51 protein-coding genes (2 of these 51 only partly in view) are annotated in these 56763 nt (G+C 58.4%); 16 read left to right on the plus strand and 35 right to left on the minus strand.

The genetic code is table 11. The features are described 5' to 3' along the window. From QZ383_RS07335 to QZ383_RS07345, 3 genes are all read right to left on the minus strand, one after another. Positions 1–776, minus strand: the 5' portion of a protein-coding gene (locus tag QZ383_RS07335; protein WP_291444290.1) for a methyltransferase domain-containing protein. Its footprint begins 79 nt before the window's first position; 776 of the gene's 855 nt are visible here — the first part of the coding sequence; its start codon is at positions 774–776; the stop codon falls past the left edge of the window. A gap of 122 nt (positions 777–898) precedes the next feature. Further along, on the minus strand, positions 899–3154 hold the full coding sequence (locus QZ383_RS07340; RefSeq protein WP_291444292.1) for a U32 family peptidase: 2256 nt from the start codon (positions 3152–3154) through the stop codon (positions 899–901). Continuing rightward, positions 3151–4167, minus strand: coding sequence for an NAD-dependent epimerase (locus tag QZ383_RS07345; protein WP_291444293.1), 1017 nt, complete (start codon positions 4165–4167; stop codon positions 3151–3153). The genes QZ383_RS07340 and QZ383_RS07345 overlap by 4 nt, the downstream gene beginning before the upstream one ends. A gap of 147 nt (positions 4168–4314) precedes the next feature. Between QZ383_RS07345 and QZ383_RS07350 the strand changes: the two genes are divergently transcribed. Both QZ383_RS07350 and QZ383_RS07355 read left to right on the plus strand, forming a co-directional pair. Then, positions 4315–5325 (plus strand): hypothetical protein, encoded by a 1011-nt coding sequence (locus QZ383_RS07350; protein WP_291444294.1) that lies wholly within the window; start codon positions 4315–4317, stop codon positions 5323–5325. A gap of 45 nt (positions 5326–5370) precedes the next feature. Next, on the plus strand, positions 5371–5745 hold the full coding sequence (locus QZ383_RS07355; RefSeq protein WP_291444295.1) for a helix-turn-helix domain-containing protein: 375 nt from the start codon (positions 5371–5373) through the stop codon (positions 5743–5745). A 38-nt stretch (positions 5746–5783) separates the two neighbouring features. On the opposite strand, the gene QZ383_RS07360 is transcribed toward QZ383_RS07355, so the two are convergent. The 18 genes from QZ383_RS07360 to QZ383_RS07445 all read right to left on the minus strand — a co-directional run bounded on the left by QZ383_RS07360 (position 5784) and on the right by QZ383_RS07445 (position 20057). After that, complete coding sequence (locus QZ383_RS07360; RefSeq protein ID WP_291444297.1) at positions 5784–5981, minus strand: tautomerase family protein; 198 nt, start codon at positions 5979–5981, stop codon at positions 5784–5786. A gap of 304 nt (positions 5982–6285) precedes the next feature. Next, a complete protein-coding gene (locus QZ383_RS07365) occupies positions 6286–6978 on the minus strand; it encodes a precorrin-8X methylmutase (RefSeq protein WP_291444299.1) in 693 nt (230 codons plus the stop codon). A gap of 7 nt (positions 6979–6985) precedes the next feature. Further along, on the minus strand, positions 6986–8653 hold the full coding sequence (locus QZ383_RS07370; RefSeq protein ID WP_291444301.1) for a cobyrinate a,c-diamide synthase: 1668 nt from the start codon (positions 8651–8653) through the stop codon (positions 6986–6988). A gap of 49 nt (positions 8654–8702) precedes the next feature. Beyond that, positions 8703–8939 carry a hypothetical protein gene (locus tag QZ383_RS07375; RefSeq protein ID WP_022659006.1) on the minus strand — a complete coding sequence of 79 codons (237 nt, stop codon included), beginning with the start codon at positions 8937–8939 and terminating at the stop codon, positions 8703–8705. 10 nt (positions 8940–8949) lie between these two features. Continuing rightward, positions 8950–10020, minus strand: coding sequence for an endolytic transglycosylase MltG (gene mltG, locus QZ383_RS07380; RefSeq protein WP_291444303.1), 1071 nt, complete (start codon positions 10018–10020; stop codon positions 8950–8952). After that, positions 10017–10454 (minus strand): Holliday junction resolvase RuvX, encoded by a 438-nt coding sequence (ruvX, locus tag QZ383_RS07385; protein WP_291444304.1) that lies wholly within the window; start codon positions 10452–10454, stop codon positions 10017–10019. The genes mltG and ruvX overlap by 4 nt, the downstream gene beginning before the upstream one ends. A gap of 80 nt (positions 10455–10534) precedes the next feature. After that, positions 10535–11209 (minus strand): site-2 protease family protein, encoded by a 675-nt coding sequence (locus QZ383_RS07390; RefSeq protein WP_291444305.1) that lies wholly within the window; start codon positions 11207–11209, stop codon positions 10535–10537. A gap of 43 nt (positions 11210–11252) precedes the next feature. Beyond that, on the minus strand, positions 11253–11561 hold the full coding sequence (locus tag QZ383_RS07395) for a hypothetical protein (RefSeq protein ID WP_291444306.1): 309 nt from the start codon (positions 11559–11561) through the stop codon (positions 11253–11255). Between the two features lie 9 nt (positions 11562–11570). After that, a complete protein-coding gene (locus QZ383_RS07400) occupies positions 11571–12011 on the minus strand; it encodes a C-GCAxxG-C-C family protein (protein WP_291444308.1) in 441 nt (146 codons plus the stop codon). Positions 12012–12020: 9 nt separating this feature from the next. Then, positions 12021–13001, minus strand: a complete 981-nt coding sequence (locus QZ383_RS07405) for a hypothetical protein (protein ID WP_291444310.1) — start codon at positions 12999–13001, stop codon at positions 12021–12023. A 103-nt stretch (positions 13002–13104) separates the two neighbouring features. Next, positions 13105–13575: a ribonuclease HI gene (gene rnhA / locus QZ383_RS07410; protein ID WP_022658999.1), complete on the minus strand. Its 471-nt coding sequence runs from the start codon at positions 13573–13575 to the stop codon at positions 13105–13107. A gap of 212 nt (positions 13576–13787) precedes the next feature. Then, positions 13788–15023: a M20 family metallo-hydrolase gene (locus QZ383_RS07415; protein WP_291444313.1), complete on the minus strand. Its 1236-nt coding sequence runs from the start codon at positions 15021–15023 to the stop codon at positions 13788–13790. Positions 15024–15116: 93 nt separating this feature from the next. Next, positions 15117–16109 (minus strand): ketol-acid reductoisomerase, encoded by a 993-nt coding sequence (gene ilvC, locus QZ383_RS07420; RefSeq protein ID WP_291444315.1) that lies wholly within the window; start codon positions 16107–16109, stop codon positions 15117–15119. A 28-nt stretch (positions 16110–16137) separates the two neighbouring features. After that, positions 16138–16908: a (S)-ureidoglycine aminohydrolase gene (allE, locus tag QZ383_RS07425; RefSeq protein WP_291444317.1), complete on the minus strand. Its 771-nt coding sequence runs from the start codon at positions 16906–16908 to the stop codon at positions 16138–16140. 117 nt (positions 16909–17025) lie between these two features. Further along, positions 17026–17754 (minus strand): amino acid ABC transporter ATP-binding protein, encoded by a 729-nt coding sequence (locus tag QZ383_RS07430; RefSeq protein WP_192113106.1) that lies wholly within the window; start codon positions 17752–17754, stop codon positions 17026–17028. Further along, complete coding sequence (locus QZ383_RS07435) at positions 17735–18391, minus strand: amino acid ABC transporter permease (protein ID WP_291444320.1); 657 nt, start codon at positions 18389–18391, stop codon at positions 17735–17737. Before QZ383_RS07435 ends, QZ383_RS07430 begins: the two co-directional genes overlap by 20 nt. Then, positions 18388–19056, minus strand: coding sequence for an amino acid ABC transporter permease (locus tag QZ383_RS07440; RefSeq protein WP_291444322.1), 669 nt, complete (start codon positions 19054–19056; stop codon positions 18388–18390). Before QZ383_RS07440 ends, QZ383_RS07435 begins: the two co-directional genes overlap by 4 nt. Positions 19057–19253: 197 nt before the next feature. After that, the gene (locus QZ383_RS07445) at positions 19254–20057 is read right to left on the minus strand and encodes a transporter substrate-binding domain-containing protein (RefSeq protein WP_291444323.1); all 804 of its coding nucleotides are present in this window, start codon (positions 20055–20057) and stop codon (positions 19254–19256) included. Between the two features lie 194 nt (positions 20058–20251). Here QZ383_RS07445 and QZ383_RS07450 point away from each other — a divergent pair, with 194 nt between their 5' ends. Beyond that, the gene (locus QZ383_RS07450) at positions 20252–20947 is read left to right on the plus strand and encodes a FadR/GntR family transcriptional regulator (RefSeq protein ID WP_291444325.1); all 696 of its coding nucleotides are present in this window, start codon (positions 20252–20254) and stop codon (positions 20945–20947) included. Between the two features lie 130 nt (positions 20948–21077). On the opposite strand, the gene QZ383_RS07455 is transcribed toward QZ383_RS07450, so the two are convergent. After that, positions 21078–22820, minus strand: coding sequence for a methyl-accepting chemotaxis protein (locus QZ383_RS07455; RefSeq protein WP_291444327.1), 1743 nt, complete (start codon positions 22818–22820; stop codon positions 21078–21080). A 551-nt stretch (positions 22821–23371) separates the two neighbouring features. Between QZ383_RS07455 and QZ383_RS07460 the strand changes: the two genes are divergently transcribed. Continuing rightward, positions 23372–23632 carry a helix-turn-helix transcriptional regulator gene (locus QZ383_RS07460; protein WP_291444329.1) on the plus strand — a complete coding sequence of 87 codons (261 nt, stop codon included), beginning with the start codon at positions 23372–23374 and terminating at the stop codon, positions 23630–23632. 85 nt (positions 23633–23717) lie between these two features. Here QZ383_RS07460 and ahcY read toward each other — a convergent pair whose 3' ends face one another. Together ahcY and QZ383_RS07470 are read right to left on the minus strand one after the other, a co-directional pair. Further along, positions 23718–25139: an adenosylhomocysteinase gene (ahcY, locus tag QZ383_RS07465; RefSeq protein WP_291444331.1), complete on the minus strand. Its 1422-nt coding sequence runs from the start codon at positions 25137–25139 to the stop codon at positions 23718–23720. Positions 25140–25210: 71 nt separating this feature from the next. After that, complete coding sequence (locus tag QZ383_RS07470) at positions 25211–26134, minus strand: metalloregulator ArsR/SmtB family transcription factor (protein WP_291444333.1); 924 nt, start codon at positions 26132–26134, stop codon at positions 25211–25213. 159 nt (positions 26135–26293) lie between these two features. Here QZ383_RS07470 and QZ383_RS07475 point away from each other — a divergent pair, with 159 nt between their 5' ends. Then, complete coding sequence (locus QZ383_RS07475) at positions 26294–26806, plus strand: DUF721 domain-containing protein (RefSeq protein ID WP_291444335.1); 513 nt, start codon at positions 26294–26296, stop codon at positions 26804–26806. Between the two features lie 350 nt (positions 26807–27156). Further along, on the plus strand, positions 27157–27534 hold the full coding sequence (locus tag QZ383_RS07480; protein ID WP_022658986.1) for a hypothetical protein: 378 nt from the start codon (positions 27157–27159) through the stop codon (positions 27532–27534). A 232-nt stretch (positions 27535–27766) separates the two neighbouring features. Here QZ383_RS07480 and QZ383_RS07485 read toward each other — a convergent pair whose 3' ends face one another. Genes QZ383_RS07485 through QZ383_RS07495 form a run of 3 tightly spaced genes read right to left on the minus strand, consistent with a single transcriptional unit; the run spans position 27767 to position 30710 of the window. Beyond that, the gene (locus QZ383_RS07485) at positions 27767–29062 is read right to left on the minus strand and encodes a TRAP transporter large permease (protein WP_291444338.1); all 1296 of its coding nucleotides are present in this window, start codon (positions 29060–29062) and stop codon (positions 27767–27769) included. 11 nt (positions 29063–29073) lie between these two features. Beyond that, positions 29074–29556, minus strand: coding sequence for a TRAP transporter small permease (locus QZ383_RS07490; RefSeq protein ID WP_291444340.1), 483 nt, complete (start codon positions 29554–29556; stop codon positions 29074–29076). 53 nt (positions 29557–29609) lie between these two features. Further along, on the minus strand, positions 29610–30710 hold the full coding sequence (locus QZ383_RS07495) for a DctP family TRAP transporter solute-binding subunit (protein WP_291444342.1): 1101 nt from the start codon (positions 30708–30710) through the stop codon (positions 29610–29612). A 430-nt stretch (positions 30711–31140) separates the two neighbouring features. On the opposite strand from QZ383_RS07495, the gene QZ383_RS07500 reads away from it, so the two are divergent. The 3 genes from QZ383_RS07500 to QZ383_RS07510 all read left to right on the plus strand — a co-directional run bounded on the left by QZ383_RS07500 (position 31141) and on the right by QZ383_RS07510 (position 32887). After that, positions 31141–31545: a thioesterase family protein gene (locus tag QZ383_RS07500; protein ID WP_291444344.1), complete on the plus strand. Its 405-nt coding sequence runs from the start codon at positions 31141–31143 to the stop codon at positions 31543–31545. Between the two features lie 101 nt (positions 31546–31646). After that, positions 31647–32189 carry an NADPH-dependent FMN reductase gene (locus QZ383_RS07505; RefSeq protein ID WP_291444346.1) on the plus strand — a complete coding sequence of 181 codons (543 nt, stop codon included), beginning with the start codon at positions 31647–31649 and terminating at the stop codon, positions 32187–32189. A gap of 83 nt (positions 32190–32272) precedes the next feature. Beyond that, positions 32273–32887, plus strand: a complete 615-nt coding sequence (locus QZ383_RS07510; RefSeq protein ID WP_291444348.1) for a YkgJ family cysteine cluster protein — start codon at positions 32273–32275, stop codon at positions 32885–32887. 64 nt (positions 32888–32951) lie between these two features. Here QZ383_RS07510 and QZ383_RS07515 read toward each other — a convergent pair whose 3' ends face one another. Together QZ383_RS07515 and QZ383_RS07520 are read right to left on the minus strand one after the other, a co-directional pair. Then, the gene (locus tag QZ383_RS07515; RefSeq protein WP_291444350.1) at positions 32952–35018 is read right to left on the minus strand and encodes a hypothetical protein; all 2067 of its coding nucleotides are present in this window, start codon (positions 35016–35018) and stop codon (positions 32952–32954) included. 213 nt (positions 35019–35231) lie between these two features. Beyond that, complete coding sequence (locus tag QZ383_RS07520) at positions 35232–38783, minus strand: FAD-binding and (Fe-S)-binding domain-containing protein (RefSeq protein WP_291444352.1); 3552 nt, start codon at positions 38781–38783, stop codon at positions 35232–35234. Positions 38784–39233: 450 nt separating this feature from the next. Between QZ383_RS07520 and QZ383_RS07525 the strand changes: the two genes are divergently transcribed. After that, positions 39234–40124, plus strand: a complete 891-nt coding sequence (locus QZ383_RS07525) for a hypothetical protein (protein ID WP_291444353.1) — start codon at positions 39234–39236, stop codon at positions 40122–40124. A gap of 152 nt (positions 40125–40276) precedes the next feature. Here QZ383_RS07525 and cydB read toward each other — a convergent pair whose 3' ends face one another. Beyond that, positions 40277–41302 carry a cytochrome d ubiquinol oxidase subunit II gene (cydB, locus tag QZ383_RS07530; RefSeq protein ID WP_291444355.1) on the minus strand — a complete coding sequence of 342 codons (1026 nt, stop codon included), beginning with the start codon at positions 41300–41302 and terminating at the stop codon, positions 40277–40279. Between the two features lie 2 nt (positions 41303–41304). Further along, entirely contained in the window at positions 41305–42621 is a 1317-nt protein-coding gene (locus QZ383_RS07535; protein ID WP_291444357.1) for a cytochrome ubiquinol oxidase subunit I, read from the minus strand. A gap of 309 nt (positions 42622–42930) precedes the next feature. Between QZ383_RS07535 and htpG the strand changes: the two genes are divergently transcribed. After that, complete coding sequence (gene htpG / locus QZ383_RS07540) at positions 42931–44907, plus strand: molecular chaperone HtpG (protein WP_291444359.1); 1977 nt, start codon at positions 42931–42933, stop codon at positions 44905–44907. Between the two features lie 110 nt (positions 44908–45017). Here the strand turns inward: htpG and QZ383_RS07545 are convergent, their stop codons facing one another. From QZ383_RS07545 to QZ383_RS07555, 3 genes are all read right to left on the minus strand, one after another. Further along, the gene (locus QZ383_RS07545; RefSeq protein ID WP_291444361.1) at positions 45018–45728 is read right to left on the minus strand and encodes a flagellar motor protein MotB; all 711 of its coding nucleotides are present in this window, start codon (positions 45726–45728) and stop codon (positions 45018–45020) included. Positions 45729–45899: 171 nt separating this feature from the next. Continuing rightward, on the minus strand, positions 45900–46748 hold the full coding sequence (motA, locus tag QZ383_RS07550; protein ID WP_291444362.1) for a flagellar motor stator protein MotA: 849 nt from the start codon (positions 46746–46748) through the stop codon (positions 45900–45902). A gap of 274 nt (positions 46749–47022) precedes the next feature. Further along, positions 47023–49065, minus strand: coding sequence for an AsmA family protein (locus tag QZ383_RS07555; RefSeq protein WP_291444364.1), 2043 nt, complete (start codon positions 49063–49065; stop codon positions 47023–47025). Between the two features lie 278 nt (positions 49066–49343). Here QZ383_RS07555 and QZ383_RS07560 point away from each other — a divergent pair, with 278 nt between their 5' ends. Then, positions 49344–50978: a cobyric acid synthase gene (locus QZ383_RS07560; RefSeq protein ID WP_291444366.1), complete on the plus strand. Its 1635-nt coding sequence runs from the start codon at positions 49344–49346 to the stop codon at positions 50976–50978. A gap of 9 nt (positions 50979–50987) precedes the next feature. Here QZ383_RS07560 and QZ383_RS07565 read toward each other — a convergent pair whose 3' ends face one another. After that, positions 50988–51923 (minus strand): DMT family transporter, encoded by a 936-nt coding sequence (locus QZ383_RS07565; RefSeq protein WP_291444368.1) that lies wholly within the window; start codon positions 51921–51923, stop codon positions 50988–50990. A 170-nt stretch (positions 51924–52093) separates the two neighbouring features. On the opposite strand from QZ383_RS07565, the gene QZ383_RS07570 reads away from it, so the two are divergent. The 4 genes from QZ383_RS07570 to QZ383_RS07585 form a co-directional block, all read left to right on the plus strand. After that, positions 52094–54925: a response regulator gene (locus QZ383_RS07570; RefSeq protein WP_291444370.1), complete on the plus strand. Its 2832-nt coding sequence runs from the start codon at positions 52094–52096 to the stop codon at positions 54923–54925. Next, positions 54922–55746 (plus strand): glycosyltransferase, encoded by an 825-nt coding sequence (locus tag QZ383_RS07575; RefSeq protein WP_291444372.1) that lies wholly within the window; start codon positions 54922–54924, stop codon positions 55744–55746. The genes QZ383_RS07570 and QZ383_RS07575 overlap by 4 nt, the downstream gene beginning before the upstream one ends. A gap of 244 nt (positions 55747–55990) precedes the next feature. Next, entirely contained in the window at positions 55991–56458 is a 468-nt protein-coding gene (locus QZ383_RS07580; RefSeq protein ID WP_027180850.1) for a chemotaxis protein CheW, read from the plus strand. Between the two features lie 157 nt (positions 56459–56615). Next, positions 56616–56763, plus strand: partial view of a DegT/DnrJ/EryC1/StrS family aminotransferase gene (locus tag QZ383_RS07585; RefSeq protein ID WP_291444373.1) — the beginning only. Its footprint extends 992 nt past the window's final position; 148 of the gene's 1140 nt are visible here — the first part of the coding sequence; the start codon lies at positions 56616–56618; its stop codon lies off the right edge, out of view.

The following is a 56763-nucleotide window of genomic DNA, read 5'->3' on the forward strand; positions in this document are numbered from 1 at the left end:
GTTCCTGGGTTGTCATTGGTGGATGCCCCGGTGTGCAGCATCAGCGGTGTTTCAATCACGGTTTCGTGCGCGGCATGCTTGCGGGCCAGAGCCAGAATCCGCAAGGCGGGTTTTGCGCTGTGCGTTCTCACTGGCAGCAGGAGGCGTAGCCCAAGGCCAGCATCGCTCAAGGCTGCGCACAATTGCGGCAAGGCCGGAGCGTCATAGATACAGCAAAAACAGCCCTGATGCCTCAGCAGCGCTGCCGCAGCGCGGCAGAATAGCTGGAGCACATATTCCCGGCTTTCCTCGCACAGTGCGCCACGCAGCGCTCGTTCCCGCATATGGCGGGGCGAGGGCCGCCCGGTAACTCCATAGGGCGGATTTGCCAGAACCAGATCAAACTTTCCGGCATGGCTGCCGCCTGTTGTGCCTGCCAGCTCTGACAAGCGTTTTCTGTCGGCCAGATCAGCTTCGACAAAGCGCAGCCTGTCTGTCAAGCCAAGGCGCGCGGCATTGGTCGTAGCGGCCTGTACGAGCGGCCCTTCTCTGTCCAGCCCCAGCCCGGTAATGCCAACGCAACGCAAGGCCAGCCCAAGCAGGGCGGCCCCGCAGCCGCAGCCAAGTTCTGCTGCAGTGAGATGCGCCTGACGTGACTCGTTCAGGTTTTCCACATGCCGCGCGGCAAAGGCAGCCAGCAGGAGGGCATCCGCGCCAAAACGCAGACTGCCCTCCGGCTGGTCAAGCCCGCGTGGAAAAAGCTGACGGGCGCTGTAAAAAGGTTCATCCGTGTGCATTGGGGCTTCCTGCGCCGGAAAAAGGGCCGCCGACAGAACATGGTTTCTGACGGCGGCCCGCAAGTATGTGTCAGGATGCTGCGAATGCGGTCAGCCGCCTGGAGTTTGGGGCAACAGGCCTTTTACAGCAGATCCCCTTCCCAGTTGAACAGGCTCTTGCGCCGCATTTCAGGCACAGAGGCAGGCGGATTTTCCTGCATGTGCGCAAAGAATCCGTATCCCGCCGAGAGCAGTTCCTGCCTTTTGGCGGTGATATCCAGCGGCCAGCCGGGATAAATCCAGATGTTGCCGCCGTACTGCCGCGCCCAGAAGGGTTCGCCCATGGGGCTGAGGAATGGCTCGTTGGGTTTGACGCCCAGCAGGCCGAAACGGCTGATGCCCACGGGCCAGTAGCCGGAAAGCACCACGCCAAGTGGCAGGGGGCTTTGCGCGGGCAGGGCCAGCATGTCCTCCTGCGCCAGTTCAGGGCTTACAAAAGCGCCCGAAAATCCCATACTGGCAAGTATGCCAAGGGCAGAGGCATTAGCCGCGTTGCAGAAAGGCCCGGCCAGCAGGTCGGCGTTTTCCTCAAGCTGTTCTGGGAACAATCCGCGTTGCCACGGAGCGTTGCACACAAAATGCCGCGCCCCGTCGCGCCACAGCCGCCCGATGGAGCGGCGGATGATTTCCTCTTCGTCAGGCCAGATAACCGGCGGCAGCCACCAGCACATGCGCGGGGCAACCGTGCGCGAAAGTTCGGCGCTGCGCGCCGAAAGCCAGAGGGCCTGCAACTGGCTTCGGCCTGTGCGGGTCTCCTTGCCGTGGGGCACGCTTGAGCGCACGTACATGTCGGGCCGTGTTTTGGCCTTGATGGGCTTGGGCAGACGCGGGTCGCTTTCCACTGCCTTGCTGGGGCGGGAGGGCATGGCCTCAAGGCGCGCCTGCCAGCTTTTGATGATACGCATGAGTTCCGGTTCGCGCCGGTCAATAAGAAAGACCGGCGTGCCCGCCTTGGGCGTCTTGTGCTTGGGCAGGCGCAGGGTAAGACTGCCGCCCTTGGGAATGCGCCGGGTTACGGGCATGGTGGCATGCCAGCGCTCGTCTTCAACGCCCACGCGCAGGTAATCCTGCGGCAGCAGTTCAAAGAAGGGTTTGAGCGACACGCCGCCTTCAGGCTCGATACGAATCTTGCCCGCCAGCAGGCCGGAACTGGTCTGACCGTCCGGCGTGGTGGGGATGGTGTGATCCTTCTGCGGCAAAAAGCGCGCGCGTGATGAGGGCCGCCCCAGCGACATCTGCAAAATTTCTTCCGCAGCCTTGCGGGCCTGCGCATCGCCGGGGTTGTCGCGCAGCATGCGGTAGGCCGTAACCACGTGATATACGTAGTGCGGGCCTTTTTTGCGGCCTTCGATCTTCCACGACACAAGGTGGGGGATGTTCAGCAGGGTTTTTGCCAGCACGTCCAGCGAAAGGTCGAGGCAGGAGAACCAGCGCCCGTTGTGTTCCTTGCCGCGAACCTGCCCGCGGGAACTTGGGCGGCGTGGCGCGTCAAAGGATTCATTTCTGCGGTCGTCCGGCCTGCCGCGTCCGGCCTTGGCGTCACGCCCATCGCGGCCATCCCGTCCATTGCGGTTCTTGCGGGCAATGTCCATGCGCGACTGTTCCTGGCGCATGCGATCCTGCTCCTCGCGTTCCGCATTGCGCACAAGGGCAATGGCCGCAGGGCCGCCCTGGCGGTACACGCGGCGGCAGGGCTGCACGCAGCGCCCACGCAGGCCACTTTTGCCGCCCATGTAGCTCGACCAGTAGCAACGGCCAGACACGCAGTAGCACAGCGCGCCGTGCACAAAACATTCAAGGTCAAGGCCTTCGGGGCAGGCCTCGCCCATGGTGCGGATTTCATCAATGGAAAGCTCGCGCGGCAGGATAACGCGGTCGGCGCCGAGTTTTTTTGCCTGCAACAGGCTTTCCGGATGGGTAAGGTTGGCAAGGGTGGAAAGAAAAAGCCCGCCCTCAAAGCCAGCCTGACGCGCCAGATCCAGCATTGCCAGATCCTGCACGATAAGGCCGTCGGGCCTGACCTGACGGGCAAGGCGCGCCGCCAGCCGATAGGCCTGAGCTGGCTCGTTGGGCTTGACCAGCGTATTCATGGCCACGTAAACGCGGGCGTTTTCCGCATGGGCAAGGTCTGTCAGGCGCGAAAGTTCCGTCAGTCCAAAGTTTTCTGCCTGCATGCGGGCAGAAAAATGCTTGAGGCCCAGATAGATGGCGTCTGCCCCGGCGGCAAGAGCGGCCAGGAATGAAGGCGAGTCGCCCGCCGGAGCCAGAATTTCCGGCCGGGCGGGCGTGGGGGCGGATATGTTCAAATGATCCGCAGAAGTGGAGAAAGTGTCGTTCATATTTTATAATACTCTTTGTACCAGGCCACAAAGCGGGCTATACCCTCGCTGAGAGGCATGGAAGGGGCAAAGCCGGTGGCGGCGGTGAGGTCGTCAATATTGGCCCAGGTGGATTCAACATCGCCCGGTTGCATGGGCAGAAGTTCCTTACGGGCCTTCATGCCAAGGGCGTCTTCAAGGGTGCTGATGAAATCGTTGAGTTCCACCGTATGGTTGTTGCCTATGTTGTAGATGCGCCAGGGCGCGGAGCTGCTGGCGGGGTTGGGATTTGCGGGGTCAAAGTCCGGGTCGGGCTGTGGGGCCAGCGGCAGCAGGCGCACCACGCCTTCAATGATGTCGTCGATATAGGTAAAGTCGCGGCGCATGCGCCCTTCGTTGAACACCTTGATGGGTTCGCCGCGCACAATGGCGGAGGTGAACAGGTGCAAGGCCATGTCGGGCCTGCCCCAGGGGCCGTATACGGTAAAAAAGCGCAATCCCGTGCAGGGGACCCGGAACAGATGGCTGTAGGAATGGGCCATCAGTTCGTTGCTTTTCTTGGTGGCGGCGTAGAGGCTGACTGGGTGGTCAACGTTATGGTGCACACTGTAGGGCCGTGCAGTGTTCATGCCATACACGGAAGAAGACGAGGCAAAAAGCAGATGCCCCACCTTGTTCTGGCGGCAGCCTTCAAGAATATGCCCAAAGCCCAGCAGGTTGGCATTGAGGTACGATTCCGGGTTCTGGAGGCTGTAGCGCACGCCAGCCTGCCCCGCAAGGTTGACCACATGGGTAAAGCCTTCGCGGGCAAACAGGGCGGCCATTGCCGGGCCATCTGCCATGTCCAGAAGTTCAAAGCGGAAGCGCTGCGCCTCCGGCATGGCGGCAAGTTGGGCCAGACGGTCTTTTTTTAGTTGCACATCGTAATAGTCGTTGCAATTATCAACGCCCACCACGCTGTGCCCATCGGCCAGAAGCCGTTGGGAAAGATGGTATCCAATAAAGCCCGCTGCGCCTGTTACCAGAACATGCATGAGAACCTCCCAGTGTGCATGCAGGCAAAGTAAGCCAGATGCGCGTTCTGGGCAAGAGCGGCGCGCAACGGTGAAATCCTTGTTTCGGGGTATGGGGGCTTGCGGGAAAAAGCGCCGCATCGTATGTTTTGGGGACCGAGGTAAAGAATGCAGAAAGCAGAGAATAAAGGATCCGAAACGCAAGGCCAGTCCGCATCTTCTGCGGATAAAGGCCGCCGTCAGGATCGCGCAGCCTGGTACGCTGGCCCGTACAGGGACGCGCTCATATATCTTATGGTCGCCATCTTTTTTGTAGAGATGATTGTTGGCGGCATTTCTTTTTTTTACGGCGTCATGCATGCCGCGCCGGATGTCCCCGGCGGCCCGCCGCTGGCACGCTTTCCCTGGCTTGGCTGGGCCGTGGCCGCAGTGCTGGCCCCTGTGGGGCTGATGCTCATCGTGCACCTTTCCGGCACATGGGTTTCGCGCTATCTGGGGCGCGAGGACACCATGCAGGGCGGGCAGGGAGCAGGACAGACGGCTGACGATGAACAGGTTCCCGAACGGCTGCGCCGTTTCTATGCCATAATCCGCAATGCGCCCACGGTGGTTTTGCTGCTGGGCATCATGCTGCTGGGTGCGGGGCTGTTTTTTGTGGACGGGGCATTTTCTGCCCTGATGCGCCTTGGCGGCGCGCTGACCGAATATATTCCCTGGATTGCGGGCAGTCTGGCCGCTCTTATTGCCGTATGCTATCTGGTGCACCGCTGGTTTGTGTACAGGCATCACCGCATGCAGCAGGAGTATGAGTACCGGCGCGAAGTGCTGGAACGCACAGGCATCGTGCTGGTGGACAAGGGCTGCATACCCCTGCCGCAAAACGAGGTGCAGCGTCTGGCTCTTGGTGGTCATGTGGTCGAGGCGCAGGCCTTGCCCCCGGCCCTTGACGCCGAAGCTGCGTCGGGTGATGCCGCTGACCGCAATGGAGCGGCAGGGCATGACGACGATGTGACCGATGCGGAAATTATCAGCCCCGACACGGCAAATCCGTCTGAAGATACGGCTGACGCGACCCCTGCGGACAGCGCAGTCAGCCCCGCTGACGCGTCAAAGCCCGTTGATGCTTCCGCGGATGCCTCCGCAGCAGATGAGGCTGAAAAGCCCAGCAAACAAGATTAATTGCTGATATGACACCACATTGTTCAGCGCTAAAGCGGCGGAAGCATGAGCATACCCACACCAGGTAAACCTGTTCGCGGTTCCCGTAGCGGCGTACCGCTCATGGCACTGTTTGACCTGCTGGGCAAGCGGTGGGCTATGGGCGTCATCTGGCAACTGCGCAAGGGGCCAGCCACATTCCGCGCCTTGCAGGAGGCCTGCGAATCCATATCCCCGGCGGTGCTCAACAGCCGTTTGAAAGAACTGCGCGAGGCAAAGCTCGTGTGCACCACCAATGACGGCTATGCCCTGACGGACATGGGCGTGGAGTTGAGCCTTCTGCTGGAGCCATTTGGGGGCTGGGCCATCACCTGGGCTATGGAAGTGGCCCCGGAGGAAGCCGAACGCTGGAGCGATCTGCTCAGCAAAAGGCTTGCGTAGCCGCTTCCCCCAGGGATTCCTTGTCGTTTGGGCCGCAGCTACTGCTGCGCGGCCTTGATGGCCTTGAGCGTGCGGCCTCCCAAACCGATGGCATCGGTTGCGTATTCCTCAATAAATACCACGAACTTTTCCTGCGGAACGGACGTTGCCGCCACTGCGGCTGCGGTCAGGCCTTCAATCAGGTTCTTCTTCACTTCTTCCGTTGTGCTGTGCATGGCTATGGTGATGACGGGCATGGTTTGCTCCTTGTCGTTTGATCTTGCGGCCTGCGCTCTGCGTATTTTGCGAAGTAGCAAGCGAGGGTGAGTATTCTTGCGCGCGCTATGGAATAAATAGCGAGCTATTAAAAAAATAGCAAGAACTGCCCAAGGTCAAACCTGCAAAGACGGCAGCGCGTGCCAGAGTGACTGCCCCCGCCAAGATTTTGCCGCCAAAAGCTGATGGGCATTCCCTGAACGTGTTCATGTTCAGGGAATGCCCATTGTTACTAACGAGCAAGTATTCAGATTGTTGTTGAAAAACTGCTACCCGGTACTTTATCTAAAGAGCCGCAACCTGCGTGAGGCCGCGCCGCGCAAGGGCTATGTCAGCCAGTGCGTTGATGCAGGCCGCCGCCACAGCGGAGCCGCCCTTGCGGCCCAGCAGGGTAAAGTGGGGCCAGGGGCTTTGCCGCAAAAGTTCCTTTGACTGCGCCGCGTTCACAAAGCCCACAGGCATACCCACTATGAGGGCAGGCGGCTGCGCGCCGTGCGCAAGCACGTCCAGAAGCCCCAGCAGGGCTGTGGGCGCGTTGCCGATGACCACAATGTTGCCGCCCATGTTTTGCGCAATACTCTCAAGCCCGGCGCGTGAGCGCGTGGTGCCCCGGCTGGCGGCAAGCTCCGCAAGACCGGGCAGGGCCATGAGCGGGGTCACTGATACCCCTAGCGGTTCAAGGCGGCGCATGGGCAGGCCAGCGGCAGCCATGCGGGTGTCGGTATACACGCTGCAGCCCGCGAGCAGGGCGCTCACTCCAGCTTCAAGGCCCTGGGCGCTCAGCCGTAGGTCGCCCACGATATCCGTATCGCCGAGGGTGTGGACACAGCGGCGGGCCACTTGCCAGAGCGGGCCGCTAAAGGCTCGCGGTTCGGGAATTTCCGCATCTATGATGGCGAAAGAGCGGTTTTCGATCTCAGCTGGGGTGCAGGCCGGGTCAAGATCAACACTGATTTTGTCTGTGGGGTTATGAACCATAAAATCCTCAGGGGCGTTGGTCTGAAAAGTAGGAGGCGCAAGTGCGCAGCCATGCGCGCCAGAAGCGGCGAGAGCCTTCGGGATAGCAGTGCAGCCATGATCCGGCCACGGAGCCGAGGCGGCAGCCTTCATCCCGCAAAAAACGGCCCTGGCTGTCGTAGAGCTTCCACAGGGGACGGCATGGGGTGGGCAGGGGTATTTCTTCTTCCTGCGCATAGTGAAATTCGTGTCCGCGCACCCACATTGGCCGGGCGACAGGCCCGTTAAGCACGGAAAATGTGGGCGCAGGCCAGTCCGTTGCGGCTTGCGCGGCCCGGTAGCCCAGAGCCGCCTTGTTTGCGCCAAGTGCGCAGTTGCGCGGCAGGAGGCCGCTCATGGCGTGGCCTTGCCCTGCAATCTGCACGGACTGCATAAGGTAGATATAGCCCCCGCACTCGCCGTACATGGGCATACCGTGCGCAGCCAGCCCGTGTAGAGCATTGCGCATGGCCGTGTTGGCGGCAAGGCCCGAGGCATGCAGTTCCGGGTAGCCGCCGGGAAAGTACAGGCCGGAACACTCGGCTGGCGGCGCGGCGTCCCGTAATGGGGAAAAGGTGACAATGCGCGCCCCAAGTTCGTGCAGCACGGCGGGCAGATCCGCATAGCAAAAGCTGAAAGCTTCGTCCCAGGCCAGGGCCACAACAGGCCTGCGCCTGCGTTGGGGGCGGGGTGGGAGCTGCGCTTGTGCGTCTGAAAGTGGAAAGAATCTGTCTGTCGGCGGCTCATGTGCCTCTGATAACCGCGCTTGCCGGGCAGCTTCCGGCACTGACGCGCCGGACTTGTCTGCATTGACTGCCCTTTGTAGCGTGTGGACTCCCGCCAGTTTAAGTATGCGGTTCAGGTCGCAGTGCTGCTCAACCCATTTGGTCAGGGCTTGTATGTCCACCGCAGGTAGGGCCTCGCGCGCTTCCACCAGCCCAAGATGGCGTGAGGGAAGTTCCGGTGCGCCCTGACGCGGCAGCAGGCCCAAGAGGGGCACGCCAGCGCTCTTGGCCAGGGGCGTCAATGACTGGCGCAGCAGGTCGGCGTGGCGGGCGCTGCCCACATGGGTGCACACCATGCCAAGAAAACGGACAGGCAAGTCGCCAGCCCATGCGGGGCGGTGATGCAAAAATCCCTCTGCCAGCGCGGCAATGGACTGCCCCAAGCCGCCTGCGTTGAGCACCAGCAGCACGGGCAGACCCAGCAGGGAGGCCAGATGCGCAGTGCTGCCCGCTCCACGGTGCCCCCCGTCAAAAAGGCCCATGGCTCCTTCCACCACCAGCAGATCTGGCTTGGCGCAAGGGCTTGCTTTAGCTTTTGCGCTGTCGGCGTACTCACATTGAGGGCAACCTGCGGACATGCGTTCAAAAACGCGGCCCAGTCCTTTGGGAATGCGCCCTGCGGGCAAGGGGTGTTCGGCAGAGGACGGCGCGGCTTCCCGGCACATCCATGTGTCCAGATTGGCTGCGGGTTGGCCTGTCAGCGCCGCATGAAAGGCCGCATCAATATAGTCCGGCCCCGTCTTGGCCGCGCGGGCCATGAGCCCACGATCGTGCAGGGCGCAGAGCAGGGACAGGGTAAAGGTCGTTTTGCCCGCATTACTGCCCGTGCCGCCTATGACAAGGCCGGGTATGCTCGGCTGCGGCTTGGGCATGTTTACGCTCCGTATGGTGTCGGCAGGGATTGCCTTGCGGCAGACGCTGTCAGCGTTGTCGCAGGGCCTCGGCAATGATGGCCGCGTCTGCCTCTGGCCTGGCTTTGAGCTGCAGCTCGGGGTTGCCGCCGGAGCAGGCAAAACCCTCAGGCCCCAGTTCCACAAAACCGGCGGAAACAACGCGGCTGTAGGGCAGCTGTTCGCGCATGTCGCTGTGGTCTACACGGCGCGGAAAGATGAAAGGCACTTCCTGACCAGAAAAGTCTTCAACGATGAGGTACTTCACAGGGGCCTCCTCAGCGCGCGTCGGGCGCGGCGGGCTTGGCGTTGCGGCGGTTTTGCAGATACTGCCGCACGGCCTTGTTGTGGTCGTTGAGGTTGGTGGAAAAAACATGCTCGCCACCATCAAATTTTGCCACAAAGTACAGGTAGTTGTGCGCCTCGGGGCGGACGGCTGCGGCAAGGGCCGCTGCGCCGAACGAGCAGATGGGGCCTGGCGTCAGGCCGGGGCGCTGATAGGTGTTGTAAAGGTTGTTGGGATCGTCCAGATCGCGGCGGCGCAGGTTGCCGTCAAAGTTGGGGCCAAGGCCGTAAATCACTGTGGGGTCGGCCTGAAGCAGCATGCCCTTGTTAATGCGGTTCTGGTAGACCCCGGCCACGCGGGCGCGTTCTGCATCTATGCCTGTTTCCTTTTCCACAATGGAAGCAAGGATAACCCATGTTTTGAGCTGTTCTGTCTGGCCCGGCCCCGGTTTTTTGCCATCGGGCCACACGCTGGCGGTCTTGCGCCAGAAGTTGTCAACCATGCGCCCGGCAACGGCCTTGGCCTGCGCCAGATCGACGACGTCATTCTTTTTGAGCAGATACGTATCCGGCATCAAAAAGCCTTCAGCCGTGGCAAAGGGGATGCCGTAATGGCGCAGAAAGTCCGGGTCGGTCACGACCTTGCGAAAGTCGTCAAAAACCACCAGCCCGGCTTCTTCCAGCATCTTGCCCGTCTGCCACCACGTGAGGCCTTCCGGCACAGTGACGCGGTACAGCACGGGGTGCCCGTTGACCAGCTCGTCCAGCACCTTTTCCGGCAGCCAGCCCGTATTGAGGGCGAATCTGCCAGCCTGGAGGCGGTTTTCCCATTTTTTATAGCGGGCCAGCAGGTCAAGCTTGCGGGCGTCTGTCACAACACCCTGCTTGGCCAGCCCTGCGCTTACCTGCGCCAGACGCGCCCCGGCGGGTACGTCAAAAAAAACATCGCGGCCAGGGGTTTCCGGTGCGGTGGTGAGGAAGGTGTGAGCCTCGTAAGCCACCCATCCTCCGCCTGCGAGGGCCAGCAAAAGCAGCAGGCCCAGCGCGCGCAGCAGTGTTTTCATGCGGGTCTCCGGTCTTGGGGCGCAAGCGAAAGAAAGGAAGAAAGAATGCGCACAGCGGCCTGCTGGTCAAGCACGGCCTTGCGTTTGCGCATTTTCAGACCGGCCTCGCGCAGGTCGGCCCAGGCTTCCTCGGAACTCAGCGCCTCAATCATAAAGAAAAAAGGCAGCGGCACCCGGCGCTTGAGGCGCTCGGTTACGTTGCGTATCTGGCGCGTGGTCATGGTTTCTTCCCCATCAAGGGTCAGGGGCAAGCCTACCACCACCGCTTCCGCCCCGGCCTCGGCAATGCGCCCGGCAAGGGCGGCCAGAAAGGCCTTGCGGTCTGTAAAATCCTCAAGCCGCAAGGTAGCCAGCGGAAAGGCCAGCCGTCCCTCAGGGTCGGATGCGGCAAGGCCCGTGCGGGCCAGACCGTAATCAACGGCAACGAATTTCACTGCAAGCCTCGTTGTGCGCTGTGCGTTTGCCAGCGGGTGCGGCCATCCCTAAGAAAATGTATTCTCAAAGGCAAGGTGGTCTAAATGATGCCCAGCAGCGACAGCAGGCCAAGGGCGCTGCCGCTGACCAGCGGGCCAAGCACAAGCCCAAGCGCCCCGGTGAACAGCAACAACAAAAGAATGACAAATCCGTAACGCTCCACACTCAGGTAACGATATGCGGCATTTGGGGGCAGAAAATAGGCCACAACCTTGCTGCCGTCCAGCGGAGGAATGGGCATCAGATTGAGCCAGCCCAGCCCGAAATTAATGATTACGCCCGTCTGAATGGTCTTGAGCGCAAAGACGTAACTTGTGCTGTCCATCCATTGTTGCGGCGGAAAAATATGCAGCACGGCCCACAGTAGAATGCCAAAAAGTCCTGCTAGCAAAAAGTTTGTGAGCGGCCCGGCAAGAGCCACCAGCATCATGTCTTTTGCGGGATTGCGGAAGTAACGGGGATTGAATGGAACAGGCTTGGCCCAGCCAAAAACGAAACTTCCGGAAAGGCTCGTCAGCACAAAGGCCAACAGCCCCATGGGATCAATGTGCGGCAAGGGGTTCAGGGTCAGCCGCCCCATAAATTTTGCGGTAGGGTCGCCGCAGCGAAAGGCCACCCATCCGTGGGCCACTTCGTGCAGAATGATGCCCAGAAGAGCGGGTACAGCGGCTACGGCCAGGGTGCTCAGCACCTGGGAAAGGTCTAGGTTCAGCATATGTTGCGGGTACCATTTTCCTCTTGGCGCGGCAAGGTCGGGCCTAGCCCGAGGAGGCTACCTTGCGCACCAGCAGATCATCGTTGGGCCAGATGTGCCGATCAGGCGTAAGCAACTGGCCGTTACGGGCCACAAGGGCGGTTTCCTCGGCAAGGCCAAGGGCTGCAAGCAGCTGGCGCGAGGTCTTGGGCCGGGGCAGGGAAAGGTATTTTTCTTCCGGCTGCACCAGTACGGTCACGCGGGCTCCCGTGTGTTCCGGCTTGACCACCTGAACGTGGGCGACATGCGCGGCGGGGACCGCTGCGGCCTCGGTTGCCTGAGTATCGGTAGCCGGGGTGGTGGTGTCAGTCATGCAATACTCCTAGAGGTAGTCTTCGAGCAGCGCGCAGGTATGGCAAACCAGCGGCGCACAGGTTTTGATGAAAAGATTGTTCTGTTTGACGGCGGCCATGCCCTCAGGCGTGGTGAGGTCATGCCCCAGAACGCCCCGGCACTGCAAACTGCCGTGAGCCTTGGCAAAAGCCTCGGTAAAGGCGTCGCGTCGGGCGTAAAAGGCATCCTTTTGCGGGCGCGGGCATGGACCGTTCGGGCCGTGCAGCATGCCCAGCACCATAAGCGAGCCGGAAACGCAGCCGCACACTTCGGCCTTGCCCATGCCGGCGCCAAAGGCCGAGGCTATGCGCATGGCAGTTTCTTCCGTCAGGCCAAGCCTGTCTGCAAAGTGGGCCAGCACTTGCTGCGCGCAGATAATGCCCATATTGAAGTCTTCTTGCACTTCTTCAAGTTCAGGAGGGGTGCTCATGCTTTGTCCTTATGTGCAGAAATAGTAAACGAGGGTCACAACCGTCATACTGGCGGCTCGTAGCCCCTGATTGGCGAGGATAAGCCGCAGGGCCAGCGCCGGGCGGAAAAATCCCGCATAGGATGGCAGCTGGTGCCGTATGGCCCGCATGGGTGTGGAAAGGATATTGCCCACCATCAGGGCCAGCACCACATCGCGCGGCGATAGCCCGCCCGTTTGCAACACGCTGCCAGCTGCGCCAAGGGCAGCTCCAAGCTCTGCCGCCAGGTGCAGCACAATGATGCCCATGGCCTGCGGCTTTAAAAAAGAGAGCCAGCCCATGTGATCGGCCAGCCATGCCTCTGCCAGCGCAAAATAGCCGTAGCGCTGCATGCAGAACATAAGCACATAAATGGGCGCCGTGAAGTACACCAGCTTGGGAAGACGCCGCAAAAAACGCCGCCAGGCCTTGTTCAGGGCATCGCGCCATGATGTGCCCGCCTGCTTGATATTCTGGCAGGCAATACAGCCCGGCGGTGGCGGCGGCAGCAGCCAGCGTGAAAGCACAACGGTAAAGCCCGTGCGTCCTGCGGCGGCAATAAATGTAAGCCCAACGTACACCAGGGCAGGAGTGCCCAGCACCGGCCATGTGAGCAGAAAAATGGTGGGCGTGTGCACAAGATAGGCTGGCAGGCTGTTGAACAGGTTTGCCAGCATAAGTTCGTTGCTCGAAAGCTCGCCCAGATTGTGGCTGTCTGAAAGCAGGCCGTTGGCGGCGGCGGGGGACACAAAGGCCAGCGAAAAACTCGCGCCCGCGACTTCGCGCAGGTGGGCGGTCTGGGCCAGAGGGGCGGCAAGCCGGGCAAGATGGCGCGTCCAGCGCAGGGCCTCCAGCAGGTTTGCCACAAGCAGGCCCACCGCCAGCCCCAGCAAAAGACGCAGCAAGGGCCAGCCCAGGGAATGCCAGAGGCTTGCAAGTGTGAGTGCGGTATCTGGGGAAGTTGCTGTCATGCTGATGGGCTTGGCGCTGCCGGAAGCTGAAATGCGGAACAGTCAAAGATTGGTGCGCCCCTGCGGTTACATCCGCAAGGGCAAAAACAGGGGTTCATCGTGGCTAGGGATTATAGCCCGTGTCTGGGGGCAGATCCCTGCGGCCAGCTTCTGCGCGGGCCAGAACGTCGCAACGTTCGTTTTCAGGGTGCCCGGCATGGCCTTTCAGCCAGCGCATGCGCACCTTGTGGGTGGAAAGCAGGGGGAGCAGGCGTTTCCACAGATCCACATTGAGCGCGGGCTTTTTATCGCTCTTGATCCAGCCCTTTTTCTGCCAGCCCCAGACCCAACGTTTTTCAATGCTGTCGCATACGTATTTTGAGTCGGAGTAGAGCTCGACTTCGCAGGGGTTTTGCAACTGGCTCAGAGCCTCCACAACCGCCAGGATTTCCATACGGTTGTTGGTGGTCAGTTTGTAGCCTCCGGCAAATTCCTTGCGGTAGTCCTGATCGTCAAGTTTGAGTACGGCGGCCCAGCCGCCGGGGCCTGGATTGCCCAGACATGAGCCGTCAGTATGAATGGTCACTTTCTGCATTGTAGTCCTTTACGCGGGTTCCTGCCGAAGCTGTTCGGCGAGCGGCAAGCATACACGGCAAAGCCTTGCTGGGCAATGCGCCTCTTGGGGCAGGGGATGGCTGTTCCATCCCGGCAGAAAGTTCCCTGAATGGCTTGTGGCAGAAGTGAGGATGCGATGGTGTAGGGGAGGGAATAGGCCCCCCCCGTAAAATTTTGTGGCTTGAAACTGCTCTAGCCGGGTTCGTTGCCCGCGCGCATCAGGCAGTGCAGTAGCACGTCCGCGCCTGCCGCGCAGTCTTCCCACGAGGTGTTTTCCACCTCGGCATGGCTGCGCCCGCCCATGCTTGGCACAAATATCATGGCACCCGGCGCAACCTGGGCAATATAGATCATGTCGTGCGATGCTCCGGAGACCATGTCCAGTGAGGGTAGGCCAAGGACTGTTGCAGCCTCTCGCACCATCCCGCGCAGGCGTTGGTCAAAGGGCACGCGCGAAACCTGCCAGATGCGTTCGGGCCTTACCTCACACCCCGCCAGTTGCGCGGCTTCGGCCAGCGCGGCCTCAATGCGTTGGCACACGTCATCCGTGGCGGCTTCGTCCCAGCCGCGCACATCAATGGTGAACTGCACATCCCCGGCAATGACGTTGCGCGAGTTGGGCGAAGCGTGCACTTCGCCCACAGTGGCCACCACCTGACCGGAGTCGCGGGCAATCTCGAAAATACGCGTCACCATGAGCGAAAAGGCGTATATGGCATCGTGCCTGCTGGTCATGGGGGTTGGCCCGGCATGGTTGGACACGCCCTGCACGCGCACATTATACCAGCGCAGGCACACAATGCCCTGTGGTATGCCGATGGGGATGCTTTTCTCTTCCAGCACAGGCCCTTGCTCTATGTGCAGCTCAAAGGCCGCATGCATAGGGCGGGGAAAATAACTGGAATCACCCCGAAAGCCGATGCGTGTGAGCTCCTCGCCAAGGCTGACGCCCTTTTGATCTTTGAGGGCATACATATCTTCCTGTCCCAGCTTGCCTGCCCATACGCCGGAACCGGAGCAGCCGGGGGTGAAACGGGAGCCTTCCTCATTTGTCCAGTCGGCTACAACCAGATCGCGCAGCAGGGTCACGCCCGCATCGCGCAGGGCGTTCACAACCTCCACGCCAGCCACAACACCCAGCATGCCGTCAAAGCGCCCGCCGAGCGGCTGGGAATCTCCGTGAGAGCCTGTTATCACCGGGGGCAGGGTTCTGTCCTTGCCCGGCAGCACGGCAAAGATGTTGCCCATGCCGTCCACATGGATTTCGCAACCCAGCTCCTTCAGCCATGCGCTGAGTTGCTGCCGGGCGGCTTTGTCTGCATCGGACAGGGCAAGCCGGGTGACGCCGCCGCCCGCAGTTGCCCCGAATGCAGAAATTGCTTCCATGCGGTTTTGCAGCCGCGCCTTGTCTACACGCACAGAGTTCATGCCTTCTCCCTTGGTTCTGGCTCTATTCATTCGGCGGGGGCACGGGCCGTCATGCCGTGCCCCCAAGGTACCCCCGCTAGCGGCGGATAAAGCCTACGACATGTCGAATTTGTCGCGGAACAGTTTGCCGGTGCGCTCCATGTCAGAATCGGCCCATGTGCGGCGCATGCGGTTGAGCGTGGGCATGCCCAGATTGAATTCGTTCAGCCAGTTGCGGGCAAAGATGCCTTTTTCCGTTTCTTCAAAAATCTGCTGGATGGCGTCTTCGTTGATAACGCGCGGGCCGGATGTGCGCACGGCAAATTCACACGTGCGGCTGGCCCGCCGCGTGAGGTATTCTTCCACGCCAACTTCATCAATATCGTCGATGATGGAGCGGATGGAGCGCACGGCCTTGGCATAGGCGAACGAAGCCGGATAGCCGTTGTCGGTCATGACCTTGTAGATGGAGCGCATGAGCTGAATGGCCCCACCGTAGAGCACCTGTTCTTCAAAATTGTCGCCCTCGGTTTCGTGCTGGAACGAGAGCTTGATGGTGCCCACGCGGGTGCTGCCCACGCCCTTGGCAATGGCAAGGGCCGTGGCGGCGGCATGGCCGCTGGCGTCCTGATCAACGGCCACCGCGCCGTAGATGCCCGAACCTTCCTTGAACTTGCGGCGCACCACCGGGCCGGGGCCGTTGGGCACAAACAGGATGACGTCCACATCCTTGGGCGGCTTGATGGTGCCGTAGAGGATGGCGAAGCCGTGCGCAAAGCTGAGGGTCTGACCGGGGCGCAGGTGGGCGTGGATGGAAGAATAGTACACGGCGGGCTGGGCCGGGTCTTGCAACAGGATATGGACGATATCGGCCTTTTTGACGGCCTCCTCGATGCCGTACACGGCAAAGCCGTCGGCCTCGGCGTCCTTCCAGCTGTTGTGCACTGTCCTGTCGCCAACGCCCACAATCACGTTGATGCCGCTGTCGCGCAGGCTTTTGCCCTGCGCCTTGCCCTGGCTGCCGTAACCGATGATGGCAATGGTCTTGCCGTGCAGCACGGAAATGTCAACGTCTTCGTCCCTGTAAATTTCGCCAAACTGTGACATGGTATATCCTTATTGAAAAAGCGGGAGGCTAGAGTGCCACATCGCGGTTGCAGTCTTTTGAATAGATGTAGGTAAGCCGTCCCCTGCCAGTGGCGTACACGGCCTGCGGGGTATAAGGGCCAAAGAAAATGAAGTCTTCCTTCTGCACCTGAATCCACTCGGCCCCCAGCAGATAGATGCCTTCGCCTTCCAGCAGATAGGCCCCGTGCTCCTGCACATGGGTTTCCACAAAGGGGTGGCAGCCTGCGGGGTCAAAGCTGAGGGTGTGCATGTTCATGTCAAAGCCCAAGTGGGTGGGCAGCAGATCGCGGATAAACACGTTGGCCATGTCTTCGTAGATGCGCTCTTCCATTGTTGCGGTATTGCCGAATACGACTTCGGCCTCGTGGCCGGGCAGGGTAATGTAGCGCTGCTTGTAGAGCAGAAAGCGCACCGGGGCATTGGTGGTGTTGGTAAATTCAAGGCCTTTGCCAGCAGGGGCAAACACGTAGCCGCCGGGGGCCAAGGTGTGCTTCTGCCCGCAAGTGGCGGCGGTCAGCGCGCCTTCGCCATCCATGACATACAAAAAGGCTTCCACCCCCGGCTCTTGCGCAAAGGGGGCAACCGTGCCGCCGCCGGGCAGGGCCGTGCCCACATACTGCACAAAACTCGCGCCCAGTTTGGGCGAGGCAATGATGGACATGGTGCAGCCCTCAATGCCGGGTATGACGTTGCGCACCCGACCTTCCGGCGGAATGACCGCATATTCGCCGGGCCGGATGACCGCCCGAGTTTTCAGCAAACCCTCTGGATAAGCCATGTTTCCTCCTTGAGCAGATTTAGTTTTGTTTGCCCAGACCGGGCACAGCGCGCCGATCTCCGCAACGGACGTTCGCCTGGGCGGACGCCGGAGCAATTTATAAATTGCCCATAATGCTCAGTTCACCGTCTGAATGAACGAAGCCAGTTCCGGAGTGCCGGGCTTGGCAAAAAGCGCCTTGGGGGCCCCGGCCTCGTGAACCTTGCCCTGGTGCATGAACACCAGTTTGTTGCCTACTTCGCGCGCAAAGCGCATTTCATGCGTGACCATGATCAGGGTCATGCCTTCCGCCGCAAGCTTGCGCACAACCTCAAGCACTTCGCCTACCAGCTCGGGATCAAGGGCGGAGGTTATTTCATCGCAAAGCAACATCTTGGGGCGCATGGCAAGCGCACGGGCAATGGCTACCCGCTGCTGCTGCCCGCCGGACAACTGATCGGGAAAGGCGTTGAACTTGTCGGCAAGGCCCACCCGTGCGAGCATCTCTGCGGCAAGCTCCCGCACCTCGGCCTCGGGTTCTTTTTTGACAATGCGCGGGGCCAGCATGACGTTTTCTCCCGCTGTAAGGTGGGGAAAGAGGTTGAACTGCTGAAAAACCATGCCCACCTTGAGCCGCAGTGGGCGCAAGTCGTTTTCCAGCCCCCGGACGCGGTCACCGTCAATTTTTACAAAACCCGCATCAAAGGTTTCCAGCCCGTTGAGAATGCGCAGAAACGTGCTCTTGCCAGATCCGCTGCGGCCAATGACGGCCACAACGTCGCCTTCTTCCACCGTGAGGTTGACCCCGCGCAGAACCTTGGTTTCACCAAACTGCTTGTGCAGTTCATCAACGACGACCAGCGACATGGAGCCTCCTTTCAATTCGTCGGGCAAAGGCCGACAGCGGATAGCACATGAGAAAATAACCCGCAGCCACAAGGCCGTAGACCAGCAGCGGCCTGAAGGTTGCGTTGGCGATCATGGTTCCGGTTTTGGTTATTTCCACAAGGCCGATGATCGAGGCCACGGCTGTTCCTTTGACGACCTGTACTGAAAAGCCCACAGTCGGGGGGATGGCTATGCGCAAGGCCTGGGGCAAAATGACATGACGCAGCTGCTCGTAACGGTTCATGGCAAGGCACGCCGATGCCTCCCACTGACCTTTGGGCAGCGCTTCAACACATCCGCGCCAGATTTCAGCAAGGTACGCGCTGGTAAAGAACGTAAGGCCGAGCGTGGCGGCGGCCAGGGGCGAAATATCCACGCCAAACAGGGCCAGCCCGAAAAAGATGAGAAAAAACTGCATAAGCAGCGGTGTATCCTGAAAAAACTCAATATACGTCATGCCCAGAGCGCGCAGTTGGGCCTTGGGCGAAATGCGCACAAACAGCACAATAAGGCCCATGACGCCGCCAAGAGCGAAAGCGATGGCAGAAAGAACGATTGTCCAGCCCGCGCCCGTAAGCAGATGGCGCACCATATCCCAGATAGAAAAGCTGATCATGCGCGCCCCCTGCGGATGCAATGTTTGCCAAAGGCATGCAGGCTCTTGCGCACGGCGATGGCCAGGGCGAGATACATGAGCGTGCTGGCGAGGTAGACCTCAAAGGCGCGGAACGTGCGGCTCTGGATCAGGTTGGCCTCAAAGGTCAGTTCCTCGGCGGCGATTTGCGAGCATACCGAAGACCCCAGCATGACAATGACAATCTGGCTGCACAGTGCGGGCCACACTGTTTTGAGCGCCGGGCGCAGAATCACGTGGAACAGGCACTGCCAGCGGCTCATGGCCAGGGAGTCTGCGGCTTCAATCAGGCCCTTGGGCACAGCCGCCACGCCAGCACGGATGATCTCGGTCGAATATGCGCCAAGGTTGACGACCATTGCCAGCACGGAGGCTTCCCATCCGTTCAGCCGTACCCCAAGGGCGGGCAGGCCGAAGTATATGAAGTACAATTGCACAATAAAGGGCGTATTGCGGACGCATTCCACATAAGCGGTAAAAAACGGGTGCAAAAAGGGCAACCGCCACTCGCGCGAAACCGCTCCCAAAATGCCCACGGCAAGGCCCACCGTGGCGCTGACCGCCGTGAGGGCCAGCGTCAGTGCCGCCCCCTGAACCAGCAATGGCCAGTTTGCCGCAATGGGCTCGAAGGTAAACTGATAGGCCATGGCTGTTCCCCTAACTGGAGGTCGCTCTATGGCGACCGCCTCCATACGTACTGGCTGCGGCGGCAAAACCGCTATTTTGCATCTTTGCGAGGTTGCCGCATCAGGATCTTGTCGTTATAACCTTGTGGTCTTACCGGTAAATATTTTGTAAGCACGGTGTCCTGCTCTGTCCTTTTGGGCAAGCCAGCAGACAATTTTTAAAAATCCTGCGGCAGGGACGTGTGCAGCCATGTTTGCGCAATGGCCTCAAGCTGCCCGTCCTTCTTTGCCTGGGTGATGATGTCGTCCACTGCCTTTTGCAGTTCCGGCTCGTTTTTGTTCAGCCCGATGTAGCAGGGCGAGTTCTTGATAAGGAATTTGACTTCCAGGTGCTTGGCCGGGTTCTGCCCGTTGATGGAGGCAGCCACAACGTTGCCTGTGGCAACCATCTGCACCTGGCCGGAAAGGTAGGCGGCGATGGTCGAACTGTTGTCTTCAAACCGGCGGATTTCTGTGGATGCGGGCGCAATCTTGGTCAGCTCCATGTCTTCAACCGCGCCGCGGGTCACCGCAATGGTTTTGCCGGCCAGGTCTTCTGCCGCAGCGACCTTGAGGTCTGCGGGGCCAAAAACGCCGTTAAAAAAAGGCGCGTAGGCCACAGAAAAGTCGATGGCTTTTTCGCGTTCGGCGTTTTTGCCCAGTGAGGAGATGACCAGATCCACTTTGCCTGTGGTAAGGTAGGGGATGCGGTTTGTGCTGGTTACTGGCACAAGCTTCAACTTTACGCCAAGGCTTTTTGCAATAAGCCGGGCTGTATCAATGTCGTAACCCACAGGCTGCATGTCTGCGCCCACAGAACCAAATGGGGGGAAGTCCTGCGGAACCGCAATGGAGATAACACCTGATTTTTTTATTGTTTCAAGCGTGTTATCTGTTTGTTGGGCATAAAGGGATTGCGGCAGGGCTGCGGCCAGCAGCATGACGGCCAGGATGAAACCAAGGCGGCAGAAAAAAAATTGCATGACGTCCCCCGGAGAAAATGTTTGAGTAAACCCGGAATTATCAACGTTTTGGTAAAATTCTGGTAAGACCGGTAAAAAATGATTGCTCTGTTTCTACAAATTTGTCAACATGGGTAAACAAAAAATGTTACTTCTACAAATTGGTGGAAATTATGTGTGCTAAATTACAGGAAAATTTGGAAGAAAATACAAAAATGTGGAAATCCAGCTCGGAAGGAGCCGCGGAAAGCATTTTATCAATGATTTTAGATAATAACTGGCAGGAAGGGCATAAACTGCCCCCACAGCGCGCACTTGCGGAAACTCTGGGAGTCAGCCGCCCCACGGTGCGCGAGGCTCTGGTTATTCTGGAGACCATGGGCAAAGTGAGCATTCAGCCCGGCAAGGGCGTGTTTCTGGTGACGCGCGCGCAGGAGAGCATGGCTGCGGCTCCGATCACTCGGTTTGACCGCTCATTTATTACGGGTAAGGAAACGCAGATTTTTCAGTTCAGGCATGCCATAGAACCAGCCATTGCCGCCCTTGTGGCCCTGAATGCCACGCAGGCCCAGATTGACGATATGGCAGCAATGCTGGACGACATGAAGCAGGCCAGTGTTCGCAGTGACGTGCAGCATTTTGCCCAACTGGATTTCGCTTTTCATACCCAGATGATTGAGGCGGCTAACAATCCTTTTTTCATTGAGGCCATGCGCCCGTTTTTTGATCTGTTTTCAGAAAGCCAGCGGCTGCCATTCTCCAACCAGAAAGGGCTGGTGGACACCATGCGTGAGCATGCGGCACTGCTGGAACATTTGCGGTCGCGGAACTCGCACGGAGCACGTATGGCTATGGAAGAACACGTTGTCGCCACAGCCGCAAGAGCTGGGGTGCGTATTTCTTCTTGGTGAGGGAGGGGGCGAGCCTGGGCCGCGCTGGCGGAGTTTGGGAAAATAGCTGGTGAGCGGCGCTCCATGCGCCAGGGCAAAAAAAGGCGGCCCTGCGCATGCAAGGCCGCCTCGTGACTGCGTGCAGCCAGAGTTAGGAATTTTTGAGTTGGTTTATGATGCGGGACAGGTTCTGGGCCTGCGCCGCAAGTTCGGAAACAGCCTTGCTGGCTTCGCCCATTGCCTGTGATGTTTCAGACGCAATGGTGTTGACGTGTTCCACGGAGCGGGCGATTTCCTCGGAGGAGGCGGACTGCTCCTCGCTGGCGGTCGCGATACTGCGCACCTGATCTGCGGTCTGCTCCGCAAGGCTGAGAATTTCCGCAAGCGCGGCGCCGCATTTTTCGGCAAGATCCGCGGCAAGGTTTACCTTGCCAACCGCCTGATCCATGCGGCGCACACCTTCTTTGGAGCTTTCCTGTATGGCCTGAATGGCCTTGCCCACATCCTGGGTGGAGGACATGGTCTTTTCTGCCAGTTTGCGCACTTCGTCTGCCACAACGGCAAAGCCACGGCCCGCCTCGCCAGCGCGCGCTGCTTCAATGGCCGCGTTCAGCGCCAGCAGGTTTGTCTGGTCGGCGATGTCCGAGATGACAGTCATAATTTCGTTGATGGCCTGAGCGTGGACAGAAAGAGTGTCCATGTTGGTTTTGAGGCCTATTGTCTCGGCCTGAACCTCGTCCATGGCGCGTCGGCACTTTGTGGTTACATCATCGCCTTCCTTGGCCTTGCTCTGTGTGGATGCGGACAGGTTTGCCCCGGCTCCGGCGTTTTTGGCAACCTCAATAACTGTGGCGTTCATTTCTTCCACAGCCGTGGCGGTGTCCGCAATGCGGTGGGCCTGCTGCTCAGCGCCGTGCGAAGATTGCTCGATCTGGGCGGAAAGTTCTTCAGAGGCTGATGCGATGACGTTGACTACGCCTTCGAGTTGGGTTGCGGCGTCAAGCAGGCCTTCCTTGCGGGCTGTTTCTGCCCGCGCAGTGGCTTCTTCGGCCACAATCTGGGCCTTGCGGGCCTGCTCTGCCGCTTCCTGAGCCCTGTGGGATTCTTCCTTGGCGTGGTCAATGTGGCTCTTGAGGGCAGCTACCATGGCTACAATGGATTCGTACACGCCAGCCTTGGGGCTGCCATCGTCAATGTTGTAGTCGCCGTCCACGACCCGCAGGGCAATCGTGTTCAGTTCGCCGGGGTCTTTGCCCAGCTGCTTGTGGGTGCCGCGCAGGATCACAACCGCAGTGGCTGTTCCTGCCAGAATGGAGGCCACCAGCAGGCAGATAACCAAAAGTTTTGCCGAGGCGTACAAGTCATCACAGCCTTTGCTGGCGGCCAGGCTGCCTTCCGTATTTATGTGGACAAGTTCAGTCAGGCTGGTGCTGCACTTTTCAAAAACAGTGCGTGTTTCACCACGGGTGAGGCTTCGCGCTTCATCCATTTGTCCTTGATCAGCAAGACGAACAATTTGTTTGGAAGTATCCAGATAACTCTGCCATTCGCGCAGAAACGCCTCATAAACCTTTCTTTCTTCGGGCGAAGCAATGAGGGCCGCATACTTGGATTTATTCGTTTCAATACTCTTCAAATAAGCGTCCATGCGGGTCTGGTAGCGCGCCCTGTCCTGCGCTTCAGGACTGTTGGCAAGCTGTACCTGTGCGAGCCTAAAGCCAGTCATGTCTATATTGAGATTCAATGCATATCGTGTGGATGGAAGCCAGTTTTGATTGATGTCTGTTGAGCCGTCATTGATTTTTGACATCTGCACAAGGCTGAAAAGCCCAAGGGCAATTGTCAGAGCCATTAAAAAACCTGCCATCAAGGATAACTTGACACTCAACTTCATGATGCTTCTCCACTGTGATAAGGTCTGTTTAAACGGTTTGCTCAATCTTTTGTTAAAATTTTTATTGAATGGAATGCAGATATTGATTTTGTATCAAATTTTCTGCTACTATTTTAGTATTATCGACATTTAATGTATTTTTGATAGGTATATATTAATTAAGTGTAAAAATATAAAAACACATAAAAACAAAAAAATAACATTGAAATGAACTATAAAAAATAATTATAAAATATTATAATAATAAAAAGTACGTAAGTGCTATTTTTGTGCAAAGTAATAAAGTAAAAAATTTTTTTAATGACAACATCACGTACTAAATTAAATAACTCTATGAGAGTTGTTTACGTAGTTATTATGGCAGATGCTTGCGCTGATAAAAATTTAAGCCCTATTTTATTCGGTTATGAAAATGGAATTGAATTGCAATAAAAAAATAATACTGTTGTATTATTTGACAAAAAAGCACGAAATCCCGGGACTACTTGCCCTTGATATAGATGGTAATATACTCCCATGTCTAGTCAAGAAAATTCCGTTATAGTAATAGGATGGAAAAATATCCTTATTTAAATGAAGCGGTTGCGAATATTCTGAAGGGCAGACGTGAAGCTCTTGGCATGAGCAAGCGTAAGTTGTCTGAGCTTGCGATGATAGAAAGGGCTTACATTACCGGATTGGAAAATGGTAAGTGGAATGTGTCATTGAATGTTTTGTTTTTTTTAAGCGAGGCGCTTGAAATAAGACCTGATGTGTTTATTCAATTAGTTATGGATGAGGTTGAAAACATGAAAAAAAGAGATGTAGTATGATAGTATTTTTTCATTTTTTAGAGGTGTGCAACAAGAAAAAGCCGGAGCAATGCTCCGGCTTTTTCAGTAATATCCGCTGAACTGATTAGTAGCGGTAATGGCTGGGCTTATACGGCCCTTCAACCTTCACGCCGATGTACTCGGCCTGCTCGGGGGTAAGCGTGGTAAGCTTGACGCCAAGGCGGGCAAGGTGCAGGCGGGCCACTTCTTCGTCCAGTTCCTTGGGCAGGGTGTAGACCTTGTTTTCCAGCGGCTCGGAAGCGAGCTTGAGCTGGGCAAGGGTCTGGTTGGTGAAGCTGTTGGACATGACAAAGCTGGCGTGTCCGGTCGCGCAGCCAAGGTTAACCAGACGGCCCTCGGCCAGCACAATGATGCTGCGGCCGGACTTGAGTGTCCACTTGTCTACCTGCGGCTTGATATTCAGGCAGGTGATGCCGGGGGTGTTTTCCAGGTAGGACATTTCGATTTCGCTGTCGAAATGGCCGATGTTGCACACAATGGCCTCGTCCTTCATGGCTTCCATGTGGGCGCCGGTGATGACGTGATAGTTGCCGGTGCAGGTCACATAGATATCGCCCTGAGCCAGGGCGTTTTCAACCGTGGTGACTTCAAAGCCTTCCATAGCGGCCTGAAGGGCGCAGATGGGGTCGATTTCCGTCACCAGTACGCGTGCGCCAAAGCCGCGCATGGACTGGGCGCAGCCCTTGCCCACATCGCCGTAGCCCACGACCACAACAACCTTGCCAGCCACCATGATGTCGGTAGCGCGCTTGATGCCGTCAGCCAGGGATTCGCGGCAGCCGTACAGGTTGTCGAACTTGGACTTGGTGACCGAGTCGTTGACGTTGATGGCCGGGAACAGCAGGGTTCCGGCGGCTTCGAGCTGGTAGAGGCGGTGAACGCCGGTAGTGGTTTCTTCTGAAACGCCCTTAACCTTGGCGGCAACCTTGTGCCAGTGCTGGGGGGCCTCCTTGAGGCGCAGCTTGAGGCGGTCAAGAATGCACTGAAATTCCTTGTTGTCGGTCTTCTGGTCAAGGATGGAGGGGTCGTTTTCCGCTTCATATCCCTTGTGGATCAGCAGGGTAGCATCGCCGCCGTCGTCCACGATAAGGTCGGGGCCGCTGCCGTCAGGCCAGGTGAGGGCCATTTCCGTGCACCACCAGTAGTCTTCAAGGGTTTCGCCCTTCCAGGCAAAGACCTTTGCCATGCCTGTTTCCGCAATGGCGGCGGCGGCATGATCCTGGGTGGAAAAGATGTTGCACGAGGCCCAGCGGATGTCTGCGCCAAGGGCGTGCAGGGTCTTGATGAGCATGGCCGTCTGAATGGTCATGTGCAGGGAGCCGGTGACCTTGAGACCCTTGAGGGGCTGGGTGGGGCCGTACTTCTTGATGCATTCCATGAGGCCGGGCGTTTCGCGCTCGGAAAGCTGCATTTCCTTTTTGCCAAAGTCAGCCAGGGAAATGTCGGCCACTTTGTAGTCAAGGGTCAGGTCAAGAGGCTTAATCATTGTTTTCTCCTATCCGCAATTTTGTTGTTGTCGGTAAAATTTGGGGAAATATGAGCCGTTGGGCATGGCAGTCAGCGGGCTTCGGCGCTGAGCAGAAGCATGGTCATGTTTCTGTTCACCTGCATGTGCTTGCAGTGCAAAACCGCAAAGCCAGCCGCAGCCAGATCAAGGCCAAGCTGCTGTTCGTCAAAGCCAAGCCAGCGGTCGCCGTAGCGGGAGCGCATGGTTTCATCGGCATGGCGTTGAAAATCGGCCACAAAGAATCTGCCTCCCACCGCCATGATGCGCCGGATCTCGCGCAGGCCTTCAGCCGGGTCTGAAAGATGGTGCAGCACAAGGTTGATGCAGGCAAAGTCCGCTTCGCGGTCGCGCAGCGGCAGGTGACTCAGTTCGCCAATGCGCAGTGAAACGCGGCCCTCGGCCAGATCCTCGGGCGTAAAGCGGCGTCGGCAGATTTCAAGCATGCGCGCGGAGCCGTCCACCCCAATGACCCCTTGCGCCTTGGGCAGCATGCGGGCGAGCACTGCGCCCGTGCCGCAGCCTAGGTCTACAGCTGTGCCGCAGCCGTCAGGCATGGCATCGCAAACGGCCTCGGCCAGGTCAAAACTGCCAAGAACCTCGCGGTTCAACTCGTCCCAGTCTTCCGCAATGGCGTTAAAGAACTGGCGGGTTTTAAGCGCGCGTTCTTCAAGTATCTGGGCGGCCATATTGAGGTCTGCCCGCATGGCGGCGTCCGGGTGGACAAAGGGCGTGATGGCGCGCAAGAAATCAAGCTCTTCGCCAGTGCGCGGCGTGGCATAAAAAACCCACAGGCCATCGCGGCGCGAGGTGAGCAGCCCGGCCTCGGTAAGAATCTTGAGGTGCCGCGAAACACGCGATTGCCCCATATCAAGGATACTCACCAGCTCGTTGACCGAGAGTTCGTAATGCAGCAGAATATGAACCAGCCGCAGGCGAGTTTCGTCCGACAGAGCTTTGAAAAATAAAAGTGCCATTATCTGTCCAGTTTCAGTAAATCAAATTTGATTGATGTAAGTATCAATATATCAGCATATAGTCAATATGTTCACAACAGGCATAGCCAGAAGCCCGCACCCAGCAACGCCCGGATCCCAGCCAGAATCAGGGGCGCTGCCTGTTTTTAAGGAACGATAATGGCCGCATTCCGCAAACGACAGAAAGACTCTCAGCCCGTGCACGCCATGGAAGTCATGGCCTCCGTGATGGCTGGGCTTGGCGCTGCCCCCGGCCAGGGGGAAACGCGGGCGCGTTTGCAACAGCTCTGGCTCAACTGGAGCATGGTCATGGGGCCTGATCTTGCCCCATTGGCGCGGCCCATGGGGCATCATCGGGATATTCTGCTTATTGGGGCAGAGGATGCCATGCTGGCGCAGGAGCTGCACCTTATGGCGGGCGAAATGCTGGAGAGGGTCAATGCCTTTATGGAGCAACCCTTTTTCAGCGCCATAAAGGTCAGTCTGCTCATGGGTAAGGCAGGGCTGGACAAAGCCGCAACGCGGAAAAATGCAAAAAAGGATAAACCCGCGCCCTGGGTACGTACACCAGAGCCTCTGCTCGCTGATGGCGTGTATCTGGAGGCAATGGATCCTACCTCGCCTGTGGCGCGTGCCTATGCGCGCTTTACTCGGCAGCGGCGCACACGCTGAACAGCCGACGGTCAGACCCGGCAGAGCCGCAACCGCAATGCGTGTTGGGAAAAACGGGCGCTCCGGACAGAAAAAAACAACTGTGAGTACCCTTGTCTTCCCCCTCCGGTTTTATTCATGGCAGGTACGGTTTTCCATTTTCTTTAGGGTAAACCGCAAAAGAAAACATATCTTTTTTAATTATATATATTGGTATGTTATAAATTTTAATTGCACTTTGTGCATGCGATTTTGTTGTTCGCTTGCTGCGCTTTATTGACAACGCTTCTGGTGCGGTGCTAGTTTTCCCCAACGTTAACTGGAGATTTTTGTGGCCATTGTTTGATGGTCTGAGCCTGCGGAGGGAATGAATGGACGTGCAGAAAACCATGGAAGACATTTGCCTGAAACAGGACAACGGCTGCGACTTTGCTTTTTGCGGTCGTCTTTTTTCGGAATGTTCCTGGTATGACGAATCGCTTGGCACACTTACCCGCCAAAAGCTGTATGTGACCGAAAGCAATGAACAGATCTACTACATTGTTCGTTCCAGCGGTCAGGAGCGTAGCCGTCACGCCTACAAGCTGTTCATGCGCGGCGATGTGTGCGTGATCCATAACGGCGTGACCGAAATGGCCCTCCAGTTTGACATGCTCATGCTGGCAGTGCGTGGCCTGTGCGGTCTTGATTCTGGCGCGACCCCTTCGCTTTCCATGGTTGAAGAGATGCTCAAGGCAGCCAATGCCTGATTTTTCCATATAGCCGCAGTCACCGCGTACGCGTTGGCGGCAGCAACCTCCACATGAAACGGCCCTCTTTGCGAGGGCTTTTTCATTTTCTGCTTTCCAGATGTCTTCCACACCCTAAAAGTATGTTGCGGGAGGCTTGGCAGCGTCTTGCCCGGTCTCAGGCGGGACAGAAGCCTGGCTCTGCATTGGTGCCCGACCCCCAATTTTGGACGGGGTCGGGCACCTTGTGTCATCAATACAGGCCCAGCAACTTGGGCATAAATGTGGAAAGTTCGGGGAATGCGGTTATGACAGCCAGAGCAAGCAGGGCAGCGCCAATGAGCGGCAGTGCCGCCTTGCTGATCTGCTCCATGGTCAGGCCGCTGATCTTGGCCCCAACGTACAGATTCACCGCAACAGGCGGCGTAACCTGGCCCACGGCAAGGTTGGTGGTCATCATGATGCCGAACCACACAGGATCCCACTGAAAATGCGTCATAATGGGCAGCATGAAGGGCAGAAAAACATAGTAGATGGAAATGGCGTCCAGCAGCATGCCCGCAAGCAGCAGGATGATGTTTATCATGAACAGGACAATCCAGGGGTTGTCGGAAATTCCAAGCAACACGCCGGAGCACTTTTCTACCAGCCCCACGGTTGAGCCCACCCAGGAGTACAGGCCTGCGCAGGTAACCACAATCATGACAACGGCCGTGGCCTTGACGGTTTCCGTGAGAATTTCAACCATCACCGAAAGGCTGTTGATGGTGCGGTAAATAAAGACGCCCACAAAAAGGCCGTAGAAGATGGCAACCGCAGCGGCTTCGGTGGGGGTAAACACGCCGCCGTAAATCCCTCCCAGAATAACCACCGGGGTCATGATGCCCCAAAAGGCCTCGCGCAGCGCCTTGCGGACAGGCTGTTGCCGCTCCTTGCCCTTGTACCCGTGCTTGCGGGATATGAGCAGCACCGCGCCCATAATGAATATGGCGACCACAACACCGGGGATAAAACCAGCCGCAAAGAGCGCAGGCACAGAAACATCCGCAACACCGCCATAAACGATAAAGGCAATGCTTGGCGGGATGACGATGGCGAGCCCGGAGGTAACGGAAACCGTTGCGGTGGCAAAGGCTTTATCATAGCCAGCCTTGGCCATGCCGGGAATAAGAATAAGGCCCAGCGCAGCAACTGTTGCAGGGCCGGAGCCGCTCACCGCGCCCCAGAAGGTGGCAACCGCAACCGTGGCGACTGCCAGCCCGCCTGTCATGGAGCCGACCATGGCTTCCATGAGCGCCACGATGCGGGCGGCAATGCCTGCGCGCTCCATTATGTAGCCTGCCAGAATAAAGAAGGGGATGGCCAGCAGGGGGAACTTGGCTATTCCTGCAAAGAAATTGTAGGAAAGCATGTTGAGTCCCATATCCCACTTCCACACCACAGCGAGGGCGGAAAAGCCCAGCGCCAGAGCAATGGGCACCCGCAGCAAAAGGGGGATGATAAAAAGCGCCAGCAGCCAGAATGCGGGATCGTGTAACAGGGAGTCCATAGTCCCGCCTCCTAAAAGTTGTTGGCGCGCTGGTCTTCAACGGCCCTTTGCGCAATGCGGAAAATGATCAGCAGGGAAAACGCGGGCGTGGCGATGGTGTACCACCACACCGGAATCCCCAAAGCTTCGGAAGTAGCCTCAAGGTCGATTTCGTCCAGCACTTCAGTGAGTCCTGTCCAGAACAGAGCGCCAAAAAAGCATACCGCCAGCAGCACGGAGCCCCAATAGCATGTACGGCGAAAACGCCGGGGCAGGGCATCGTACAGGGCGGTCATGCCCAGGTGTCCGCCTTCGCGGAATGCCCTGGCTGTACCCAGCATGGTTATCCAGACAAAAAAATTGATGGTCAGTTCTTCTGTCCAGGCAAAAGAAAAAGAGGTGCAATAGCGCACTACCACGTTGATAAAAGCAATGGCCGCCATAGCAGCCAGCATGAACGATCCCAGGTAGTCCTCAAACCGTCTGTCCAGCAAACTCCACATGTTCTTGCCCATCCCTGAAAAAGCCCCCTCCTGAGCCATTGCTGCAAAAGGGGGCTGTTGTAATGCTATTTCGCAGCATCCATGTCCTGCTCTGCCGCTTTGACAAGATCGGGGCCGATTTTGGCTGCCCAGTCATCGCGCACGGCCTGTGTGGCCTTGAAGAACTGCGCAGTCTGCTCCGGCGTAAGGTGCGTTACCGTCATGCCATGCTGCTCAAGGCAGGCATAAGGATCGGTAATTTCCGGGAGCTTGCCGATTTTTTCAAGGTAGGCCTTGGACTGTCCGTCATCCATGCCCAGGCGGGAGAGCGCCTTGCCGTAAAGCTCCATCTCCTTGGCGCAGGCCAGCAGAATCTGCTGGTCTTCAGGGGAAAAGCTCTTCCACACGCCGGGGTTTGCGCCCAGCATCAGGGGGTCAATGACGTAGTGCCAATCGCAGAGAAATTTGTGATAGTCCCATATTTTCAGGGGGATGTTGATGCCGTTGGTGGGATTTTCCTGCCCGTCCACAACACCCTGCTGAAAACCCGTGGTGGCTTCGGCCCAGTTCATGTTGACCGGGTTTGCGCCCAGGGCACGAAACGTATCAATAAAGATCGGGCTGCCCACCACACGAATTTTCAGGCCCTGCATATCTTCAGGTTTGGTGATGGGGCCTTTGCTGGTGGTCATTTCGCGGTAGCCGTTTTCGCCCCAGCCGAGGATTTTGACGCCCTTGCTTTCAACGGCGGCGACCAGCATTGCACCAGACTTGCCGGAGGTAACGGCGTCTATGGCTTTGTAGCGGTCGGGCTGCACAGCCATGAGAAAGGGCAGGGCTGTGAGGTTCAGCTCCTTGATTTGCGGCGACCAGTTGATGGGCGACGCCAGGGCAAAGTCAATTGCGCCGTTGCGCAGCATGAGAAATTCGGAAGTCTGCTTGCCTGCCAGCAACTGGCTGGAGGGATAGACCTTGATATTGATGCGCCCGTTGGTGCGCTCATGCACCAGTTCCGCAAAGCGGGTCGCCGTGAGGCCCCACCCGGATGTTGCGCCGGGCACCACGCTGAGTTTGTACTCGGCCTTGTAAGCCGCCGCAGCCGCCGGTTGCGGCAATGCGGTAAACACCCCGCCCGCCAGCAGGCAGACGAACACAACGCCCCATGTCCAACGCAAAAAGCCCTTCATAAAAACGGACTCCTCATCAAAAAGGTGAGCGAAAAGGCCTTGCTCGCAAAGAATTGCGGGCAAAGATCAAGAATGCCGCGCCGGTTGGAGCGCGGCGGCTTTGTCCTGAAAACGAGATCCTTAAGGCAGCCTTGTGGGCCGATGGACGCCGGCAGGTGTTGCAGCGGGGCTTGTGGCCGGGCGTTGCCGCTGCAATGTACCCTCGGTAAAAAAGATCACGTGCAAGGTTTTGGTAATGATGCCAGACTTATGCCTGGGGGTCGAGATTTTTTTAAGCGTCAGCAGCATGCTCAATGGGTATGCTCAGAGTGTGGGGCAAGCGTGTTGAAAGCGGGCAGCAAGTTATTTATCATCCACAAAGAATAAAAATTCGCATGCCTGTTGCCGCGAGCGTCTGGCATGCGCAATATTAAAAGCCAGCGAGGCACACATGAGCAATACTATTACGCCCGGCATGAACGGCTCGGCAGAAACCACTGTTACCGAGGCCATGCTGGCAAGCACGGTGGGCAGCGGCAAGGTCAGTGTTTTTTCCACAGCCATGATGGTTGCCTGGATGGAAGGGACCGCCGTGGATGTGGTGCAACCACGCCTGGAAGAAGACCAGACAACCGTAGGAACCGGCATCAGCGTCAGCCATGTGGCAGCCACGCCGCTGGGCATGAAGGTGCGCTTTACCGCAGAAGTAACCGCAGTTTCCCCCAATGGCAAAGGCCTGAGTTTCAAGGTGGCGGCCTATGACGAGACCGGTCTGATCGGCGAGGGCACCCACGAGCGCGTAGTTGTGAACAAAGATAAATTTGAGGGCAGGACAAGGGACAAGGCAAAAGCCTGATGAAGGCCCCTCAGTGCGTGATTTCAGCGCCACAAGCATATGGGCTTTTGCGTAAAAACACAGTAAACTACTCAAGTCTATGCAACCCTTAAGGAGTAGTTATGGGCAACCTTACCTTTGTCGGCATATCGGGCAGTCTGCGCAAGGCTTCGCGCAATACCGGGCTTTTGCGGTGCTGCGCAGCGCATCTTCCTCAGGGCGTAAATCTTGAAATTGCAGATATTTCCGCTCTGCCATTCTACAATGCGGATATTGAAAAACCCGCTGTGGTGCAGCGCCTCATTGATCAGGTGAGCGCAGCGGATGGGCTGGTTCTGGCCTGCCCCGAATACAACTATTCACTTGCTCCCGCGCTGAAAAACGCGCTGGACTGGCTCTCGCGCGAACCAGACCTCGCGCCCCTGACAGGCAAAACCGCCTGCATCGTGGGTGCTGGCGGCGGCATGGGCACATCGCGGGCGCAGTACCACCTGCGTCAGGTGTGCGTGTATCTGAACCTGCACGTGCTGAACAAGCCTGAGCTTTTTTCCAACGCTTTCACACCTGCCTTTGCCGATAACGGCGATGTGCAGGACGAAGGCCTTGTGAACCAGGCAACGGCCCTCATGCAGGCTATGGCCGACTGGACTTTGCGTCTGAAGTAGCCCCTCTTTCTGCCAGCCCCGTGGAAAGGCCGCTGCCTCGGCAGTGGTTTTTCTGCGGGGCTGCTCGTTGGTGAGGAGTGGAAATGGCTGCCTGTCAGGGAAAAGACGTACAGCGCTTAAGGTACCAGAATCATCGGTTTGAGCGCATGCCGGGCATGAGTCTGCTGCTGGACGCGTTTGCCCTGGTGGATTGCGGTGTCGCGGAGTCCATCGCACTCCAGGGGGAGCCGCCAGCCTGCGGGCCGGATTGCTGCCAATGCTGTATCCAGCCCATACCCGCGACCCCACTGGAAATTCTGGCCTTGCGCCTTTTTGCAGAACTGGAGCTTCCCCCCGCCCGGCGGGAGGCTCTCAAAGCAACCTTTGCGCTGTTCCACGGTAAGCGGGCAACTCTTGGGGACGCCTGCCCTTTCCTGCTGGAGAAATGCTGCGGCGCTTATCCTGTGCGTCCGATGGCGTGTAGGCGCTATGTTGTTTTCGGCCAGCCATGCAGTGCGGGCGAGGACGCCACCCAGACCCGGCCTGCTGATGTGCTGCACCCGCGTCAGGCTGCCATGCAGGCTGCCTTGCGGCTCACATTGCCCTGGTACAGGGAGCGCTACTCCCTGCCGGAACACATTACTGCGGAAGAAACACAGGCTTTCTTTCGCGGTGTCACCACGGTCTTGCAAGCCGTGCCCTGGGCAAAATACGCCTAGCCCCGCCGATTCAAGCTGAGCGCCAAACCACGCCAGCTCAAACTCGCCGACCTTCTCAGGCTGGTCAGAGTTTTGACAAATCAAGCCGGAGCATGGGGCCGTTGTTCAGGCTCACAAAAAGGCCACGAGGCGCACTGACCGCCTGACTCACTGGCACTGCCAGATATTCACCGACTTTCCAGCCTTCAGCATGGAAATGGATTTGTTCACCAGCCACTGCGACCAGTATTTGCTGGTAGACGGAGCTTCCGCCAGTGCTGCCTGCAAGCATCTGCCGCTCCAGAATATGGGATGCCGCAAACTGTTGCAGAAATACGGGTATAAGCCTGCGCCAGTCAGTTTTGTTGAGCCGCAAAACCGCAATGCGTTCAATCTTTGAAATATCCTGCCCGTGAAGTACCAGCCACAAGTCGCTGAACGTGGTGGTAGCCGCTGTGGGTTGCACGTTTGACGGCGCGCCATTGGCGCGCACCAGCCACGCAGCGTCAATTCCCGCATCTTGCAAGGCCTGCGGCAAGCCCAGCGCTAGGGGTTTTTGCGCGGCCATGTCCGCAGGTGCTTCCAGCACCGCCACAGCTGCGGAGGCCACGGGCGGTGCGCTGTATACGCCGCCAAGGCCCAGCATCCAGGCCGCCCAGAGGTTGGGCCATGTCTCAGCCTGCGCGGGCAAGGCCTCGTCCATTTGGACAGGAAAAACCGTCGCCGGAATACTGCGCTGCACCACAGCCATGGGCAGGCTGGGGTCAACAGCTCTTTTGCGCGCGCCGGGCCGGTAGATTTCGCCAAGCAGGCCGAATCGCGGCGGTGCATCCTTTGGCTGGGCGGCGTCGCCCATGGCCTGCAGCGTGTCGTAGCGTTCCTGCAATTGCAGTCCAATGTGGAGCATGCTGCCATTGGCGGCATTGGTCATGGTGTTGCGCCAGTTGGAACTGCTGACAAGCAGAGCCAGCAGCGGAATAAGCAGCGCAACCATGAGTGCCCACTGAGGTAGCCGCGCCAAGGAGCGTTCCACCGCAGGCAAGGCGTTCAGCAAGCCCCAGAGGGCAAAGCCGCAGGCATAGGCTGAAATAATGGTCAGGCCTGCTGGCAGTTTGCCAGTGGAGCTGATGGTCACATCGCTGAGGGCATGCAGCACGGTGAGCAGGGCTGAAAGTCCCAGATACGCTGCCACGGCCAGAATCGCCATCAGCAGGCCGGAACGCGCAGTCCCCTTGCTCACGATGGGGCATTGCCCGCGCATGCCGCGCAGCAGAAGCACCAGCAGCAGAACAGCCCACGGCCACAGGCCGTCAAAAAACCAAAAGGCCACCTGCCGCCATTCGTCAAACGCTGCGGCAAGCTGGCGCAGCTGTACGTCAGCGCCGATATGGCGGGCAGCCCTGCGCACCTGATTGCCCGGAGCAAGAAAGGAAAACAGCAAAGCTCCAAAAATCCATAGCCACAAAATACCCATATGGCGCAGGCGGGTGCGGGCGCTTTGCGTGACATCGGGTTCCGTCTCCCGTCTTGCAAAGCGATCCGCAAGGGCCAGCAGAACGGCAACCGTGCATGCCGCCAAAGCAGCCAGCGCCGAATGCTCAAACACACCCACGGTCAGCACGCCTACAATGATGGTCTGACGCCGCGCCTTGCGGGCCTCGGCTGCCGGGGCGGCCCACAGGCGGCAGACCATCCACAGAAAGACAAGGGTCATGGCCTGCAAAAGGCCCATGGTGAGCGCATCTGTCAGCAGGTAGAAGTTGGGCAGGCTCTGATGACCGGCGAGCACCACAAGCACGCCCAGCAATCCACAAAAAGCAGCAGGGCCGCGCCGTATGTTTACCACCCGCGCAAGGCCGAACAGCCCAAGCCCGAACAGCGCCGCAACGCCCGTGCAGACAAGTCCGTAAAGGGGGCGGATTTCTCCTGCCTTGCCCAGAAAAACCGCGAGAAAGTGGTAGGTATAGCGCCCGCTCCAGGTCAGCCATTCGCGGGCAACTTCATACAGCCCGCCGGGCAGGTCAAAGGGGAACATGGCTCTGGTGACTTCATCAAAGTCGTCCCCGCGCGGAAACAGAAAGCCAAAGGCATAGGCAAAGGGCAGCAGCAGCGCTACAACCACCACCCACCAGCCCCAACCGGGGGCAGGCAAGGTGAAATGATTCGCCTGAAGCTCATGGGCCGGGGATTTACCGCTGTGCGCGGGGCAGAAATCGGCAGGGTGCGCCATATGCTGACAGACCTTGTGTTTACGCGGGAGGCCCCGTAACCGGAACCCCCCGCGCTGTATTTTGGGAATGTATGCTGGCCTTGCCTGAAACAGGAGGCCGACCCTGCATGGGCGGCCTCCCTGATGATAAGGCTATTATTTTACGTCAATAACGCGCACTTCGCCGCGCACTTCGTTGACCTTTTTGCGGAAGGTCTGGCGGCGGTCCTCACCATCCACCTGACCGGCCAGCCATTCAACCACGTGCATGACAGGGCGTTTGTCACGCATATTGATGAGGCAGCGGCCAATACCGATCTTGCACGAGGGGCAGCCCACAATCACGGGGCCGTCATTGCCCTGTTCAAAGGCTTCGCCAAGGCGCGTCTGCTTGCGCGAACGCAGCAGGTTGTAGATGTCGGGCGAGGTCATGGCGCCCATTCCCGATTCGCCGCAGCAGCCGGGGTTGAGCGTAATCTTGGCGCCGCTGAAGTCGCCAAGCGCCTTGATGATCTGCTTTTGCCCCTTGATCTTGTGCACATCGGCCCATTCGCAGTGGCACGCGCCGTGGTACAGCACCTTGGAGCCTTCCGGCAGGGGAGCCTTGAGCTTGTCCTTGTCCAGCAGGGGCAGGGTAAGCTGGCCCACATCGCGCAGGGTCAGTTGGGGGAACTGCGTCTCCATGTGCAGGCGTTCAAGTCCGTCACGGCACGAGCCGCAGGCTGTGACCATATGCCTGCAGTCAAAGCCAAGCTTGGCGAGATTGCGCAGCATGGCGGCCAGATACTGCCGATTTTGGGCCATGTTGTCTTCAAAGGCCGTATCCATGCCTGCAGCCAGCAAGGGGAAGCCGCAGCACATGTGCCGGGGCGGCACGGCTACGGCAAAGCCTGCCTTGAGCAGCAGCATGATGGATGAAACGCCGATGCGGTCATAGAACAGCGCGCCGCCGCAACCGGGAAAGTACAGGACGCAGGGCATGCCCGGCGTTGGCTCGGCAGGCGCAAAAATGGAACCCCTGTGCAGCTTGAGGGTTTCATACAGGTTCGTGTAGCCCATCTTGGGGCCTCGGCCAGAAAAGAGCGGACTCTTCAGGCGGCGTTTCCACATATCTGGCACGAAACCGAGAAACTTGTTCTGCATCTTTTGTCCAAGGGAGGCCATTTTGGCCGCCTTGGGCACTCGGTGCTGGATATCGCGCGAGAGCCACTCAAGGGCATGCCCCTTGATGGGGTGCCCGCCAGCGCCTTCGTGTTCCAGCAGGGCGCGCAGGGTGAGGGCCACCTCGCCCGAGGGAATCTTGACCGGGCAGTTGGCCATGCAGCGGCCACAGGCGGTGCAGTGCTCCACAATATCGCGCAGGGCCTTGTGCAGGCTTTCCTCGATGCGGCCCTTGTTGACCTGGCTGTAGTACACAGCCTCCAGCAGCATGCCCAGCACCATGTTCTTGTTGCGGGGATGGTACTGCATGGAGCGCTCGGGATAGCACATGGAGCAGACCTGCTTGCACTTGCCGCAGCGTGTGCAGACCTGAATGGAGGTGAGCAGGCTGATGAGCTTTTCCTTGTCGGGCAGGCCGCTTTCGCGAATATCGCGGATCAGTCGGTTGAACGAGAAGGTAAAGGGGCGCACCGGCAGTTCACGGAACACCAGCTTGGCCGGATTCATCACATCGCGGGGGTCCACGCGCTCTTTGAAAGCGCGCAGGGCGTCCATCTTGTCCTTGCCGAAAAAGGCGATCTTGGTGATGCCGATGCCGTGTTCGCCCGAAACCTCGCCGCCCATCTCCTGGCACTCGGCCATGATGCGGGCTGCGGTTTCTTCCGCTTCTTCAAGCATGTGGGCATCGTTGGAGTTCACGGGAATGTTCACATGGCAGTTGCCATCGCCCGCGTGCATGTGGCTGGCAACCACAATGCGGCTGGCATCCATGTACTCCCTGATCTTGTCGATCTTTTTGGCAAGATGGGGGTATTTTTCCTTGAGCTTGGCAAGAAAGTCCTCGGCGCGGGCGGCCAGTTCCATATCCGAAATGTCGGTGGCGGCAACATCGCCCGAGGCGGCCTTGGAGGCCTGCGAAAACTCGCGGTTAAAGTCCTTGTCTTCCATGGGGAAGCCCGGCAGACGACCCACTTCCTGCAAGGCGTAACGGTAGGAGGCCGCCGTGCATTCCAGGTTGATCTGCTCGAGGAACAGCGCGAAGTCGGGGATGCGGTCCATGGGGATGACCACGTCCTCGTTCATCTTGAAGCCGGAGGTGCGTTTGGCGATGGCCGAGAGCCTGTGGCGGTCTTCCCAGAAGCGTTCGCCTTCTTTTTCATCAGCGGCAACGATGATGTCCACGTTGTCCTGCTGTTCCACAACGCTCACGATGTCGCCGACGCACTTGTCGAGCAGGTAGGGATCGTCGCCATCCACCTGAAGGATGATGACCGAAATGGGCGAGCCCTCGTATTTCTCGGACTTGCGCTTGTATTCGATGGCCTGCACGTACTTGGCGTTGAATTCTTCCATGGCCGACAGGTGGGCGTAGTCGCCTTCCTGCCGGATGCGGTTGCGCAGGGCCACCAGTTCGCGCACCACCACGGCGGCGGGGTGCATGGAGCGGCCAAAGAATTCAAGCACCATGACGCGGCTGTGCTTGGGCTTGGGGTGAACAATAAAGCAGGCTTCGGTAATGATGCCGTCCACGCCTTCTTTCTGCATGCCCGGCAGGCCGCCCAGAACCTTGTTGGTTACGTCCTTGCCAAGGCCCGGCAGGCGGATTTCGTCGCCGCGCAGGTGTACCACGTTGCGCACGCCGCCGCTCACGTCCTTGACCACAAAGACGGCGGTTTCATCCGGAAGAATCTTGTGGCGGGGGTGGTTTTCACGCTCAACGGTGATGATTTCACCCGTGGGCGTGACCATGCGCCACCACAGCAGGTTGTCCAGCGTGGTGCCGTATTCAAAGGCGCTGGGGCCGCCCGCGTTTTCAGAAACGTTGCCGCCGATGGTCGAGGCCTGCTTGGAAGCCGGGTCAACGGAAAACAGCGCGCCCTCGGCATCCACCGCGTTGATGACGGCCTGGGTGATGGCCCCTGCCTGACAGGTGACGGTCATGGCTTCAAGGTCAACAGGCCCGATGCGCGTCAGCCGGGTAAGGCTGACAATAACCGTGCGCTTGCGCGCGGGCACCGCGCCGCCGGTCATGCCGGAGCCGCCGCCGCGCGGAATGAGCGCAAACTTCATATCGTTGGCGAGCTTCACAAGCTCGGCCACCTGCTCGGTATTGTCCGGCTCAACCACCAGCAGGGGCAGTTCCATGCGCAAGTCGGTGGCGTCTGTCGCCGATTCCACCATGGCGGCGGGATTGGTCAGAATGCATTCATCGGGCAAAACGCCGTGCAGGGCGTCCACCAGCTTGGCGCGGAAGGCGGTTTCGGCCTCGTGGGCCGACCAGAACATGGTGAGGCCTTCACTGATGGCCGTGGCGTAATAGTGCGCCAGGGAGACCGATTCCTTGTCATAGCTTTCGCGCACGCTGGTGCGCACGGTTTCCGCATTGATAAAGGGGTTGTAGGCCACCAGAAAAAGTTCTTCGGCTATGGCGATGGCCAGGTTGCGCACAGATTCGGGCCATTCTGCAAAGTCATCAATGTTGATGCGCAGAATCCTGTTCACTACATAGTCGGGAGAAATGGAGATATGCGGACCCTTGTGGGGCATGACGTTCTACCTCGTAAAGCTCGATGAAGCTCTTGCGGCGTTGCCGCCGGTCAAATCCGTGAAGACAGGCGGGGCATGCTCAATCCACCCCCTGTTTTCCCGCGCATTGGCGAGCCGCCCAATAGCCGACCATGCCGAACCGATGCCCGTAATGATGCGGGTCGGGCGGCATGGAAGTTTGGAAAAAACTCGCGCTCTCGGCAGGCCGCAGGCCGCCGACACTGTTCAAACCCATCGGGCAAGCCGAAGGTCTGCAACGCGGGGGAAGCCTTTTCTCTACGTTCTATATTGATGGATGGCAAGTGCGCAGGGCATTGGCCCAAGCCCGCCATTCACCATCCTGTCTGCCATAACAGGATTAGTAGTCTTTGACATTTGGCAAGCTGTAGATATTCTTCTGCCAGACGGGGTGCCCTGGGCCTCCGGGTATTCATTTATGGAGCTATTCACATGCTTATCTTAAGTTTCCAGCCAATTACGGATGTTTTTGACTGGCTTCACTCAGCCTGGGAGCGTGCCGCTACCCAGCGCCGTGTGGCCCTGTGCATCCTCTGGGTATATCTGATCTCCCTGCTTGGGGTGGAACTCAAGCGCATGGGCATTCTGCCCCCGTGGCTTGCCGCGATTACGCCGCACAGCCATTTTTACGCCATCCATCTGGCCTTTACCCTGATTCTGGGGCTTGAGGTCATGAGCCTGATTCTGGCGATCCCCAGTTCCCTTTCGCAATCCATGGGCAAACAGTTTGAGATACTTACCCTCATTTTGCTGCGTAACGCCTTTAAAGAGCTGGCCCATTTGCCGGAGCCAGTCAGCGTGGTTGACGACCTGCTGCCGGTAATCAGCATTGCGGTTTCCGGGGCAGGGGCTCTGGCCGTATATATGTGCCTTGGGCTTTACAAGCGCATTGCACGGCAGCATCTGCATTTTATCGCCACGGCTGATCTGCGCATGCGCTACGTCATGAGCAAAAAAATGCTGGCCTTGGCCCTGTTTATCATTTTTTTGTTCATAGGCTCTCGCGATTTCATGCATTTTGTGAAAACCGGCGAAGACCTCAAGTTCTTTGAAACCCTCTACACAGTGCTGATTTTTGCAGATATCGCCATGGTGCTCATCGCACAGCGGTATATGCCCGCCTTCCACGCGGTGTTTCGAAATTCGGGCTTTGTCATAGGCACCTTGCTCATGCGGTTGGCCCTTTCCGCAAGCCCCTTGTGGAGCCCTGCCATCGGTCTTTTCGCCGCGCTCTTTGTGCTGGCCGTGACCTGGGGCACCAACTACTTCACGCCGCTGCGGCATCAAGGCTACTGTGTGCGCGAGGTGGAATCCACTGATTAACTAGTTGCCAGAAGCTTTTTTGTTCCAAAGGCGATTATCTCGCTCAGTAGTGGGAACGGAGTGATTATAAAGAAAGTGTTTGTGACAGGTATCAACAAAAAGTCCCGCGCTGTAGACCAGCACGGGACTTTTTTAATTATTTATGGACAAGGCTAGTAGGCGTGTTCGTCCTTGAGGTCATCGTGCGTCACAGGGGCGGAGAAGGTCTTGTACAGCCAGAACTGGTACGCAAGCACGATAGGCACCATGACCAGGGCCACACCCAGCATGATCTTGAGCGTCAGCTGGCTGGAAGCGCCGTTAAAGGCCGTGACCGTAGCGGCAGGATCAATGGAAGATATGATCATGCCGGGGAACATGCCCGCCACGCCAAAGAAGGTAACGCCAAGAATGAACACGGCGCTGCACGCCCAGGCCAGCCACAGCTTGCCCGCACCCAGCATGACGCGCGCGCCCACAAGGCCCGCCAGCGCCAGCAAGGGCAGAACAAACAGAACAGGCATGGCCAGAAAGTTTGCATACAGCTTGGTGTACATGGCGGTGAGAACCAGAAAGACCACCAGCAGCAACAGCATGACAGGCCACAGGAAGGTGGCCGATGCCACAGCGCGGGTTTGCAGGCTGCCTGTGCTCTTGATAGCCAGCCACAGGGAGCCGTGCAGCAGGAACATGCACAAAAAGAACACGCCGCCCGCAAGGCCGTAAATGCTCAACAGACCAAGTAGGTTGCCGTGGTACACGCCCTTGGCGTCAATGGGAATGCCCATGAACAGGTTGGCGAAAGCCACGCCCAGAAGCACGCAGGGGATCAGGTTGGCAAGAAAATGCACACCGTCCCACAGGGCGCGCCAGCTGTCGTGTTCCACCTTGTTGCGGAACTCGAAGGAAACAGCCCGGAAAATAAGGGCGAACAGCAGCAGGAGCAGCGGGGCGTACAGCGCGCTGAACATGACCGCATAGGCCTTGGGAAAAGCCGCAAAGGTCACGCCGCCAGCGGAAATAAGCCACACTTCGTTGCCGTCCCAGAAGGGCCCGGCAGCATTGTACATGATGCGGCGCTCAGACTCGTTTTTGCCCAAAAAGGGCAGCAACGCGCCAAGGCCCAGATCAAAACCGTCCAGAATAAAGTACACGGCCCACAACAATGCCCACAGCACAAACCAGATGGTTTCCAACATGGCTATACCTCCTGGGCGTCAGGGCCCTTGATGGCGTATTTACGCAGCAAGTAAATGTCCAGAAGGCCAAGCAGGGAATACACCACTATGAACGCACCCAGCGAAATGGCGACATTCTCGGCTGGAACTGGCGAAACCGCGTCGGAAGTGCGCATGAGACCATAAACGATCCAGGGCTGGCGGCCAATTTCGGCCACTGCCCAACCCAGCATGATGGCAACGTAGGGCAGGGGGATGTTCCATACCAGCGCCTTGAGCAGCAGGGGGCAGGGTTCGTCCTTTTTGCGTTGCAAAAAAGCGCCCACGGCCAGCAGCACAAACAGGCCTGCCATGGCGATCATGCCGCGGAAGCTCAGGAAGGTAGGCATGACCGGGGGGCGGTCTTCCTTGGCAAAGTCCTTGAGACCCTTCACTTCGGCGTTGGTGTCGCCGTAGGCAATCCAGCTCAGCAGGCCGGGAATGCCAATGGCCTGAACCTTGTTGCCCTCATTGGCTTCGTCAGGCCATGCCAGCAGGTAGAAGGGCACGTTGCGCCCGGTTTCCCAGTGGGATTCCAGCGCGGCCAGCTTGGCAGGCTGCACCTGGGCCACCGTCTTGCCCTGCTGATCGCCAGAAAGGCCCAGCAGCAAAACAAGAATCAGGGTGAAAGGCGCGGCCATCTTGAAGGAGGCCCTGAAAAAGTCCACCTGGCTCTTGCGCAGCAAATGCCAAGCCGAAACACCCAGCACAAAAAAGCCGCCCAGCGCCCACGATGCCAGCACCGTATGCGCGTACATACCCCAGGCGTAGCCATTGGTCACCACCTGCCAGAAGTTGGCAAGCTCGGCGCGCCCGACGGTCTCATTGATGGTATAGCCCACCGGGTGCTGCATAAAGCCGTTGGCAAGAATGATCCACAGGGCGGAAAGGTTGCCCGCAAATGCCACAATGTAAATTGAGGCAAGATGCATTTTTTTGCCAACGCGTTTCCAGCCAAAGTGCCACACTGCAAGGAACGTGGATTCCAGAAAAAAGGCCACCGTAGCTTCAATCGCCAGCAGGGAGCCGAAAATATCGCCCACGTATTCCGAGTAGCGGGACCAGTTGGTGCCGAACTGGAACTCAAGCGTGATGCCCGTCACCACGCCCAGGGTAAAGTTGATGAGAAAAAGTTTTCCCCAAAATTTGGCTTGTTTTTTCCAGAATTCGTCTCCGGTACGCACATAGCGGGTTTCCATCCAGGCAAGGATGACGGAAAGACCGAGCGTAAGCGGTACGAATATGAAATGGAAAAAAACGGCCACAGCGAATTGCAAACGCGAAAGCATTACAACGTCCATGTAGGCCCTCCTTGAATATCCTTCAGGCGAGATAGCTTTTTTCCCATCAAATGGCAAGTAGTTACGAATATCATTTGCCCGTATGCGTATGAATCCTGCGGGCTTGATGTTTTATCCCCCTTTTAAATGAATTATTGGATTGGAATGTCCGTGCACACCTGCCAGCCTGTTTTGCAGGGTGCCGGACGCGCGACTTTCCCTGCGTTGCCAACTGCCGCGCGGAAAAATGCCGTAAAATTTGGCAAATCCCCCTTGAAATTTCAGTGGGGGATATTATTTTCAACTATATCTTTTTTCAGGAGGTTTGTCATGGCAGAGGCTGGTAAGAATTCCCGCCAATTCCGCGCTGAGGTGCGCAAAGTCCTGCATATCCTCACCAATTCGCTCTATACAAATCGCGAAATTTTTTTGAGGGAACTTGTTTCCAACGCCTCGGACGCGTTGGATAAATTGCGTTATCGCATGAACAGGGGCGAAAGCCCGCGTCTTGCAGATATTCCCCTTGAAATCCGCATCAGCCTGGACAAGGACGCCAAGGTTCTGACCATTGCAGATACCGGCGTTGGCATGACCGCAGATGAACTGGCTGAAAACCTTGGCACCATTGCCAGATCCGGCTCAGAGCAGTTCTTGGCCGATATTGCGGCTGAAAATGCCGCCAACGGCAGCGATGCGGCAAAGGCCGAAGCCGGGGAGGAGGGCGAAACCTCCGGTCCTGTGGATGCAGCCAACATTATTGGCCGTTTTGGTGTGGGCTTTTATTCCGTCTTTATGGTGGCAAGCAAGGTGGAAGTTACCTCGCGTCCGGCTTTTGGCGATGATGCCGAGGCCAGCGTGTGGATCAGCGACGGGCTTGGTACCTTTACCGTTGAACCCGCAACCGGGGATGAACCCGCGCGCGGCACGGTCATCAAGGCATGGCTCAAGGACGATGCCGCCGAATTTGCGGAGAAGTTCCGCGTTGAGTCGGTTATCCGCAAGCATTCTGCCTTTGTTCCCTTCCCTGTCCTCGTGGACGGCGAGCGGGTCAACACCCAGCCCGCCCTGTGGCGCGAGCCAAAGTTCTCGGTCACCAAGGAACAGTACGATTCCTTTTACAAAGCCCTGACCTATGACGCCAAGGAGCCGCTGGACACCCTGCATCTTTCTGTGGATGCGCCCGTGCAGTTCAATGCCCTTTTGTTCACGCCCGATTCGGCGCAGGATTTTTTTGGTGCCGATCGTGAATTCTGGGGGCTTGATCTTTATGCCCGCCGCGTGCTCATCCAGCACCGCAACAAAGAGCTGGTGCCTGAATATCTGGCCTTTCTCAAAGGTGTGGTCGATACGGAAGACCTGCCCCTGAACATCTCGCGCGAGACGCTTCAGGAAAACGTGGTGCTGCGCAAGATCAATCAGGTGCTGGTCAAGCAGACCCTGGCCCATCTTGAAAAGCTGGCAAAGGACGATGCGGAAAAATACAGCCGCTTCTGGAAGTTGCACGGCAAGGTTTTCAAGCTGGGGTATCACGACTACGCCAACCGAGAACGTATCAGCGCCTTGCTGCGTTTCAATTCCTCGTCCCTTGCGGATGCGGATGCGCTCACCAGCCTTGATGAATACATGGCCCGCGCGCCAGAAGGGCAAAAGACCATCTGGTATGTGGCAGCGCCCAACCGGGAGGCCGCACGGCTCAATCCGCACATGGAGCGCTTCCGCCGCAAGGGCATTGAAGTGCTGTGGCTGTATGAGCCTGTGGACGAATTTGTCATGGACGGTCTTTCCAAGTACAAGGACTGGGAATTCAAGTCGGTGGAAACAGCGGCGGACGATGCCCTGAAAGACTTTTCCGACAAGGAACAGCCGGAACACGAGGCCGCCGCGCCGCTCTCTGACGACGATTCAGCAAGTTTTGACGCCCTGCTCGGCAAGATGAAGGAAATCCTGGGCGACAAAGTGACGGACGTGCGGGTTTCTCACCGTCTGGCAGACAGCCCCGCAGTGCTGGTTTCGCCCGATGGCGGCCTGTCGTCCTCCATGGAAAAGCTGCTCAAGGTCATGCAGAAGGATGACTCCATCCCCGTGAAGGTGCTGGAGGTCAACCGCGATCATCCCCTGCTGCGCAGCATGCTGCGCATGTTCAAGGCTGACGCGGACGACAGGATCCTGGCCGACATGACGGGCTGCCTGTTTGACTCCAGCCTGTTGCTTGACGGCTACCTCAAGGATCCTCAGGCATTGGCGGCCCGCACGGGCAAACTGCTTGAAGAGGCCGCCGCCTGGTACACGGAAGTACGTAAAATATAGCCCAGAAAGGGATGCCGAAAAGCATCTAGGTCTGTGAAATAGAGAAACGGCCCTTGTGAATTGTCGCAGGGGCCGTTTTTTTTGCAATTTGCTGGCAGAAAAGGGGGCGGCTAGTACACCACGCTGTACGACATGACCTCCGGCCGATGGAAGAAAAATTCCACCCGCCGGTTCATGGCGCGGCTCTGTTCGTCAATGCCCGGCTTGAGGGGGCGCGTATCGCCGTAACTCACAGCGCGCATGCGCGTGGGCTTGATGCCCTTTTCGGCGAGATAATGCACCATGGCCGATGCGCGCGCTCCGGAAAGCTCCCACGCTGAGGGATATGGCGGTCTGGCCTCGGTGGAGTCAGCGTGCCCGCGCACCACAAGGTAAAGATTGTATTCGTTCATGAGTTTCAGCACCGCTTCCAGCACCTTGGTGCCTTCGGGCAGCAGGTCAACGCTGCCGGGCCGAAACATGACGTCCGAATTGACGCGCAACTGCACACCCACGTCATCCGCGCTGATGCCCGAGGAATTTTGCGGCACGGCATCTGCCATGAGCATCTGCTTGATTTTTTGCGCAATGGCGTAGTGCGACTTTTCAACCTCGTTGATTTTGAGGTCGCGCGCATCAATTTTATCCGTGTTCTGGATGAACGGATTGTTGGATATGGGGGATGTGGAGCTGGAGTCAAAATTGCGCTCGCCGCTGAAGTACGCGGCAAGGCCTGCCTTGGTGTCGGGCGGCACCATGCTGAGGATCCACAACAGAAGGAAGAAGGCCATCATGGCCGTAACAAAGTCGGCATACGCCACTTTCCATGCGCCGCCGCCCATAGGCTTTCTCCTTCGTAGTAATCTGCGTCGGGCCTTACGCTTTTGCTGACGGCATAAAGATCAGCCGTCCGCGCCCTTGATGTGCAAACCATAGCAGGTTTTTACAGAAGGGCAAAATATCTGCGCCCGCACTCCCCGGTTAGGGGGCGGCCAGCCCGCGTTTGCCCCGGCTTAACCGCTCTTGAGCCGTTCTTCCATTTCTGCAAAAGACGGACGGAAGGGGTAGGGTATGGCCCTGCGTCCATATTCCACGGCGATCAGCGGAGTTGATCCGCGAATGGCGGCAGCTACGGCTTCCTTGATGGCGTTAAAATAAAAATGTTCTTCGGCCACGTAGTTTTCAAGCTTTGCGCCCATGGGGCCAAAGAGGCCATAACAGGCAAGAATACCAAAAAACGTGCCGACAAGCGCTGCCGCGATATAGTGGCCAAGAACTTCCGGCGGTTCATTGATCTTGCCCATGGCCAAAACCACGCCCAGAACGCAGGCCACAATACCCATGCCCGGCAGTGATTCGGCCATGTGCGCCACTGCGTGGGCAGGCAAAATACCTTCTTCACGCATGGTCTCGATATCCACATCCATGAGGCTGTCGATATCTGCGGGGTCGCCGGTGGTCAGGTACACGCGCAGCGTGTCGCCCACAAAGTTCACCAGCACGGCATCTTTGGAAATATTAGGATATTTGCTGAAAATTGGGCTGGATTCGGGTTTTTCAACATCGCTTTCAATACTGATCACGCCCTCGCGGTGCATTTTGGAAAAGAGCGCGTACAATAGGGCAAGAGTCTCAAGGTAGTGATTTTTGCTGGAACCAGGGTCGGCAAATAGGTGTTTGAGGCTTTTGACAACCAGGCCAAAGGTGTATTTGGTCTGCGAACCAAAAAAAGCTCCAAGGCCGCAACCCAGAATAATGATGAACTCGGCGGGCTGAAAAAGAACGCCCCATTCGCCATGGGCCATGGTGTAGCCCGTGCCGACTGAAGCCGCAACAATGACCAGTCCTATAAGTAAGTACATACTGCCGCCTGTTCGCTCTATGCCTTGCCGGGAAAAAACCGGTAAAGCTCGTGTATGGCCTGGCTGGCGGAATTTTGACCACTCCGCTCACCAATCGCGCCTTTACAGCGCGTTCAGGCCTTCTTTAATGCTTAACGCCCGTGATGCTAATAGCTTTAGCCCATGACGCCGAAAAGGCAAGCCCCAGGCAAAATACCTTAACCCGTGAACCGGAGCTGTTTGCCTTGCCGTTCAAGCCTTGCACGTATTTTTGTCAGGGCCGAGGTCATGCCCGTCAGCGGCCCAGAATGCCACGAACCAGCCCTTCCGCGCCCTTTGCCGCGTCCTTGGTGGTGCTTCCGGCTTCTTTACCCGTTTTCAGCAATGCTCCCGGCAGGTTTTTTGCCATATCAAGGGCAAAACGCGGGTCAAAACCATACGAAATGTCACTCAAAGGCCCCTTGGCCGTCACAGGAATCGTCAGCCCCATGGTCTTGATGTCCAGGGCCGCGTCCAGATATTGTTTGGGCAGGCTGATGCGCGCCTTGCCCGCAGCGTTGAGTGTTGCGGAGGTAACGGTGATGGGGCTTGCGTTGATTTCGCCATCGCGGGCGGTAAAGGGCGCACGGGCCAGATCAAAGCGGTCGGGCAGCGGCCCTGCCTTGCCGGTGAGCGAAGGGATGCTCTTGGAAAGCTCTGCCATGGCCGGAACATGCAGGCGGCGTATCTCAAGCTGCCCGCGTCCGCCCAGGCTTTGGCGAATATCGTTGGCGTCCGCGCACTTCATGGTCATATCCGCATCCAGCGAGGCCTGCCCGTCGGCCAGCCGTCCCTTTCCGAGGGCAACCAGCAGCGGGCCAAGTTCCACATCAGCGGCTTGCACCTTGAGAGCGCATGTTTCAGTCGCCATATCCATATTGCCGGTGGACTTGATAAGCCCGCCGCTGCCAAGGCTGGCGGCCAGGGAGGTCAGGGAGTAGCGTCCTTTTTCACCCTTGATGGCCAGCGCAATGTCTTTTACCTGCAAGCCGCCCTTGGTAATGCCAGCCACTTTGGCCCGGATGTCCAGCCCCGGCATGCGCCGCGCAGCCTCCGCATCCGGCTTGGCTCGCTTGCCGCCAGCTGCTGCGCCGTCGTGGCTCGCAGGCTTGATTTCCGTTGCATTTTTGCCGGATTCTGCCGGGGGCAAATAGGGATCAAGATTGAGCATGCCGGTCTGCACGTCCGCAGTCACAAGCATGGGAGTGTTTTCGGGCAGATCAAGGCGCAGGCCGCCGCGCAGGGAAAGATCGTCAAGTTGCAGAAGCATCTGGCTGAGATTCAGGGCATTGGCGGTATAGCGCACCATTGTTCTGAAGCGCAGATCGTCCTTGGCAGAGGGAGTCGCCAGTTTATGGCCTGCCAGCGCAGCAAGTTTGTGGGGCGAGCCTTCCATTTCAAGAGCGCCGTTGAACGCCAGGGGGGCCAGCCCGCCTTCGCCGGATGCGCTCACCCGCGCCTGGGGCGTATTGAGCAAGGCCTTGCTCAACTGGAGGTGCAGATCGCTCAGTCGCAACGACCCCTCACAGGTAAACTGCAACGGCCCGGCTTCCTTGGGAAGCGCCCCGGTGAGCGGGGTGACTGTCAGCGCGGTCTGCCGGAAAAGCAGCTGGGGCGGCGCATAGCGCAGGCGGGAAGAAAATGCCAGAGTCCCCGAGATGCTGTTTGCCCCAGGCTTTGCGGTGGGAGCAGCAGGTTCGGCGGTGCTTTCGCCAAAAACAAAGGCAAAGTCGCACTGCACCACGGCTTCTTGCCCGGTGCGCAGATTTTCTACAGAAAAGTTTACATCATCAACGCGCAGTGTTTTACCATTTGCGGTTGTGTAGATCGCGACACCCTGGCGCAGTACAAGGCGTTTCAGCTCAATGGGAAGGGCTGGCGGGGTCGAAGCGGCGGGCTTGGTTTCAACGGCGGGTTTTTCCGCATCCGGCTTGGCAGCGGCAACGGCCTTGCCTTCGCGGACTTCAATCACGGGGCTGTTCAGCCGCACTTCACGCACGACAACATTGCCCGTGAGCAGTGGGCTCAGCTCCAGTTGGGCCATGCCGCTTTTAACGGAGATGACCACGCCCTGCCCATCGCTGGCGTTGCCCCAGTGCGCCTGTCCAAAATTGACGCCGGGAGGGAAAAAGGAAATTCCGGGCGGGCTGTCAAACGTTAACGGCTGTCCGGTGGCTTTGGCCGTGGCATCGGCTATCTGCCGCACCACAAAGCCAGCGTCTACCCTGCTGAGCAGAACAGCCGCCGCCACTGCCAGAACCGTGGCGCCACCCAGAATCCATAGAAATACACGCTTCATTGAAACTCCGCAGGTATTTGCGGCCCTGGCGGCCGCGTAAACCGCCGTGCCCCCCAGGGCTGCGGCGGGTATTTGTATGACCACCATTTCTTTTATACGAAAAGCTGGCAAGCAGTGCAAGGCGAAGAACGCACAGTGCGGCAGGTCGGCTCTGTACCTTGGCGGACTGCGCGGCTGCATCGGTTGCGGTAGTTTCCCGCAATCCATATATTGCCGGAAAGATATAAAAGACACAGCACTGAACGGACGTTGCCGCAGGTGCATGGAGGATTACCGCGATGGCGGCCAGATCTGTTCACACTGCCCAATCGAGGCCGGGGCGCTCTTTGCCTCCGGCTCTCATGATACAAGGAACCTGCTCGAACGCGGGTAAAAGCCTGATTACGGCGGCCGTATGCCGTCTGCTCGCCCGCATGGGCTTGCGGGTTGCACCCTTCAAGGCGCAGAACATGGCGCTCAATTCTTTTGTAACCAGCGATGGCAAGGAAATGGGGCGCGCTCAGGTCTTGCAGGCCGCTGCCTGCGGCCTCGCGCCAGACGTGCGCATGAATCCCGTGCTGCTCAAGCCCACGTCCAATGTGGGTTCTCAGGTCATTGTACTGGGCGAAGCCGTGGGGCACATGCGCGTGGGCGAGTATCTCGCCTATAAGCCGGAAGCCTGGAAGGCCGTGCGCCGCGCCTACCGCAGTCTGGCCGCAGATATGGACGTGATGGTGCTTGAAGGGGCGGGGAGTCCGGCCGAAATTAACCTCAAGGCCCACGACATTGTAAACATGCGTATGGCCCGTTATGCCGGGGCGCAGGTGGCTCTGGTGGCCGATATTGACCGTGGCGGGGCCTTTGCGGCCCTGGCTGGCACCATGGCCCTGCTCACCCGCGCTGAAAGGGGGCGGGTTGGGGGTTTTATTCTCAACAAGTTTCGGGGAGACGCCAGCCTGCTGGATCCCGCCCTGTCCATGCTCCAGAAGCGCACGGGCAAACCCTTTTGGGGGGTTGTCCCCATGCTGGAAAATTTGCGCCTGCCCGAAGAGGACTCCGTAAGCTTCAAGGAAGGTCTGACCCCTGGCCTGCGCATGGGGCAAACATCTGGTGCCCCCGGCTTGCTGGATATTGTGGTGCCCGATCTGCCGCATTTGAGTAATGCCACGGATATTGACGCGTTGCGGGACGAACCGGGGGTACAGTTGCGCATTGTGCGCCACGCGGATCAATGGGGCGCGCCGCATGTGGTCATTTTGCCGGGCAGCCGCAATACCGTGGCTGATTTGCGCTTCTTGCGGCGCACCGGGCTGGCCGGGCTGGTTCAGGGATTTGCCCGCCAGAGCCTGGAGCGGGGCGCTGGCGCGCTGGTGGGTATCTGTGGGGGATTGCAGATGCTTGGAGCCGAAATAGCCGACCCTCTGCTGATTGAAGAAGGCGGATGCGAGCCGGGGCTTGGCCTGCTGCCCCTCAGTACAAAGCTGCTGGCTGCCAAGCGCCTGTGCCGTGCCACTGGATGGGTGGATGCCTGTGTGAGCGGGTCAGAACGCCAGCCCGTGACTGGCTATGAAATCCATCACGGTGAGACCTCCGTCTTGCACGGGGACTTGCCGGCTCAAGCTAACGAACCAGCTGCGGCCGATGCCGCGTCTGCCGTCATGCGGGTCGTGATGACCGACTCCGAAGGCCGCCCCTTGGGCTGGGGACGGTGCGATGCTCGCGGCTGTGCCCGCGTGTGGGGCAGTTATCTGCACGGCCTTTTTGACGAGGACGCCTTTCGCCATACCTTTTTGCGTCGTCTGCGGCATGAGGCGGGTTTGCCGCCAGCGCAGGAAGCAGCCTACAACCTCGGTCCTGAGCTGGACAGGCTGGCCGATGCTGTGGAAGCAGCGCTGGACATGCCGGCCATACTCAACGTGCTGCAACTGCCTTGAGCAGAAAAATCATACTGTCGGTTTTTGGCCCAGGGCGTTGCGGCTTATTCCCCGCCATTGGCTCAGCAGCACGCCAAGCACGATAAGCAAGGCCCCGCCGTATTGCGCGGGGGGCAGCTTCTCGCCCAGCAGGGCGACGCCGAAAAGCAGGGCAAAAACAGGTATGAGATTGGTGTAGGCGGCGGCGCGGCCAGCAGAAAGGCGCTTAACGCCAAAATTGTACAGGCCGTATCCTGCAAAGGTCACAATGCCGCCCAGATAGAAAACGCAGGCCCAGGGAACCCATGTGGGAAAATCCCTGCCAAGGCTGATGAGCGTGTCAGATTCCGGCACCACAAGCGCCAGCAGACAAAAAAAGATCATGCCCACAAAGGCCTGAACAGCCGTGATGCACAGGGCGCTGTATACGGTTGAAAGGTGGCGGGCCAACACGGTATATCCGGCGGCGCAGCACATGGCGATACCCTCAAGAATGTTTCCCAGCAAGGGATTGGCGGCTTTTTCATCCGGAACTGCGGCAAGGGTGAGCCACGTGACGCCGCAAACAGCCAGCAAAAAACCCAGCCACATGCGCAGGCCCGCGTGTTCCCGCAGGGCTACAAAGGCCACTGCCGCCACCAGAAGCGGCAGCAGGGATGTTATCATGCCCGCCTGCGAAGCCGTGGTCAGGCGCAGCGCGTGGGTTTCAAACAGAAAAAAGAGGCAGGGTTCGCACAAGGCCATGAGCGTCAGTGTTCCCAGGTTGCCGTGCTCCTTGAGTTCGCGCCAGAGGCGCGGCCACAGGGGCAAAAAAACAATACAGGCCACAAGCATGCGTCCGGCCATGGTTTGCAGGGGGGGCAGGGCGGTCAGGGCGATGCGCAGCACTACAAAGGTGGAGCCCCAAAAGGCCATGGCTGTCAGCAGGGCCGCGTGGGGCAATAGATTCCGGGCGGTGGGGGACATGAGGGTTTTCAGTTTCTCCAGAATGGTCGCGGATGATTTTTGCGGCAGCCTATGGTAAGAATGCCAATACTTCAAGGTATGAGGCCAGCCGCCAGTCGCGCGGGGGTGCCTGCCTGTCCGGGTTCAAGCTTGACGAAAGGCACTGTCCGCTGCCTGCGGGAGCAAGAAGCATGAGCATCAGAACCATCATCAAAACTTCCAACCTCGCGCAGTTGCTGCTTCTTCTGCTGCTTGGGCTTTGCCTGGTCTCTCTGGGGCGCGGCCTTAATGAGGGCCGCAGGGTACTCGAAAACTATTACAGGCTTGATTCCCTCCTGGTGGATGTGGAAACCAATACCCGCCAGAGTTACGAAGAAGCCCACGCCTTTATTTTTACGGGCAATCCAGAGCGTTATGCCAAGTGGCAGATGCTGAATCAGGATCGCGTCCACGAGATGCAGGACGCCGCCGGGCACGAGGGAACCTTTGAGCATATTGCCCGCAATCTCAATGTGACGGGAGGTCTGCAAGCGCAGGTTCAGGCGCTTCTTGCCCAGCGCAGGCACCTCGACAGTCTGCTTGATACCGCCGTGAACATGGCTGTGGGCAATAGCGGGCCGCCCCTGTGGGACAGGGACGGGCTTGATCTGAAAGGCGCGCAGAGCTGGGTAGACAGGGTCAATCTGGACAGTGAAGCGCAGCAGGTTCTTTTCAGCGCGCAGGCTCTGCGCGAAGTGCAGTACCGCAGCTTTCTGGAGCAGGTGAGCAAACAGGAATCGCCGCTTGTCCAGATGGTCTGGGCCATGTTTTTTGCCTTGCTGGCCCTGGGGGCCAGCGCGGTTGCCAATATTTATATTTTTCAGAAGAGGGTCGCCCAGCCGCTTGGCGAGGTCAGCCAGTATGCGGAAGGCGTGGCGGCGGGTGAGGATCCCGAACCCTTGAAGCTCAGGTGCCGGGATGAACTGGCCGTTATGTTCGCCTCCCTGCAACGCATGAAGGGAACGCTGTTTTCCCGCATCCGCGAACTGAAAGAGGCCGAAAGGCGTGCCCGCAAAAGCAAGCAGCAGGCCGTGCTCGCCCGTGCGCAGGCCTTGTCGTCGCTGGAACTCGCCCAAAGGGCTTCGCATGTGCAGGAAGATTTTTTGCGCCGCATGAGCCATGAAATCCGCACCCCCCTCAACGCCATCATCGGCATGAGCTATCTGAGCCTGCAAACGGGCCTCAGTGGCGTACAGCGCGACTATCTTTCCCAGATCAACAAATCTGGCAGTCTGCTGCTGGATATGGTCAACAGAATTCTTGATTTCTCAAGTGCAAACGAGGGATTGCTGCGTCGCGAAAACCGGGCATTTCAGGTGCCCCGCCTGCTGGAGCTGTTGCGGCAGAGCGTGGCGGGCAGCGCCCTTGAAAAACAGTTGGAGCTGATTTTTACACTTGATGCTGCTGTGCCGATGGTGGTGGAAGGTGATGAACGGCATCTGGAAGAAGTGTTGCGCATCCTGCTGGACAATGCGGTCAAGTACACCCGCACGGGTTCCGTGGAGTGCAGTGTGCAGCTTGCCCACGGCGGTCTGGAAAATGGCGGATGCCGTCTGCTCTTTGTGGTGGCCGACAGCGGCCCCGGCATGGATGCTATTCTCAAGGACAAGCTTTTTGAACCCTTTGCCCTGGGCGATGAGTCTCTGACGCGATCAAACAGCGGCCTTGGCCTTGGGCTTGCGCTGGCCCGGCAACTGGTCAACCTCATGGGCGGCGAGCTTTCTGTGGCAAGCGCGCCAGGCAAGGGGAGCCGCTTTTTCTTTGAATTGTCCTTTGGCTGGGTGCAACAGGGCGAAGCCATTACGGAGACCACCTCCGCGCAGGAAGAAGCCGCAGCCGTTGTGGACAGTGCCCTTGGCGTTGCGCCTGCGCCGCACCGTACTGTGCTTGTGGTGGAGGATAACGACATCAACGCCCAGATCGCCAGCGAGCTGCTGACCCAGGCCGGGCTTGACGTGCGTGTGGCCTCCAACGGTCTTGCGGCTGTTGACGAGGTACGCGGCGGCGGCGTTGACCTTGTGCTCATGGATGTGCAGATGCCCGTAATGGATGGGCTTCAAGCCACCATGCGCATCCGCGCGTTGGGTTTTTCACCCGCGGATCTGCCCATTCTTGCCATGACTGCCCATGCCGATGCCGCTTCCCGTCTGGAAGGCAAGAGCGTGGGCATGAACGATTATCTCACCAAGCCAGTTGATCCTGCCGCACTGTATGCCGCTCTTCAAACGTGGCTTCCGGGCGGATTGCAGTCCAATCCGCTGGCCTCGGATGTTGGCCCGGATGTTATTTCTGCCGCAGCAGACGCGGAAAGCCGTGTTCCGGAGGGCGAGGAAGGGCTTTCGCTGGACGTTATGCGCGATCCGGCCCAAGCCTCTTCGGTACCGGAGGGGCAGGCGGTCAATGTGGAGGCTGGCCTTGCAACTGTAGGCGGCAACCGCGAATTGTACCGTGAGCTGCTGCTGCGTTTTGTGGATCACTACGGCGAGAGCGCCAGAGAGCTGCGCGGGTTGCTTGCCTGTGGCGATCTGCGTGGCGCGGCCCGTCTGGCGCATACGGTAAAGGGCGTTGCCGCCAATCTTGGCGTGGAGAGGGTATGTCGCCTCACGCGGCACATGGAAAACTCTTTGCCTCTTATTCCACCGAGTGAAGAACTGATGGACGAGTTTGAGGCGTGCATGAACGAGGTGCTGTTGCGCGTGCGCTGTCTTGAGGGTGATGGGAGTATGGCCACGGCAGGCACCATGCATCTGGAAGGCGAGCACCGGGACAACCTGCTGGCTCTGCTCGCCGAGCTGCCCGAGCTGATGGAAACGGACTGGGGTAATGCGGAAAGCGCCATTGAACGGTTTATGCCTCTTGTGAATGGCACCCCCTATGCGGAAGACCTGACCGCCATTCTTGCCTCGGTGAAGGATTTTGACAATGCGGCCCTACAGGGGCAGGCGGCAGCCCTGCAACGACGTCTTCGCGGAGAAAGCCTGTGAAGACAGTCTTTTGCCTTGACGACAAAGTCACCTACCTGACCCTGCTCAAGGTGGCGGTGCGTTCCTTGCGCGCCGTACAGGGCAAGGACGCCCCCTGCCTTTGCATATACGCCGGGAATGACGCCGCCTTGCTGGCAGAACTCGCTGCGGAGAACATCCCTGTTGCGCGCTATACGCCGCGCCTTGACCCAGGCGGTTTCACTCCTCTGGGGCAGGCCTGCGCCGGATGCTTTCTCAAACTTGAGCTGGCTCTTGTGCCCGAGCTTGCCCAGGACGACCGTGTGCTTTACTGCGATACGGATGTGCTTTTTTATCGCCCGCTGGACGAGCTTTTTGCGCAGCATCCGGCCTACGTGGGTATGGCAAGGGAATACACCGCCCCATTTTATCACCAGCACCAGCAGCTTTTTTATGAATACAGGGGCGAACGGTACACCGTCCCCATGCCTTTTCCTATCTGGACATATTCCAGCGGGGTGGCGCTGTTCAATCTGGAGCGGCTGCGCAAGCGTGACCTCATAGGGCACTTCATGGCTTTTTGCCGGGAAAATGAATCGCGTATCGGCAATCTTGATCAGTCGCTGGTGAATTATTTTTTTGGCAAGCGCATTACGCGGCTGGATGACTGCTGGAACAGCCCTCCCTATAGAGAAGAATGCAGGGATGAAGCGCGGATAGTGCATTTTCACGGCCCCAAGCCGTGGGAATATAACCGAACCAACCTGACGGACCTGTGCATCAATCACTATGACTACATGCGGGGAATCTGGATGGAATACCTGAATCCCCAGGAGCGAGCGCTGGTGGAAAGCTGGGCGTAACCCGGCCCGAAAGGATTGTTTTTGTCACCCACTCTGAAGTATTCTCCGCTCTGTCCGATAAGGTTGAAACCGGGGCCTGAACGCTCCCGTTAGCGGGGGCGATTCCGGCGCAGATTGCAGCGGATTGCATATGACGGATTGCCGCAGAAGCGGCGATTCATGGGCGGAAAACGCCCACTTATACCATGGAGGCCATCCCATGACGGATACAATGGACGCGGCGCAAGCGACTAGGCAGGACATGCTGCAAGGTTCCGGGCAGGAACATGAGGGCGACCTGCTTCAGCTGGTGACATTCCGCATTGGCGAAGAAGAGTTCGGGGTGGACATCCTTTCCGTTCAGGAAATCATCCGTCTCATGCAGATTACCATGGTGCCCCATGCCGCAGCCTTTATTGAAGGCGTCATCAATCTGCGCGGCAAGGTTATTCCGGTCGTCAACATGCGTACGCGCTTCAGCATGCCCGCCCTGGAGCACGATGGCAACACGCGCATTGTTGTGATGGAATTTAACCAGAAGATAGTGGGCTTTCTGGTGGACGGCGTATCCGAAGTGCTGCGCATTCCCGCCTCCACGGTGGAGCCTGCGCCACCGGTGGTTTGCGGCATTGGCTCCGAGTATATCCGGGGCGTGGGCAAGCTTGAAGACCGCCTGCTCATTCTGCTTGACCTCGACACGTTATTGAGCGACATGAACGCCGATGCGGGTTAGCATGGCGGCCAGGCGCGCACTACTGATTCCGTGCGGACGGCGGACTTATTAAAGCCCGGCGTCCTGCGGTATTTTGAGTGAACGACGCGCAGCCTGAAGCCTTCGCCAGCCGGAGCGGCACAGCCGCTACGGTTATGCCGCCGCAGCAGGAGGCCTTATGTCCATGCGTCTTTCCCGCTCCATTGTGGGTGAAGCTGAAGCCCGCGCCGTAAGCCGTGTTATAACTGAAGACGGCTATCTCGGCATGGGCAACGAAGTGCGTCTTTTTGAAGAAGAAGTCGCCCGCTACCTCGGCGTCAAGCCCA

The sequence above is a fragment of the Desulfovibrio sp. genome (genome assembly GCF_019422935.1).
Classification (GTDB): domain Bacteria; phylum Desulfobacterota; class Desulfovibrionia; order Desulfovibrionales; family Desulfovibrionaceae; genus Desulfovibrio.

Excerpts from the sequence above, each read along its gene's own strand:
- QZ383_RS07340 (WP_291444292.1), bottom strand. The coding sequence starts at position 3,154 with ATGAACGACACTTTCTCCACTTCTGCGGATCATTTGAACATATCCGCC.
- QZ383_RS07345 (WP_291444293.1), bottom strand. The coding sequence starts at position 4,167 with ATGCATGTTCTGGTAACAGGCGCAGCGGGCTTTATTGGATACCATCTT.
- QZ383_RS07350 (WP_291444294.1), top strand. The coding sequence starts at position 4,315 with ATGCAGAAAGCAGAGAATAAAGGATCCGAAACGCAAGGCCAGTCCGCA.
- QZ383_RS07355 (WP_291444295.1), top strand. The coding sequence starts at position 5,371 with ATGAGCATACCCACACCAGGTAAACCTGTTCGCGGTTCCCGTAGCGGC.
- QZ383_RS07360 (WP_291444297.1), bottom strand. The coding sequence starts at position 5,981 with ATGCCCGTCATCACCATAGCCATGCACAGCACAACGGAAGAAGTGAAG.
- QZ383_RS07365 (WP_291444299.1), bottom strand. The coding sequence starts at position 6,978 with ATGGTTCATAACCCCACAGACAAAATCAGTGTTGATCTTGACCCGGCC.
- QZ383_RS07370 (WP_291444301.1), bottom strand. The coding sequence starts at position 8,653 with ATGCCCAAGCCGCAGCCGAGCATACCCGGCCTTGTCATAGGCGGCACG.
- mltG (WP_291444303.1), bottom strand. The coding sequence starts at position 10,020 with ATGAAAACACTGCTGCGCGCGCTGGGCCTGCTGCTTTTGCTGGCCCTC.
- QZ383_RS07390 (WP_291444305.1), bottom strand. The coding sequence starts at position 11,209 with ATGCTGAACCTAGACCTTTCCCAGGTGCTGAGCACCCTGGCCGTAGCC.
- QZ383_RS07395 (WP_291444306.1), bottom strand. The coding sequence starts at position 11,561 with ATGACTGACACCACCACCCCGGCTACCGATACTCAGGCAACCGAGGCC.
- QZ383_RS07400 (WP_291444308.1), bottom strand. The coding sequence starts at position 12,011 with ATGAGCACCCCTCCTGAACTTGAAGAAGTGCAAGAAGACTTCAATATG.
- QZ383_RS07405 (WP_291444310.1), bottom strand. The coding sequence starts at position 13,001 with ATGACAGCAACTTCCCCAGATACCGCACTCACACTTGCAAGCCTCTGG.
- rnhA (WP_022658999.1), bottom strand. The coding sequence starts at position 13,575 with ATGCAGAAAGTGACCATTCATACTGACGGCTCATGTCTGGGCAATCCA.
- QZ383_RS07415 (WP_291444313.1), bottom strand. The coding sequence starts at position 15,023 with ATGAACTCTGTGCGTGTAGACAAGGCGCGGCTGCAAAACCGCATGGAA.
- ilvC (WP_291444315.1), bottom strand. The coding sequence starts at position 16,109 with ATGTCACAGTTTGGCGAAATTTACAGGGACGAAGACGTTGACATTTCC.
- allE (WP_291444317.1), bottom strand. The coding sequence starts at position 16,908 with ATGGCTTATCCAGAGGGTTTGCTGAAAACTCGGGCGGTCATCCGGCCC.
- QZ383_RS07430 (WP_192113106.1), bottom strand. The coding sequence starts at position 17,754 with ATGTCGCTGGTCGTCGTTGATGAACTGCACAAGCAGTTTGGTGAAACC.
- QZ383_RS07435 (WP_291444320.1), bottom strand. The coding sequence starts at position 18,391 with ATGATCAGCTTTTCTATCTGGGATATGGTGCGCCATCTGCTTACGGGC.
- QZ383_RS07440 (WP_291444322.1), bottom strand. The coding sequence starts at position 19,056 with ATGGCCTATCAGTTTACCTTCGAGCCCATTGCGGCAAACTGGCCATTG.
- QZ383_RS07445 (WP_291444323.1), bottom strand. The coding sequence starts at position 20,057 with ATGCAATTTTTTTTCTGCCGCCTTGGTTTCATCCTGGCCGTCATGCTG.
- QZ383_RS07450 (WP_291444325.1), top strand. The coding sequence starts at position 20,252 with ATGTGGAAATCCAGCTCGGAAGGAGCCGCGGAAAGCATTTTATCAATG.
- QZ383_RS07455 (WP_291444327.1), bottom strand. The coding sequence starts at position 22,820 with ATGAAGTTGAGTGTCAAGTTATCCTTGATGGCAGGTTTTTTAATGGCT.
- QZ383_RS07460 (WP_291444329.1), top strand. The coding sequence starts at position 23,372 with ATGGAAAAATATCCTTATTTAAATGAAGCGGTTGCGAATATTCTGAAG.
- ahcY (WP_291444331.1), bottom strand. The coding sequence starts at position 25,139 with ATGATTAAGCCTCTTGACCTGACCCTTGACTACAAAGTGGCCGACATT.
- QZ383_RS07470 (WP_291444333.1), bottom strand. The coding sequence starts at position 26,134 with ATGGCACTTTTATTTTTCAAAGCTCTGTCGGACGAAACTCGCCTGCGG.
- QZ383_RS07475 (WP_291444335.1), top strand. The coding sequence starts at position 26,294 with ATGGCCGCATTCCGCAAACGACAGAAAGACTCTCAGCCCGTGCACGCC.
- QZ383_RS07480 (WP_022658986.1), top strand. The coding sequence starts at position 27,157 with ATGGACGTGCAGAAAACCATGGAAGACATTTGCCTGAAACAGGACAAC.
- QZ383_RS07485 (WP_291444338.1), bottom strand. The coding sequence starts at position 29,062 with ATGGACTCCCTGTTACACGATCCCGCATTCTGGCTGCTGGCGCTTTTT.
- QZ383_RS07490 (WP_291444340.1), bottom strand. The coding sequence starts at position 29,556 with ATGGGCAAGAACATGTGGAGTTTGCTGGACAGACGGTTTGAGGACTAC.
- QZ383_RS07495 (WP_291444342.1), bottom strand. The coding sequence starts at position 30,710 with ATGAAGGGCTTTTTGCGTTGGACATGGGGCGTTGTGTTCGTCTGCCTG.
- QZ383_RS07500 (WP_291444344.1), top strand. The coding sequence starts at position 31,141 with ATGAGCAATACTATTACGCCCGGCATGAACGGCTCGGCAGAAACCACT.
- QZ383_RS07505 (WP_291444346.1), top strand. The coding sequence starts at position 31,647 with ATGGGCAACCTTACCTTTGTCGGCATATCGGGCAGTCTGCGCAAGGCT.
- QZ383_RS07510 (WP_291444348.1), top strand. The coding sequence starts at position 32,273 with ATGGCTGCCTGTCAGGGAAAAGACGTACAGCGCTTAAGGTACCAGAAT.
- QZ383_RS07520 (WP_291444352.1), bottom strand. The coding sequence starts at position 38,783 with ATGCCCCACAAGGGTCCGCATATCTCCATTTCTCCCGACTATGTAGTG.
- QZ383_RS07525 (WP_291444353.1), top strand. The coding sequence starts at position 39,234 with ATGCTTATCTTAAGTTTCCAGCCAATTACGGATGTTTTTGACTGGCTT.
- cydB (WP_291444355.1), bottom strand. The coding sequence starts at position 41,302 with ATGTTGGAAACCATCTGGTTTGTGCTGTGGGCATTGTTGTGGGCCGTG.
- QZ383_RS07535 (WP_291444357.1), bottom strand. The coding sequence starts at position 42,621 with ATGGACGTTGTAATGCTTTCGCGTTTGCAATTCGCTGTGGCCGTTTTT.
- htpG (WP_291444359.1), top strand. The coding sequence starts at position 42,931 with ATGGCAGAGGCTGGTAAGAATTCCCGCCAATTCCGCGCTGAGGTGCGC.
- QZ383_RS07545 (WP_291444361.1), bottom strand. The coding sequence starts at position 45,728 with ATGGGCGGCGGCGCATGGAAAGTGGCGTATGCCGACTTTGTTACGGCC.
- motA (WP_291444362.1), bottom strand. The coding sequence starts at position 46,748 with ATGTACTTACTTATAGGACTGGTCATTGTTGCGGCTTCAGTCGGCACG.
- QZ383_RS07555 (WP_291444364.1), bottom strand. The coding sequence starts at position 49,065 with ATGAAGCGTGTATTTCTATGGATTCTGGGTGGCGCCACGGTTCTGGCA.
- QZ383_RS07560 (WP_291444366.1), top strand. The coding sequence starts at position 49,344 with ATGGCGGCCAGATCTGTTCACACTGCCCAATCGAGGCCGGGGCGCTCT.
- QZ383_RS07565 (WP_291444368.1), bottom strand. The coding sequence starts at position 51,923 with ATGTCCCCCACCGCCCGGAATCTATTGCCCCACGCGGCCCTGCTGACA.
- QZ383_RS07570 (WP_291444370.1), top strand. The coding sequence starts at position 52,094 with ATGAGCATCAGAACCATCATCAAAACTTCCAACCTCGCGCAGTTGCTG.